The 57671-nt window shown below is 61.0% G+C and carries 48 protein-coding genes, 1 tRNA gene and 1 pseudogene; 26 read left to right on the top strand and 24 right to left on the bottom strand.

Translation table 11 applies throughout. The features are described from left to right. Positions 1-39: 39 nt before the first annotated feature. The 8 genes from CBW66_RS29660 to CBW66_RS02620 all read left to right on the top strand — a co-directional run bounded on the left by CBW66_RS29660 (position 40) and on the right by CBW66_RS02620 (position 8622). Complete coding sequence (locus CBW66_RS29660) at positions 40-162, top strand: hypothetical protein (RefSeq protein WP_257218029.1); 123 nt, start codon at positions 40-42, stop codon at positions 160-162. A 14-nt stretch (positions 163-176) separates the two neighbouring features. Then, positions 177-581 carry a UDP-N-acetylglucosamine 2-epimerase gene (locus CBW66_RS02650; RefSeq protein ID WP_230492069.1) on the top strand — a complete coding sequence of 135 codons (405 nt, stop codon included), beginning with the start codon at positions 177-179 and terminating at the stop codon, positions 579-581. A gap of 31 nt (positions 582-612) precedes the next feature. Then, positions 613-1656, top strand: coding sequence for a nucleotidyltransferase family protein (locus tag CBW66_RS02645; protein WP_086138446.1), 1044 nt, complete (start codon positions 613-615; stop codon positions 1654-1656). Positions 1657-1936: 280 nt separating this feature from the next. After that, positions 1937-3274: a lipopolysaccharide biosynthesis protein gene (locus tag CBW66_RS02640; RefSeq protein WP_139841664.1), complete on the top strand. Its 1338-nt coding sequence runs from the start codon at positions 1937-1939 to the stop codon at positions 3272-3274. Positions 3275-3376: 102 nt separating this feature from the next. Then, complete coding sequence (locus CBW66_RS02635; protein WP_086138444.1) at positions 3377-4639, top strand: O-antigen polymerase; 1263 nt, start codon at positions 3377-3379, stop codon at positions 4637-4639. A 100-nt stretch (positions 4640-4739) separates the two neighbouring features. Then, complete coding sequence (locus CBW66_RS02630) at positions 4740-6296, top strand: hypothetical protein (RefSeq protein WP_086138443.1); 1557 nt, start codon at positions 4740-4742, stop codon at positions 6294-6296. After that, the gene (locus CBW66_RS02625) at positions 6296-7468 is read left to right on the top strand and encodes a glycosyltransferase (protein WP_086138442.1); all 1173 of its coding nucleotides are present in this window, start codon (positions 6296-6298) and stop codon (positions 7466-7468) included. The genes CBW66_RS02630 and CBW66_RS02625 overlap by 1 nt, the downstream gene beginning before the upstream one ends. Positions 7469-7539: 71 nt before the next feature. Continuing rightward, the gene (locus CBW66_RS02620; protein ID WP_086138441.1) at positions 7540-8622 is read left to right on the top strand and encodes a glycosyltransferase family 4 protein; all 1083 of its coding nucleotides are present in this window, start codon (positions 7540-7542) and stop codon (positions 8620-8622) included. A gap of 90 nt (positions 8623-8712) precedes the next feature. Here CBW66_RS02620 and CBW66_RS02615 read toward each other — a convergent pair whose 3' ends face one another. Further along, positions 8713-9621: a sulfurtransferase gene (locus CBW66_RS02615; RefSeq protein ID WP_086138440.1), complete on the bottom strand. Its 909-nt coding sequence runs from the start codon at positions 9619-9621 to the stop codon at positions 8713-8715. 138 nt (positions 9622-9759) lie between these two features. Between CBW66_RS02615 and dnaE the strand changes: the two genes are divergently transcribed. Continuing rightward, positions 9760-13299 carry a DNA polymerase III subunit alpha gene (dnaE, locus tag CBW66_RS02610; protein WP_086138439.1) on the top strand — a complete coding sequence of 1180 codons (3540 nt, stop codon included), beginning with the start codon at positions 9760-9762 and terminating at the stop codon, positions 13297-13299. A gap of 65 nt (positions 13300-13364) precedes the next feature. Here dnaE and CBW66_RS02605 read toward each other — a convergent pair whose 3' ends face one another. From CBW66_RS02605 to CBW66_RS02590, 4 genes are all read right to left on the bottom strand, one after another. Beyond that, positions 13365-13595 (bottom strand): DUF6139 family protein, encoded by a 231-nt coding sequence (locus CBW66_RS02605; protein WP_070224376.1) that lies wholly within the window; start codon positions 13593-13595, stop codon positions 13365-13367. A gap of 117 nt (positions 13596-13712) precedes the next feature. Then, positions 13713-14711, bottom strand: a complete 999-nt coding sequence (locus CBW66_RS02600) for a VirK/YbjX family protein (protein WP_170932959.1) — start codon at positions 14709-14711, stop codon at positions 13713-13715. A 46-nt stretch (positions 14712-14757) separates the two neighbouring features. Then, positions 14758-15297, bottom strand: a complete 540-nt coding sequence (locus CBW66_RS02595) for a universal stress protein (protein WP_086138437.1) — start codon at positions 15295-15297, stop codon at positions 14758-14760. Between the two features lie 104 nt (positions 15298-15401). Then, a complete protein-coding gene (locus CBW66_RS02590) occupies positions 15402-16223 on the bottom strand; it encodes a MipA/OmpV family protein (protein ID WP_170932958.1) in 822 nt (273 codons plus the stop codon). A 157-nt stretch (positions 16224-16380) separates the two neighbouring features. Here CBW66_RS02590 and CBW66_RS02585 point away from each other — a divergent pair, with 157 nt between their 5' ends. The 4 genes from CBW66_RS02585 to CBW66_RS02570 all read left to right on the top strand — a co-directional run bounded on the left by CBW66_RS02585 (position 16381) and on the right by CBW66_RS02570 (position 20764). Then, positions 16381-17067 carry a response regulator gene (locus CBW66_RS02585; RefSeq protein WP_086138436.1) on the top strand — a complete coding sequence of 229 codons (687 nt, stop codon included), beginning with the start codon at positions 16381-16383 and terminating at the stop codon, positions 17065-17067. Next, on the top strand, positions 17064-18452 hold the full coding sequence (locus CBW66_RS02580) for a HAMP domain-containing sensor histidine kinase (protein WP_086138435.1): 1389 nt from the start codon (positions 17064-17066) through the stop codon (positions 18450-18452). The genes CBW66_RS02585 and CBW66_RS02580 overlap by 4 nt, the downstream gene beginning before the upstream one ends. 118 nt (positions 18453-18570) lie before the next feature. Then, the gene (locus CBW66_RS02575; RefSeq protein ID WP_086138434.1) at positions 18571-20166 is read left to right on the top strand and encodes an ATP-binding protein; all 1596 of its coding nucleotides are present in this window, start codon (positions 18571-18573) and stop codon (positions 20164-20166) included. After that, entirely contained in the window at positions 20153-20764 is a 612-nt protein-coding gene (locus CBW66_RS02570; RefSeq protein WP_086138433.1) for a response regulator transcription factor, read from the top strand. Before CBW66_RS02575 ends, CBW66_RS02570 begins: the two co-directional genes overlap by 14 nt. Positions 20765-20780: 16 nt before the next feature. Here CBW66_RS02570 and CBW66_RS02565 read toward each other — a convergent pair whose 3' ends face one another. The 4 genes and pseudogenes from CBW66_RS02565 to CBW66_RS02550 all read right to left on the bottom strand — a co-directional run. Beyond that, entirely contained in the window at positions 20781-21881 is a 1101-nt protein-coding gene (locus tag CBW66_RS02565) for a glycosyltransferase family 9 protein (RefSeq protein ID WP_086138432.1), read from the bottom strand. A gap of 35 nt (positions 21882-21916) precedes the next feature. Then, positions 21917-23650, bottom strand: a complete 1734-nt coding sequence (msbA, locus tag CBW66_RS02560) for a lipid A export permease/ATP-binding protein MsbA (RefSeq protein ID WP_086138431.1) — start codon at positions 23648-23650, stop codon at positions 21917-21919. Between the two features lie 50 nt (positions 23651-23700). After that, positions 23701-24912, bottom strand: coding sequence for an O-antigen ligase (locus CBW66_RS02555; protein ID WP_086138430.1), 1212 nt, complete (start codon positions 24910-24912; stop codon positions 23701-23703). 254 nt (positions 24913-25166) lie between these two features. Further along, a pseudogene (locus CBW66_RS02550) lies at positions 25167-26405 on the bottom strand (malic enzyme-like NAD(P)-binding protein); the annotation flags it as partial. A 206-nt stretch (positions 26406-26611) separates the two neighbouring features. Here CBW66_RS02550 and CBW66_RS02545 point away from each other — a divergent pair. The 3 genes from CBW66_RS02545 (at position 26612) to CBW66_RS02535 (ending at position 28849) form a co-directional block, all read left to right on the top strand. Beyond that, positions 26612-27637 (top strand): LacI family DNA-binding transcriptional regulator, encoded by a 1026-nt coding sequence (locus CBW66_RS02545; RefSeq protein WP_086138428.1) that lies wholly within the window; start codon positions 26612-26614, stop codon positions 27635-27637. A gap of 126 nt (positions 27638-27763) precedes the next feature. Further along, positions 27764-28243 (top strand): hypothetical protein, encoded by a 480-nt coding sequence (locus tag CBW66_RS02540; protein ID WP_205701167.1) that lies wholly within the window; start codon positions 27764-27766, stop codon positions 28241-28243. Positions 28244-28309: 66 nt separating this feature from the next. Further along, entirely contained in the window at positions 28310-28849 is a 540-nt protein-coding gene (locus tag CBW66_RS02535) for a hypothetical protein (protein WP_152281584.1), read from the top strand. Here CBW66_RS02535 and CBW66_RS02530 read toward each other — a convergent pair. From CBW66_RS02530 to CBW66_RS02475, 12 genes are all read right to left on the bottom strand, one after another. Continuing rightward, positions 28825-29448 carry a LysE family translocator gene (locus CBW66_RS02530; RefSeq protein ID WP_086138427.1) on the bottom strand — a complete coding sequence of 208 codons (624 nt, stop codon included), beginning with the start codon at positions 29446-29448 and terminating at the stop codon, positions 28825-28827. The two genes, CBW66_RS02535 and CBW66_RS02530, sit on opposite strands and share 25 nt — an antisense overlap. Before the next feature lie 75 nt (positions 29449-29523). Continuing rightward, the gene (locus tag CBW66_RS02525; RefSeq protein WP_086138426.1) at positions 29524-30300 is read right to left on the bottom strand and encodes an AraC family transcriptional regulator; all 777 of its coding nucleotides are present in this window, start codon (positions 30298-30300) and stop codon (positions 29524-29526) included. A gap of 2 nt (positions 30301-30302) precedes the next feature. Further along, entirely contained in the window at positions 30303-31766 is a 1464-nt protein-coding gene (gene rng / locus CBW66_RS02520; RefSeq protein ID WP_086138425.1) for a ribonuclease G, read from the bottom strand. A 43-nt stretch (positions 31767-31809) separates the two neighbouring features. Further along, positions 31810-32430, bottom strand: a complete 621-nt coding sequence (locus tag CBW66_RS02515) for a nucleoside triphosphate pyrophosphatase (protein WP_086138424.1) — start codon at positions 32428-32430, stop codon at positions 31810-31812. 8 nt (positions 32431-32438) lie between these two features. Continuing rightward, entirely contained in the window at positions 32439-32909 is a 471-nt protein-coding gene (rlmH, locus tag CBW66_RS02510) for a 23S rRNA (pseudouridine(1915)-N(3))-methyltransferase RlmH (protein ID WP_034747108.1), read from the bottom strand. Positions 32910-32915: 6 nt separating this feature from the next. After that, the gene (gene rsfS, locus CBW66_RS02505) at positions 32916-33605 is read right to left on the bottom strand and encodes a ribosome silencing factor (protein ID WP_086138423.1); all 690 of its coding nucleotides are present in this window, start codon (positions 33603-33605) and stop codon (positions 32916-32918) included. Continuing rightward, positions 33606-34301, bottom strand: a complete 696-nt coding sequence (gene nadD, locus CBW66_RS02500; protein ID WP_086138422.1) for a nicotinate (nicotinamide) nucleotide adenylyltransferase — start codon at positions 34299-34301, stop codon at positions 33606-33608. It abuts the gene before it with no gap. After that, a complete protein-coding gene (hemF, locus tag CBW66_RS02495) occupies positions 34298-35212 on the bottom strand; it encodes an oxygen-dependent coproporphyrinogen oxidase (RefSeq protein ID WP_086138421.1) in 915 nt (304 codons plus the stop codon). Before hemF ends, nadD begins: the two co-directional genes overlap by 4 nt. Before the next feature lie 129 nt (positions 35213-35341). Next, positions 35342-36892: a class I SAM-dependent methyltransferase gene (locus CBW66_RS02490; RefSeq protein WP_170932957.1), complete on the bottom strand. Its 1551-nt coding sequence runs from the start codon at positions 36890-36892 to the stop codon at positions 35342-35344. Positions 36893-36962: 70 nt separating this feature from the next. Further along, positions 36963-37778 carry a hypothetical protein gene (locus CBW66_RS02485; protein WP_139841662.1) on the bottom strand — a complete coding sequence of 272 codons (816 nt, stop codon included), beginning with the start codon at positions 37776-37778 and terminating at the stop codon, positions 36963-36965. 113 nt (positions 37779-37891) lie between these two features. Next, positions 37892-39160: a phosphoribosylamine--glycine ligase gene (gene purD, locus CBW66_RS02480; protein WP_086138418.1), complete on the bottom strand. Its 1269-nt coding sequence runs from the start codon at positions 39158-39160 to the stop codon at positions 37892-37894. Positions 39161-39220: 60 nt separating this feature from the next. Further along, the gene (locus CBW66_RS02475) at positions 39221-39946 is read right to left on the bottom strand and encodes a YebC/PmpR family DNA-binding transcriptional regulator (protein ID WP_086138417.1); all 726 of its coding nucleotides are present in this window, start codon (positions 39944-39946) and stop codon (positions 39221-39223) included. A 143-nt stretch (positions 39947-40089) separates the two neighbouring features. On the opposite strand from CBW66_RS02475, the gene CBW66_RS02470 reads away from it, so the two are divergent. The 4 genes from CBW66_RS02470 to CBW66_RS02455 all read left to right on the top strand — a co-directional run bounded on the left by CBW66_RS02470 (position 40090) and on the right by CBW66_RS02455 (position 45133). Further along, the gene (locus CBW66_RS02470) at positions 40090-42573 is read left to right on the top strand and encodes an alkaline phosphatase (RefSeq protein ID WP_230492046.1); all 2484 of its coding nucleotides are present in this window, start codon (positions 40090-40092) and stop codon (positions 42571-42573) included. 207 nt (positions 42574-42780) lie between these two features. Beyond that, a complete protein-coding gene (locus CBW66_RS02465) occupies positions 42781-43701 on the top strand; it encodes a DMT family transporter (RefSeq protein WP_086138415.1) in 921 nt (306 codons plus the stop codon). Between the two features lie 29 nt (positions 43702-43730). Beyond that, positions 43731-44120, top strand: coding sequence for a methylglyoxal synthase (locus CBW66_RS02460; protein ID WP_086138414.1), 390 nt, complete (start codon positions 43731-43733; stop codon positions 44118-44120). A gap of 23 nt (positions 44121-44143) precedes the next feature. Beyond that, the gene (locus CBW66_RS02455; RefSeq protein ID WP_086138413.1) at positions 44144-45133 is read left to right on the top strand and encodes a quinone oxidoreductase; all 990 of its coding nucleotides are present in this window, start codon (positions 44144-44146) and stop codon (positions 45131-45133) included. Between the two features lie 195 nt (positions 45134-45328). Here CBW66_RS02455 and CBW66_RS02450 read toward each other — a convergent pair whose 3' ends face one another. Continuing rightward, positions 45329-45958 carry a DUF4136 domain-containing protein gene (locus tag CBW66_RS02450; protein ID WP_086138412.1) on the bottom strand — a complete coding sequence of 210 codons (630 nt, stop codon included), beginning with the start codon at positions 45956-45958 and terminating at the stop codon, positions 45329-45331. A 199-nt stretch (positions 45959-46157) separates the two neighbouring features. Here CBW66_RS02450 and pepN point away from each other — a divergent pair, with 199 nt between their 5' ends. The 4 genes from pepN to CBW66_RS02430 all read left to right on the top strand — a co-directional run bounded on the left by pepN (position 46158) and on the right by CBW66_RS02430 (position 50744). After that, entirely contained in the window at positions 46158-48812 is a 2655-nt protein-coding gene (gene pepN, locus CBW66_RS02445) for an aminopeptidase N (protein ID WP_086138411.1), read from the top strand. 101 nt (positions 48813-48913) lie between these two features. Continuing rightward, the gene (locus CBW66_RS02440; RefSeq protein WP_086138410.1) at positions 48914-49915 is read left to right on the top strand and encodes a class 1 fructose-bisphosphatase; all 1002 of its coding nucleotides are present in this window, start codon (positions 48914-48916) and stop codon (positions 49913-49915) included. 117 nt (positions 49916-50032) lie between these two features. Beyond that, a tRNA-Thr gene (locus CBW66_RS02435) sits at positions 50033-50108 on the top strand. Between the two features lie 195 nt (positions 50109-50303). After that, complete coding sequence (locus CBW66_RS02430) at positions 50304-50744, top strand: hypothetical protein (RefSeq protein ID WP_086138409.1); 441 nt, start codon at positions 50304-50306, stop codon at positions 50742-50744. 7 nt (positions 50745-50751) lie between these two features. On the opposite strand, the gene CBW66_RS02425 is transcribed toward CBW66_RS02430, so the two are convergent. Both CBW66_RS02425 and CBW66_RS02420 read right to left on the bottom strand, forming a co-directional pair. Further along, positions 50752-51843, bottom strand: a complete 1092-nt coding sequence (locus tag CBW66_RS02425) for a porin (RefSeq protein WP_086138408.1) — start codon at positions 51841-51843, stop codon at positions 50752-50754. A gap of 7 nt (positions 51844-51850) precedes the next feature. Beyond that, positions 51851-53725, bottom strand: coding sequence for an amidohydrolase (locus CBW66_RS02420; protein ID WP_086138407.1), 1875 nt, complete (start codon positions 53723-53725; stop codon positions 51851-51853). Positions 53726-53974: 249 nt separating this feature from the next. Here CBW66_RS02420 and CBW66_RS02415 point away from each other — a divergent pair, with 249 nt between their 5' ends. Together CBW66_RS02415 and CBW66_RS02410 are read left to right on the top strand one after the other, a co-directional pair. Next, positions 53975-54673, top strand: coding sequence for a YoaK family protein (locus CBW66_RS02415; protein WP_086138406.1), 699 nt, complete (start codon positions 53975-53977; stop codon positions 54671-54673). 8 nt (positions 54674-54681) lie between these two features. Next, a partial coding sequence (locus CBW66_RS02410) for a sensor histidine kinase (RefSeq protein ID WP_086153606.1) occupies positions 54682-57671 on the top strand: 2990 nt, incomplete at its 3' end.

Below are 57671 nucleotides of genomic sequence, written 5' to 3'. Positions count from 1 at the left end.
TCTGGCCAAATAATTAAACAAAGATCGTTGAAGAAATACATGAAAACCCTTATCATCGCAGAAGCTGGCGTGAATCATCATGGCGACCTTGAACTGGCCAAACAATTCATCCTGCCACGCTTGAGAGCGCATCGTCGCCTCAGCAAATGCCAGAACTATTGAACGCCTTGGACGACGTGACTGATTGCCGTTTGATTTTCGCGATGCCGAATGCGGATACGGGGAGTTTCCTCTTGTCTTCGATGCTCGATGGCGTAGTGGAAAATTCCTCAAACGGGATTGCCGAAGCGCCAAGCGTGGGCATCGGCACGATCAATATCGGCGACCGCCAGCGCGGCCGTTTAATGACGGACAGTGTGATTGATTGCGAGCCCGATGCCGTATCGATAAGCACGGCTCTGCAGCATCCGTACTCTACAGAATTCCAGTCCGGGCTGGCAACCATGACCAATCTGCATGGCAATGGTGGCGCCAGCCAAAAGATCGTTCAAGTGCTCGGTGAATATCCGCTGGAGCATATTTTGAAAAAATCTTTCTACGATCTTGCCGATATCAGTCCGCGCGTCGAGACGAGCCGGTAAGAATCCGGCACTTTTAATCCGACTATATATTATGCACACTGATACCTGGCGTAAAACCTTATTGCCGACTACGGCAACTGTACAACAAGCGATCACCCGTCTGGAAGAGTCGGGGATGCAGATCGTGCTGATCGTTACCGATGATGAACGATTGCTCGGCACGCTGACCGATGGCGATATCCGACGCGGTTTGCTGCGTGGCTTGACGTTGGCCAGCCCCGTCGACAGCATTATTCAGCGCAATCCGATGGTGGTGCCGCCTGGATGGAACCGCGATATGGTTCTGCAATTGATGAAATTTAATAAATTGCATCAAGTACCCGTAGTCGACGAGCAAAACCGGGTAGTGGGCGTTCATTTGCTCGACAGCTTGCTGGTGCCAGGCAAGCGGCCGAATTTGATGGTGATCATGGCTGGCGGACGTGGCACGCGATTGCTGCCGCATACCGAAAACTGCCCCAAGCCCATGCTGCCAGTTGGCGGCAAGCCGATGCTGGAACATATTATCGAACGCGCCAAAGGAGACGGATTTGAGCGGTTTGTGCTGGCGGTCCATTATCTCGGGCACATGATCGAGGATTATTTCGGCAATGGTGAACGGTTGCAGGTACAAATCGACTACTTGCGTGAAGAAAAGCCGCTGGGCACAGCCGGCGCGCTGGGTTTGCTGCAGGCATCACCGGAAGAGCCTTTCCTGATCTCCAACGGCGATGTTCTGACCGATATCCGTTATGGCGAATTGCTGGACTTCCACTGTCGGCACCGGGCTGCCGCGACCATGGCGGTTCAATTGCATGAATGGCAACATCCATTTGGTGTGGTGAAAACCAATGGCGTGGATATTATTGGGATTGAAGAAAAGCCGATTACTCGTAGCCATATCAACGCCGGTATTTACGTACTCGAACCTATGGCGTTACAAGTGATACCGAAAGGCGAGCATTGTGATATGCCGACTCTTTTTGCGCGTCTACAGGAACAAGCCGAACGCACCATTGTTTATCCGATGCACGAGCCCTGGCTTGATGTTGGACGTCCAAGCGACCTTAAAAAAGCAAGGGAAGAGCATTCCTGACGGATGATTGTGAACGGCGTTCACTCAAAATTCTCTGGCATTTTGATGGCAGCTAACTCCGCATGGTATCCGGCGAGGCGGCCAGTGCTATTTTTTTACATTTGTGCTTGCCGGTACATCGAGGTGAATGTTGTTGAATTAAGATTTCAAGCTGGGCATTACTGTGGCCTGAAGCGAACCGGAATTGAAAACCGTCTTCTGCTAAAAAATCGGAATACAGATTGAAAATAGGATTCAGCCGATTTACATCCCGGTCCGCTTTGAAGCCGGACTGATCAACTTGAGTTGCGAAGAAATGCCTGGTTTTATAAAAAAAATATTACGCCATAGTTTTCTTAGGTCCACACTGATCTATACACTCGGTGACACGCTCAGCAAGGCGGTTCCTTTTCTCCTGTTGCCAATTGTAGCGAAATACTTGACACCCTCGGATTTTGGCACACTGACAAATTTCAGCGTTGCAGTACAAGTATTTACGGCAATTTGCGGCATGAATACCTATACCGCACTGACAATTAATTATCATGGATTGAAAGATGATGTGGCTGGCTATCTTTCAAATCTGATTTATTTAATTCTGTTTTTAGGCGTCGCGTGTTTGCTGATAGTAGGCCTGTTTTCCTTTCCTATCAGCGAATATCTGGGAATCACTTTGCTGTGGCAGGTGTTTGCTATCATTACAGCCGTGTCGACTTGTATTTATACTCTGTACACGTCGCTGTTGCGCATCCAGGAGCGGGTATATACCTTTAATGTCGCACAAGTATTGCAATCCCTGCTGACGGGAGGGCTGGCAATACTATTTGTCGTTTTCCTGCAATGGAACTGGCAAGGTCGGGCACTCAGCATGATCGTTTCGGGTGTGGTCGTCACACTGTTGATAATGTGGCATCTGAAAAAAAATTCTTATATATTTTCCAGTATTGATATGAAAGAGGTTCGCAGCGCATTCTCTTTCGGTTTGCCGCTGCTGCCGCATACCCTATCTTTCTGGTTTAAATCCGGCATCGACAAGATAATAATAACCAATTATATAAGTATCGCAGCAAACGGTATTTACGCTTTGGCGCTGACTTTTTCCGCCGTGATCGGCGTGTTTACCGGAGCTTTTTTCAATGCCTATGCTCCGCATTTATACAAGGATTTACTTTCCATTGAGCAATCTGAGCCGAGTGAAAAAAAAAGATTAAAGCGAAAACTGGTACGCATTACCTATTTATTTTCTGCTGCTTTGAGTTTGGTAGCACTCAGTGGCTATTTTTTACTAAAGCTATTAATACCATTGTTTTTCCCAGCTGCATACCAGGAATCGATGGTGTTTTTGCCGATGACGATGGCTACCTTATTTTTTGACGGTATGTATTCCATCATGTCGGGCTATATTTTTTATAAAAGAAAAACCAAGCTGCTGGGAATTATCACTTTTTCGTCTTCCGTACTGCAGATGGCGCTGACCTTTCTTCTAGTACAGCATATCGGCATCATGGGGGCGGCATATTCAAGCTTGCTTGTTTCTGTTCTGACATTTGTTGCAGTTTTCATATTTGCCAATAAGCTTTATGATTTGCCATGGGGCTTGAAGCATGTTGAAAAATTGCAGCCACTACCGCCCAAATAGGCTGTTGCCTGTATGTAGTCTCGGACCGCCTTAGCCACCCATTGTCCGTCCGCAAGCGGCTGCCGAAGCGCAGAAATCTGCCTGACACCCTTTAGGTTATTTATGTTATTTTTATGTTACCTGGTTTTTATTTATTTTGCCTTCACTTTCAGGCGTAAGGCTTCTCCGGCTGTTTTCCTGTTCTTCATTTATATATCTTCCTTAATCGGTGCGGTTGCGATTGGTTATGATTATAAGATTGATACTGAAGAAAAGATCTGGAATTTTATTTTCTTGGCATTGATTTTGGCATTTTTTATCCTGCCATGGAATTGCTTGCCTTATAGTGTAAAAATCATGATGTCGGATCGTCAACGCCTGAGGACGCTGACATTAGTATTGCTGTCTATTAATATTATTATTTTCGTCGTATTCTCTATTAGTATTTTTTACAGTTTTTCATCCATTGTGGATTATTCCGCATTCAAAAATGGCGGAGAGAGCGGCGATTTTATAAAAGCCTTGCCGATCAATAATACCTTATATTTGCTAGCGCTGTATCTGCATCCGACTGCCTACTTTTTAATGCCACTTCATTTTTATTATCTAATGACTGGCAATAAGAAAATGTCTTATCTTTGCCTGTTGTTTTCGTTGAATGTGGTATTGCATGGATTAACCATATTCAGTCGTTCAGGGTTTATTATTTTTGTTTTTCTGTACGGCGCTTACCTTCCATTTTTTTACAATAAATGTAGCCGAAAAACAAAAAATACAATTAAGATTTCGCTTGGACTCCTGGCGGCAAGTGCTTTGACTGTTTTCTTTTTTGTGACGGCAAACCGGTTTGAAAATGAAATTGGCTATAACGACATTCTCGATTCGAATGTCTATATCACTAATCCAATTATATTCAGCTTGTTCGATTATGGATGTCAATGGTATAGAAACGGCAGTATTGTCATTAATTCCTACCAATTTGAATCTTTAAACGGACAGTTATCGTTTCCTTTTCCTATTTTGATTGCGGATAAGCTTGGTTTGGTCAATTATCCGATAGGTGAAATTGAGACGAGGCTGTATGTTTTTTGGGGTGCATATTACGATAGATTTAATGGCATCACTGCAAATATATTGTTCGATTTCGGATATGTAGGAACATTTATATTTGCGGCGATTTATTCTTCTTTTGTTCTTTGGCTGCGGCCAGGGAAAAATGGCTTGCCGCTTGCGAAATTGATGGCAGTCGCGGCATTGTTTTTGCTGCCGGCAATGGGAATATTTAATTATGAAATGAAGACTGTATATTACAATCTTCTAATTGTTTATACTTTTTTGATTTGTGGCTATTTGAATGGATTTGGGCACAAAAAGATACTTAAATAGGAAGTTTTGCAGGCGTGAAAAAGTTTTCATTCCTTGATTTTTATGCTTATAGGCAGTCATAACTTCAAGATTGCACCAGAGAAATAACCAGATAATAACCATGAATATTCTTATTTACAGCCCCTATCCCCTGGATAACAACAGCATGCCGGTTTTGCTGGATGAAGCCATGGAATATCTTCAAGAACCTTCGAATCAAGTTCTTTTTGTGACGTGTAGCGGTGAAATCAAGCCCTGCGATTCGAATGCCGAGCAATCTGCTATCCGCTGCGCGGAGTGCATGTTTTCTGCGAATTTGCTGGTTGGTAAAATTGATCATCCGAATTTCAAGCACAAGAAACTGTCATCATTTCTCAGTGCGGAAGCTGTGCGGAGGGTGGATGCGCTGCGCTTCGATTACGACTCGATTGCCGAGGTGAAAACCATCTGCCATCAAGAGGCCAATATCGGCTTGGGTGTGGTGTCTTCCTATGTGTCGATGACGCGGAATCTGGAACCTGAATTTAATCAGGAAAACAGCATGTTTTTTGACGACGCGTTGCGCGCTTCGGCCCGTCTGGTCGAAGCCACCATTGGCATGCTTGAGGATTTCTCACCCGATCAGGTTTGCATTTTTAATGGACGCTTCAGCGGAATCAGGCCGGTGATGGAAGTTAGCCAGGCTCGGGGCATCAGCACGGTGGTCTTGGAATGCACGTTCGCTTCCGATCGGGAAAAACAGCATAAGGTAAAGTTTTTCGATGCCTTGCCTCATGATATTGATAATGGAACGAAAATTATCGAAAACAACTGGAGCGAGTGGAACGAAAAAGAAGACAAGAATACTGTGGCAAAGAGCTTTTTTGAGCGTCGGCGCAAGGCCGAGATGGCATCCGACACGGTGTATACCGCGGGGCAAAAGGAGAATGAGCTGCCCGAAAATTGGGATCCGGATAAGCGAAATTTCGTCATTTTCAACTCTTCGGAAGATGAATTTTTCTGCGTTGGCGAATCGTTTGACAAATATAAGTTATTCGAGAATCAGATCGAGGGCATTCACTACCTGCTAGCCAAGGCAGCGCAGGATCCATCGATTCATTTTTATCTGCGCATTCATCCAAATTTGCAGCATATCAAGTTTCATTATCATACCGGCCTGGCTTCTATATTTTCCGAGTTCGATAACATTACCGTTATCCTCGCCAGTTCTTCTGTTTCTACATATGCCTTGATCGACAGCTGTGAAAAAGTCTTCGTATTCGGTTCCACCACGGGGGTAGAAGCCGCTTACTGGGGCAAGCCGGTCGTGCTGCTAGGCGGATCTTTTTATATCCACCTGGACGTGGCGTATTACCCGCGTACCTTGAGCGAACTGGATTCGGCGCTCTTTGCGACCTTGTCGCCTGGCTTGCGACAGGGAGCGTTGAAATATGCGCTCTATATTTTTGGAAAGCGCGGCATTCCTCCAAAATATGTGGATTTCGACTTTAAGATGCTGCACTTTGGAGGCAAAACCCTGTCAGTTCCCCGCTGCTATTCCTACCGGGGGTCGCTGTTACCCTATGTTGCCGTTCTCGTTTTTTTCCGGACGCTCAACCTTGCCCAGCATTTGATTTTCAAAAAAATCACTTTCCCCAAGTTTTTGGTTGAAAAAAAATACATCAAGCAGGATTTTTAATGTTGCAATTGCATACTGAAAAAGATGCTGGAACAATGAATAAATACATTTTCTTTACCAATATACCTACACCCTATCGTACGGCGTTATATAACGAACTTTACGAGCAAGGATTGAATTTTGAGGTGTATTACATGCGATGCATAGAAGGCGATCGAAGCTGGCAAGTCGATCTATCTTTGCTGAAGCATCCGTATTATATCGACAATGGCTATTATAAAATGATGGGGCGTTATCATCTCCATATCAACCCACGCCTGCTGTATAAATTATTCAAAGAAAAAAATACTGAAGTAATTATAGGCGGAAGCTGGAACGATATCGATGTACTGGCGCTGGCATTTTTCAAGCGCCTGGGTCTTTTCAAGCAGCAGCTGCATTTCTGGTCCGAAGCGAACTATCTTACCACCGGCGCCTCGAACGATAATATACTCAAACGCTTTCTCCGAAAATTTGTCTACCAGTCGTCGACCGGTGCACAAATCAGTTCCGGGAAAATGACTGAATTGACATTTGAAAAATGGCAGATAAGAGTGCATGCCTATCTTCCTTTGCCTAATACTATCGAAGAAGACAAGTTTCAGATTACCGCCGCGGAAGTCGCAGCGCGGCAAGAAAATCCGCTCCCGGTATTCTTGCTGCCGGTCCGGTTGACGGAGACCGTCAAGGGTATTGTCAATTTCTTTTCAGCGCTGGGCGATGAAAATATTCGGCGAGGCCGGTTTTTACTTGCTGGAGATGGACCGGATAAGGCCATGATCGAACAGTTTGTTGCCTCCCGCAGCCTCGGTGCGCATATTTCCCTGCTCGGGCATTGCAGTACCGAAAAGCTGGCCTCGCTGTACCAGAGTGCCAATGTATTCGTGTTGCCTTCTTTTTCCGATGCTAGTCCGCTGACCCTGGTGGAGGCTTTGTGCATGAAGCTTCCCTTGCTCGTGTCTAATCGATGCGGTAATCATTTCGAGGGAGTCGAGGAGGGTAGCAACGGTTATTTATTTGATCCATACGAGCATGTTTCGATTAAACTGGCCTTCGAAGAGATGATGGCGCGCCAGCAAGACTGGAGTGCCATGGGTGAAATCAGCAGTCAACGCTATTGGCTTATTTTTTCTAAAAAGACCGCCATCAGGAATTTTAAAGAAAAATTGCAAGAATTTTCTGCTCTGGCATAAGTGACAGGATTCCCTGCTTTTTCCTTTCGCGGCATGATTGCCGCACATTTAATCTGATATTGGTTTGATTTATGAAAATTCTCTTCATCGGCCCCTTGCCGCCTCCTATGACGGGGCACTCCTTGGCTGTTAAGGTCATGCTGGATGGCCTGGAAAAAGAACATCAGTTGGAAGTGGTTAACTTGAGCAAGAAGGAATTGACTCATGGTGCCAATTCTTTAGGCCGAATTGTGGAAATATTCAAGATATTGAAAAAGGTATGGCATAAAAAAAACAATGTCGATGCAATTTATTTGACCATTTCGGAATCTGTTGCGGGTAACTTGAAGGACTTGCTGATTTATCTGATTTGCAGCGGTAATCTGAATAAAATGATTATTCATTTGCATGGCGGAAGCCTGAAAAAGCATATTTTTGACAGATTCCCTTTGCTATACAAAATAAACAGATTTTTCATTAAAAAGCTGGGTGCCGTGATCGTGCTGGGTAACAGCCATGTGGAAATATTCAAAGAAATTATTGCACCTGAGAAAATATTCATCGTGCCAAATTTCGCTGAAGAATATGTGTTCTTGCACAAGGAACAGATAGCGCATAAATTTTGCTCACTAGAACCGCTGAGAATACTGTTTCTTAGTAATTTAATCGATGGCAAGGGATACGAAGAATTGCTGGGGGCATTCCAGGAATTAACGCAAGATCAGCGGCAGAGAGTCCGGATAGATTTTGCCGGTGCCTTTGAATCGGATGAGCAGAAAAACGCTTTCCTGAAAAAGGCGTCAGCTCCCGAAATAAAGTATCATGGAATTGTCGGTGCAGCCGACAAGAAGGAGCTTTTGAGTACGGCTCATGTTTTTTGCTTGCCGACCAGTCTGTTTGAGGGGCAGCCGATTTCTATTCTGGAAGCCTATGCTGCAGGCTGTGTCGTGATGACTACCGACCGTGGCGGTATTCCGGATATTTTCACTGGCGGAGTCAATGGATATCAAATTGCCCCGCAATCCAGCAATTCCATCAAGATGGCAATCGAAGAAATCCTGGATGATGGCAGCGGTTTACTTGCTATTTCTTTATTAAACAGAAGTATTGCGGAAAATAAATACAGAACGGCAATCTATAATTCTTCGCTTAAAAAAATAATCGAAGGAGTCTAGCCATTCTTGCTTTCAATGACGGCGAACCGTGCAAGATTCGCCGTCATTTCACTGAAAGCATGACCTGTTTCCGATTCCGGACAGGTTTTGTCAGTTCTCTTCGAGCATGGATTTCCGCATAACACAATGCGGGCAAGACACCTCATACACATATTCCGGCGCCAATTGCTGACGCGGCGTAACGACGGCGCGGCAGACGAAACACTGCACAGTTTCCGTCGGTTCCAGTTTCGGGTTCAGGGCCGTGCGGTAGTCGAACACGAAGCAGTCGCCCGTGTAGTGCTCGCCGCCCACTTCTTCAAAATATTTCAGGATGCCGCCGTCGAGCTGGTACACGCTGTCGTAGCCGATTTCCTTCATGTGGATGGCGGCCTTTTCGCAGCGGATGCCGCCCGTGCAGAAGGTGACGACGGTCTTGCCTTCCAGTTCGTCCTTGTGGGCGGCTGCCACGGCAGGGAATTCGGTAAACTTGTCGATCCGATAATCGAGCGTGTTGTTGAACGTGCCCACGTCCACTTCAAAGGCGTTGCGCGTTTCCATCATGACCACGGGTTTGCCCGCATCGTCGACGCCTGCGTCCAACCAGCGCTTGAGCGTGTGCGCGTCGACGGACGGGGCACGGCCCAGCTCCGGCTTGATCAGCGGCATGCGCATGGTGATGATTTCTTTTTTCAGCTTGACCAGCATGCGCTTGTGCGATTGCTCGTTCGACAAGCTTTCCTTCCATTCCAGATCGGCCAGGCGCGCGTCGCTGCGTACCCAGGCGAGGAAGCTGTCGATATGCTCGCGCGTGCCCGACAGGAACATGTTGATGCCTTCGGGCGTCAGCAGGATCGTGCCTTTCAGGCCCAGCGCCAGGCATTGCTCCTGATACAAGGGACGCATGGCTTCCGTATCGGCGAGCGTGATGAATTTATACGCTGCAATATTGACGAATGTGGCGGCGGGCGGGCTGACGGCGGCGGAAACGGCGGGTGTTGCTGGGGTGATGGCTTGCATGATGGCGATCGGCGTAGACTGAACAGCCGATATTATAAGCCCGACAGGCCAGGCAGGATACCCGGTCCGCGGCCACGACGCGGTAGAATAGACCCCATTGAATTTTGCACGAAACGGTACACACAGATGGAAATGGTTATGCAAGAGGCCGGCGCTCCGGCAGGTTCACAACAAGCGATGCAGCCCGGTCCGGCTTTCGTCCACTTGCGCGTGCACTCGGAGTACTCGATCGTCGATGGCCTGGTGCGCATCGACGACGTGGTTAAGGCGGCGGCCAAGGACAAGCAGGTGGCGCTGGCCGTCACCGACCTGTCGAACCTGTTTGGCATGGTCAAGTTCTACAAGGAAGCGCGCGGCAAGGGCATCAAGCCCATCGTCGGCGTCGACGTGTGGATCACGAATGACGACAACCGCGAAAAGCCGTCGCGCCTGCTGTTGCTGGCAAAGAACCGCATGGGCTATCTGCAGCTGTGCGAACTGCTGTCGACGGCCTGGCTGACGAACCAGTACAAGGGGCGCGCCGAGCTGCGCATCGAGTGGCTGCAGGCGCTGGCGACGAATACCTACGACCTGTACCCGGGCGAAAGCGCGGCCGATGGCTTGATCGTGCTGTCGGGCGCGCATTTTGGCGACGTCGGTATCGCCATCGAGAATGGCAACCTGGCCCTGGCTGAACGCAACGCGCAGCGCTGGGCCGAGATTTTTCCCGGTCATTTCTATATCGAAATTCAGCGCGGCGGCCAGGCCAACCAGGAAGCGCAGGTACGCCATGCGGTGGCGCTGGCGGCCAAGCTGGGCTTGCCTGTCGTCGCCACGCATCCCGTGCAGTTTATTTCCCCTGAGGAATTCATTGCCCACGAAGCCCGCACCTGTATCGCCGAAGGCGAAATGCTGGCCAACGCCAAGCGGGTGAAACGTTTCAATGACAGCCAGCGCTTTCTGTCGCAGGCGGATATGCAGGAACTGTTCGCCGACCTCCCGGCCGCGCTGGCCAATTCCGTGGAAATCGCCAAGCGCTGCAATCTGACCTTGACCCTGGGTAAGCCGCAACTGCCGAACTTCCCCACGCCGCCGGGCATGACGATCGACCAGTTCCTCGTGGCCGAATCGCAGGCCGGCCTGGAAAAGCGTTTGATCCAGCTGTATCCCGATCCCGAGCGCCGCGAAAAGGAGCGTCCGCGCTACGAATCGCGTTTGAAGTTCGAGACCGACACGATTTGCAACATGAAATTCCCCGGCTACTTCCTGATCGTGGCGGAGTTTATCCAGTGGGCCAAGGAAAACGGCGTGCCCGTCGGCCCGGGCCGCGGTTCGGGTGCCGGTTCGCTGGTGGCGTATTCGCTGCTCATTACCGACCTCGATCCATTGCAATACAACCTGCTGTTCGAGCGATTTTTGAATCCCGAACGCGTCTCGATGCCCGACTTCGATATCGACTTTTGCCAGGAAGGGCGCGACCGCGTCATCCAGCACGTCAAGGATTTGTATGGCAAGGAGGCCGTCTCGCAGATCGCCACCTTCGGTACCATGGCGGCCAAGGGCGCGATCCGCGACGTGGGCCGCGTGATGGACTTCGGCTATAACTTCTGCGACGGCATCTCCAAGCTGATCCCGTTCAAGCCGGGCAAACCCGTGTCGATCGCCGACGCCATCGAAGAGGAACCGCTGCTCAAGGAGCGCCTGGAAAACGAGGAAGAGGTCAAGCAGCTGCTGGACCTGGCGCAGCAGGTCGAAGGCATCACGCGCAATATCGGCATGCACGCGGGGGGCGTGCTGATCGCCCCGGGCAAGCTGACGGATTTCTGCCCGCTGTACACGCAGGGCGGCGACTCGGGCGTCGTGTCGCAGTACGACAAGGATGACGTGGAGGCCGTCGGCCTCGTGAAGTTCGACTTCCTGGGTCTGACGACCCTCACCATCCTCGACCGCGCCGTGCGCTACATCAAGCAGCTCGATCCCGCGCAGGCGAACTTCGACCTGGCGACCTTGCCGCTGAACGACAAGCCGTCGTACGACTTGCTGACCAAGGCCAAGACCGTGGCCGTGTTCCAGCTGGAGTCGCGCGGCATGCAGGGCATGCTGAAAGACGCGCGTCCCGACCGTTTCGAAGACATTATCGCGCTCGTGGCGCTGTACCGTCCGGGCCCGATGGACCTGATTCCCGACTTCTGCAAGCGCAAACACGGTGAACGTTTCGATTATCCCGATCCGCGCACGGAATCGATTCTGTCCGAAACCTACGGCATCATGGTGTATCAGGAGCAGGTGATGCAGATGGCGCAGATCGTCGGCGGCTACTCGCTGGGCGGCGCCGACATGCTGCGCCGCGCCATGGGTAAAAAGAAGGCCGAGGAGATGGCCGAGCACCGCGAGATCTTCCGCGCCGGTGCGGCGAAAGATGGCTTGACGGCGGAAAAGGCCGACGAGATCTTCGACTTGATGGAAAAGTTCGCCGGCTACGGTTTCAACAAATCGCACGCCGCCGCCTACGCCTTGCTGTCGTATCACACAGCCTATCTGAAAGCGCACCACACGGCCGCCTTCATGGCCGCCAACTTGTCGCTGGCCATGGACGACACGGACAAGATCAAGATCCTGGTGGAAGACTCGCTGGAAATCTGCAAGCTGACCTTGTTGCCGCCGGATATCAACGAATCCGATTACCGCTTCACGCCGAGCGGCGCACCGCCGTCCGTGAGCGGCAAGAAAGTCACGCAGATCCGTTACGGCCTGGGCGCCGTGAAGGGCTCGGGCCAGAACGCCATCGAAGCCATCATCGCCGCGCGCGAGGCGGGCGGGCCATTTACGAGCCTGTTCGATTTCTGCAAGCGCGTGGATAAAAAGCAGATCAACCGCCGCACCATCGAGTCGCTGATCCGCAGCGGTGCCTTCGACTGCCTGAAGGTCGACCGCGCCATCCTGCTCGCATCCGTGGCGTTCGCCATGGAGTGCGCCGACCAGGCGGCCAAGGCGGCCAATCAGGTGAGCCTGTTCGGCGGCGACGACAGCGACATGGTGGCGCCGCCCGAGTATGTCAAGGTGCCCGTGTGGACCGATAAACAGCGCCTGACGGAAGAAAAGATCGCGCTGGGCTTTTACCTGTCCGGCCACCTGTTCGATTCGTATGCGCCCGAGGCGCGCCGTTTTGCGCGCACGAAATTATCCGAGCTGTCTCCGTCGCGCGAGCCGCGCATGATGGCCGGCGTCATCACGGGCTTGCGCACGCAGATGACGCAGCGCGGCAAGATCCTCATCGTCACCCTGGACGACAAGAGCGGCACGGTGGAAGTGACCGTGTATGGCGAATTGTTTGAGGCCAACAAGAAAATCTTCAAGGAAGATGAATTCCTCGCCGTCGTGGGCAAGGTGTCGGAAGACCGTTTCTCGGGCGGCTTGCGGATCACGGCCGAGAGCGCCTTCGACATCATCGCCGCGCGCGTGCAGTATGGCCGCCAGCTGGGCCTGACCTTGCCCGCCACCCTGGACGCCAAGCGCATCCGCGACGTGATCATGCCGCACCGGGCCGAGACGGGCTTGCCGATCGCCGCGCGGGTCAGCCCGCAAGGCGTCAGCTGCGTGCTGCAGTTTGGCGATGAGTGGAAAGTGGCGCCATCGGATGAATTGCAGACGGCGCTGGAGCAGGTGCTGGGCGCGCAGGAGGTGGCGGTCGAATACTGACCGGCACCGCCCGGCGCAGACGACAAAGCCAAACCGCAGACATGCTGGTTTGGCTTTTTTTACGTTTACATGTCTTTCAGGCCCGTGATCGCATAGCCCTTGGCGGCGATCTGCTGGTGCGGCTGTTCGATATGGTAGTCGGGCAAGATCTGGGCATCGTCGGCCACTTCGCTGGCGCGTACTTCGAGCTGCCAGTCGGTATTGGTCACTTCTTCCGGAATGAGTTTTCCTTCCGGCACGGCGAGGTAGGAAAAAATGCCGTCGTGCTCGGCCCGGCGGTAGATGTCTACGCGCATGAATGCCTCCTAGTAAGCGTTGGGGGAACCGGTGCACCGTAATGCGTACCGATAGCGCTAGCGTAACAGGATTGCGCCGTGCACGGGTTGTAGCGTGTGCCGCAGGTGGAGCGGCGCTCAGGCGACAAGGGAAGCGTAGTCGTCGTCATCGAGCATGGCCGCTTGCCGCACCTCGCTGGCGGCGGCCGCAGCACCTGCCGTGGCGGCCTGCAGCGGGCTGCGATGGGCGTCGAGGCCGCTGCGCAGGCTGGCGATGATGGCCAGCGTCAATTCGTGGCGCTTGCGTGCTTCCGAGCGTTTCTTGGAAGGAATTTCTTGCAGCGCCGGCAAGGGCAGGTTTTCGCACGCCAACTCAAAATCGCCATCCTGGCGCACCTGTGCGCCCAGTTCTTGCCATAGAGCATTGTAGTCGGCGAACAAACGGCCTTTCTTGGCGGAGTGGTGCACGGCACGGTTGATATTGCCGACAAGAAGCATCTTGCGGCAGCCATGTTCGTACCCCAACTGGCGCACCAGGCGCACCATCAGGGTCTTGGGACGCATGCCGTGCAAGTCGCGCGTTGCCTCGCGCACGCGGTGTGCGCTTTCTTCGCCCTTCGGGCCTTGCAGGCAGCCGATGCGCATGCCCAGGGTGGCGCGCAACTGGCTGCCGAAGAAGGAAAAGGCGATCGAGTAGAGCACGTCGTCGTCATCCATCAGTTGCAGCACCATCTCGCCTTCGCGGTCCATCGGATGCAGCGAACACAGTTGCAGGTGGTAGGACGCGCCCGACTTGCCCGCGACTGTGCCCAGGCGTACGGGCCCGTGCGCCGCTTGAGCCATCAGCTTGCCCCAGCCTTGCTGCAAGATGAAATGGTAGTGTTCGGCCAGCAATTCCACGCGCTGGTGGCAATTCAAGGTCAGGCTCAGGTAAGGCCGGTAAACCTTGTGGATCATGTGCGGATAGGCGTGTACCAGATCATGAAACACCGGATGCGAGTTCAGCAGTTGCAGCCATAGTCGGGTTTGGCGCTGCTGCACGCGGGCGCGCAGATGCAGCTTGAGCAGTTCGCGCCAGCGGCGCATGCCGCTCGGCATCGCCATCAAGCCGTCAGACAGGGTAATAGTTGGCATCATCGTGCGCATGTCCATGATAAAGAGGGAACGTCGAAGCCGTTTCGGCTCAGACGGGTACCGGGCTGCTGACGCCCTCGTGGTTTGCCAGCAGGATGGTGGTGCCGCGGCTGCCACGCGCCAGCTTGCCGGCCAGTCCGCCCGAAAAACGGCGCGGCCAGCCGCCTTGCTTGTGCGCGGGCAAGACCACTTCGTGACAACCCAATAGCTCAGCCGTATCGAGTATCGTAAACAGCAGCTCGCCGGCGAAAATGTGGGTGCTGAAATCGATATGAGAGCGGCTCAGATAGAGTCCCGCCTCGTGCATCATGTGCTGCGTGGCCAGGTCAAGGGCATCGCATTCGTTGGCGCTGTGCCGGGGCAGGCCATCGGCGCAGCGTCGCGGCGCCGGTGTCACGTGCAACAGGCAGACGCAGACTTTGATGCCCCACTCCTGCAAGCGCCTGGCGTAGCGCGCGCCATAGACGATGTCGCTGACGCGCTTGACGGGCAAGAGCAGCTGCAAGGTATCCTGCCCCGGCTTGCCGCAGGCGTCCGCGGCGCTGTCGGGGGCGCGGTGGCGTTGCGGGGCAAGGCGCGATGCATGCATGGAAGGGAAGGCCGTGGTGGGAAAAACCGGCTCATCTTATCCATGCCGCCACCCCGTGTAAATTGGCGAAACAGCGTACGGGTTTCCCTTATGTTCGCGTGTTTTTAATAGCGGTAGGTGACATACACGGCGCCGACCGGGGAGGTCTTGCGCTGCACGATGGGGCTCTTGGCCGCGTCGCCCAGGCGGCTCTCGACGCCGACCAGCGTGTTGACGCCCCAGCGCGCATCGATGCGGTGCTCCCAGTTGACGGTGGCCTGCGCTTCATAGAAACCACCTTTCGGCGTGTACTGCTTGAACGAGGTATTCGCGGCCTGGGTGGCCGTCACGCCATACATGGTTTGCACGTACTTGCGCTCGCCCCAGCCCAGCTGGCCACCGATGGTCACGCTGTCTTGCTGCATACCCTTGGCATCGGACCTGCCGTAGACCTGGCCCGTCACGCCAAAATGCACATTCGCGCCATTTTCGCGATTCGACAGGGGAATATCGCTCGACACGCTCAACGACAGGCCCGGCAAGGGCGAATACTCCGCGCTGAGCAGGGCGCTGGCGTTGCCCTTGACTTCGCCCATGCCCTTCAGGTAATCGCTGCCGCCCCAGCCGTTGGCGCCGTTGCGCTTGTGGTCTTCGCGGTTGCCGCGGTAGCCCAGTGCGGCGCTGTAGCTGAAGGGGCCTGCCTGGCCGCCATAGCCGATGCCGCGCGACGTGCTGAAGAACAGGCCGTTGGCCATGGCGTAGTCGAGGATGATCAGCGGCGAGGCCGACAGCTTGTCGGCGCCGGAGTAGCTGGACACGGCGGCGACGCCGCCGCCGATGGTGAAGACATTTTCCGCCGCCGGTTCGGCCGCCGCGGCAGCCAGGGGATTCAGACTCAGGCCACAGGCCAGTGCCAGCGAGGTCAACAAGGTTGTAGATGCGTGCATGGAGTTTTCCGTCAGGTGGAGAACCGAGTCCGGAGTGGCTCGATTGACTGCCGGTAGTATCTGTCCTTGCCATGAAGGAAAAATGAGCCTTTTATTAAGATTGCATGAAGAGCGCTTCTTTACCCTTTCTTCAGCTTGCGGTGGTTTAATACTCACCATGAAGATATTGCTGATTGAAGATGATATGGACCTGGGCAACGGCGTGCGGATCGCCTTGCGCGACCAGGGCATGCAAGTGGTCTGGGTGCGCAGCCTGGAGGATGCGGCGCGCAGCATCGAGCACGACAGTTGCGAACTGGTGCTGCTGGACCTGGGCTTGCCCGATGGCGATGGCCTCGATTTGCTGGCCCGGCTGCGCGCGGCCCGCTTGCCGGTGCTGATCCTCAGCGCCCGCGACACGCTGGAACAACGCTTGCGGGGCCTCGATGGCGGCGCCGACGACTACCTGGTGAAACCGTTTGTGCTGGCCGAATTGCTGTCGCGCGTGCGCGCCCTGGCGCGCCGCAGCTATGGCTTCGACGGCGACACCATCGAGTTGCGCGGCCTGCTGCTGCAGGTGCCCACGCGCCGCGTCAGCGTGCATGGCCGGCCCGTGGAGCTCACTGCCAGTGAATATGCCCTGCTGAAGACCTTGCTGATGCGCGCCAACCGGGTCATCACGCGCCGCGTGCTGGAGGAACATATCCTGCCAGGCGGGCTGGCGAATGCCAGCAATACCTTGGATGTGCATATGGGCAACCTGCGCCGCAAGATAGGCGATGGCTATATCCGTACCGTGCGTGGCGTCGGCTATGTCATCGATCAGCAGAGCGAGACATCCACTCCGCCAGGCAGCGGCGCATGATGTGGCGTTTCTGGCAGATGTTGTGGCGCCCCACGCTGGTGCGCCGCCTGATGATGGCGCAAATGCTGATGCTGACCGTATTGTGGAGCCTGGCGGTCGCCTACGTGCTGGTCGAGGGCACGGGCGAAGCGAGCAATGTGAGCCGCGGCGTGCTGCGCGCCATCATCAGCGTGGCCGACAACCTGGCCGACCAGCCGCAGCGTCAGCAGCAAAGCCTGCATGCGATCGACGAGGCTTTGCGCGAAGAGTTTGAAACGGGCCAGCTGACGGAACTGGCGCCGCGCATCCTGGTCTGGCGCGAAGGCCAGCTGGTCTACAAGTCGCACGATGCGCCCAGCGGCATCCGCAGCGCCGGTCCCGTGCAGATGGAGGTGGTGTACGTCAAGGGCCAGCCCTGGCGCAGCCACAGCCTGGCCGAGGGCGCCACGCGCGTCACCGTGCTGGAGGCGGGCGGGCCATGGCAATTTTTCGTCACCATCAATTCACACGGTTATTATTTGCTGCCGCTACTGATCAGTTTGCCTTTCCTGCTGTTGCCGGCCTGGCTGTCGATCCGCCTGGCCATGCGCCCGTGGCGCAAGGTGGCGCAGGAGGTGGCGGCGCGCGGCCCGCAGGACTTGCGTCCGCTGGCCTTCAAGCCACCGCACGGCGAGCTGGCGGCGCTGGTCGACAATATCAATGCCTTGCTGCAGCGCGTCGATGCCAGTGCCGCGCGCGAGCGCAGCTTCATCACCGATGCCACGCATGAGCTGCGCACGCCGCTGGCGGCCATGCGCGTGAATGTCGAGGCCTTGCAGGGCCAGACGCATGATGCGCGCCAGAAGGAACTGCTGGATGGCATCCTGAACAGCGGCAACCGCGCCGCGCGCCTGGTGGGCCAGCTGCTGCAGCTGACGCGCAGTGAAGTGCAGGCGGGCGCGGGCGAGCTGCCGCGGCGGCAAGCGCTCGATGCCTTGCTGCAAGACCGCCTGGCAGCCCTGTCCGGCCTGGCCCAGGCGGGCGATATTGAACTCGAATTGCAAGCCAGCGTCTCGCTCAGTGTGCCTGGCCAGCGCGAGAGTCTGGTGTCGCTGATCGACAACCTGGTGGAAAACGCCATCAAGTACAGCCCGCGCGGCAGCAGCGTGACGGTGTCGCTGCATGCGGAGCGGGGCCAGGCCGTGTTGCATGTGGCCGATCAGGGACCGGGCATCGCCCCGGCACTGTATGACCGCGTGTTCGACCGCTTTTTCCGCGCGCCGCAGCAGGCGCAGCCAGGCAGCGGCCTGGGCTTGTCCATCGTCGCTTCCGTCGTGCGCCAGCATGGCGGCACGATTCAATTGCACAGCGGTAACGGCGGCCTGGGCTTGCTGGTGGAGGTACGCTTGCCGCTGGCCGCAGCCTGACCGCGCTGGCGCGCCTTGCGATATTGCATGAAGATTATCTCATGTGCCTATAACGCAAGATGGCATGGCGTGGCGCACGCTTGGGAGGCATAATGCAGGACAGTTAAAAAACACCGTTATGCGCCCATTCCTGTCCCGCTACCTGCCGTATCCCGCCTTCGTCGGCCTGTACCTGCTGTTTGACTGGGCGACCTATATCGACCCGATGTATGGGCTGAACATCACCCCGTGGAATCCGGATCCCGCGCTGGGCCTGGTATTTTGGCTGATCCACGGCCGCAAGGCGGCGCTGCCCTGGTTCGTCGCTCTGGTGGCCGGCGAGGTGCTGGTGCGCGGCATGCCGGCAGGCTTGCCCCTGACCTTGCTCTGTTCGGCATGGCTGGTGCTCGGCTATGGCGGTATCGGCGCCGTCTTGCGCCGCAGTTTCAGCAGCAGCGACATCTTCGACAACCGGCGCCGCCTGAGCGCCTGGGTCCTCATCGTGCTGCTGGGCACCACGCTCAATGCGCTCGGCTATATTTCCTTGCTGTCGCTCACGGGACGCATACCGGCCGGCGAATGGGGCACGGCAGTGTGGCGTTTCGGCATCGGCGACACGGTCGGCATGCTGGTGTCGATGCCGCTGATCTGGGTGCTGTTCAGCGAACGCGGGCGTGAGCGCCTGCATGCCGCCGTCTGGCGCTGGGAAACCCTGGCGTACCTGGCCCTGGCCTGCTTCGTGCTGTGGAGCGTCTTCGGTTCCATCGTGCGTTCCGAATACAAGCATTTCTATTTTTTGTTTCTCCCCGTGATCTGGGCCGCCTCGCGCCAGGGCTTGCATGGCGCCGTGCTGGCCGTGTTTGTATTGCAGTTATGCATCATTACCCTAGTGAAATGGACGCATGCCGTCGATATCCAGTTTTATGAATTGCAACTGCTCGACGCCGTGCTGGCGCTGGTGGGTTTTTTTATCGGCATCGTCGTCGATGAAATGCGGCAGGTGGCCGACGAACTGAAGCACACGATGCGCCTGGCGGCCGCCGGCGAAATGGCGGCCGCCCTGGCGCACGAGCTGAACCAGCCGCTGACGGCCTTGTCGACCTATGGCAAGGCGTGCGAATACCTGCTGGAACGGGGCGAGAGCGGCGCCTTGCTGCAAAGCGCCATCGGGCACATGATCGTTGAATCGGGACGCGCCGCGGACGTGGTGCGCCGCCTGCGCGACTTTTTCCGCACCGGCGCGATGCAGCTCGAGGCGGTGCAGGCGAGCGCCCTGATCGAGGGCCTGGCGCGCCAGTTCACGCCGCTGTTCCATGAGCATGGCATCGAGCTGGTGCTGGCGCCGCCGTCGCCGCTGGCCGTCAATGCGGACCGCCTGCAAATCGAACTGGTATTGCGTAACTTGCTGGCCAATGCACAGGATGCGGTGATGGGACAGCCGCGCGGCCAGCGCCGCATCACGGTGTCGGCCGAGCCGCTCGAGGGCGGGCGGCTGCGCCTGTCCGTGGAAGACAGCGGGCCCGGTATTTCCAACAGCCTGGCCGCGCGCCTGTTCGAGCCGTTCGTCTCGACCAAGGCCAGCGGCCTGGGGCTGGGGCTGGTACTCAGCCGCAGCATCGTCGAAGCGCATGGCGGCCAGCTATGGGCCGAAGTGGGCAAGCATGGTATGTTTCGTTTTATCCTGCCCCTGGCGCACGCCAGTGCGGGCGCCAAGGGAGAGTATGGTGACAAGTAATTTGACGGTGTTTATCGTGGACGACGATCCCGCCGTGCGCGATGCGCTGGGTTTGCTGTTGGGCATACGCGGCTACCGCACGGCGCTGTTTTCCTGCGGCGAGGATTTCCTGCACAGCTGGCGGCCCGAGTGGGCCGGCTGTCTGCTGATCGATATCCGCATGTCGGGCATGGATGGCCTGAGCCTGCAGCGCCGCTTGCTGGCGCTCAAATGCATGCTGCCCATCATCATCATCACGGGGCACGGCGACGTGGCCTTGGCACGCCAGGCATTCAAGGCGCAGGCCAGCGATTTCCTGGAAAAACCATTTGACCACGACAAGCTGCTGGCCGCCATCGATGAAGCGTTTTCACGCGAGGCGCATGCGCGCGGCCAGTTGCAGCGCCAGGTGGAAGGGCTCGCCTTGCTGCGCGCCTTGACGCCGCGCGAGCGCGAAGTGATGCATCTGGTGGTGACGGGCCAGCACAACCGCGATATCGCGCCGGCGCTCGGTATTTCCGTACGCACGGTGGAAGTGCACAAGGCGCGCCTGATGGACAAGCTGGGCGTCGATAATGTGGCCGACCTGGTGCGCATCAGCATGCTGGGCACCGGCTAGCCGAGGGGAGAGTTCTCTAGGCGATGGCCTTCAATACATGATCGCTTGAAATCGCCTTGACCCAGTCGCTGCGCCGCGCCACCGTGATGACGGTGCTGTTGGCGCTGTCGAAGGGGGCCCATTCGGGATTCTTCTTGCGCATCAATGCCACTACGGGCACATGCACGGCGTTCGCCAGATGCATGATCGATGTTTCCACTGAAATAATCAGGTCGCATTGCGCCAGCATGGCCGGCAGTTGGAAAAAGTTGTCGACGGCACTGAAGGCCTGCGTACGCGGCAAGTTGTGCGCCTGCACGACGGCATCCACCTTGGCCAGTTCCTGCGGCATGGCATTGATCAGGAAGCACGCATGCTGCCATTTCGGCATCGCTTGCATGCGCGTGATCAGATCGGCAATACGCTCGAGGGGCCAGCCGCGTTTGTGCGACTTGGCAAACGGGTTCAATAGCACGAGCGGACCCTGGCGCGGGGCAAAGCCCCAGGCGGCCAGCTGCTCCTGCGCCTGCCGCAATGCGTGCTCGGGAATGTGCACGAAGGGATAGCGTTCGGCCACGGGAATGTCGAGTCCCGTCAATTGATGGAACCAGTCCGCATACACGCTGCTGATATGGTGTTCGCCGGCATCCTGTCCCGCATACGAGGCCAGCACGGCATCGATCTTGCGGTAGGCCAGGTAATGCCAGGGGCGTAGCGGGCTGAACGGCTTGCGCGTGCCGATCACCAGCCCGTGCGGGCTGATCGCGCGGGCAAGGTCCGCATATTGCTGTGGCCGTACATGGGCCAGCGACACGACGACAGGATAGTGCTCCGCCTTGGCTTCGCGCAGCGACTCTTCGTACAGCGCGGGGCTGTAAGTCTTGCGGTACACCTTGGCGAACAGGCCCGACTGTTCCACCCAGTCGTACAGCGAATAGGTGCGCAAGCTTTCCCATTGTTTGGCGTCGGACGTGCGTCGGACTTCGTCGACCCACAGGTGGATCTGGATATGCGGGTAGGCCGCGGCAAAGGCGCGGAAGCCGTTTTGCAGATAGGTGAAGTCTCCCAGCGCCAGATGGGCGATGAACAGAATTTTGTCCGACTTTTGTAGCAGTTCGGCGGGAATCAAAGGCGTCATGTATCAGTACGATTTCAGGTATTCATTCGGTGGTGTCATAGCACTTGCTGGGAAAATTGCAGGCGATGCAGATTGGCATAGGCGCCGTTGGCGTCCAATAATTGCTGGTGACTGCCGGTTTCCATTATTTTCCCGTGTGACAATACCACGATACGGTCCGCACGTTCAATTGTTGATAGTCGATGAGCAATAACTAAGGTGGTTTTTCCTTGCATCAGGTGTTCCAGTGCCGCTTGCACGGCCCGTTCCGCCTCCGTGTCCAGTGCCGAGGTGGCTTCATCGAGGATCAGGATGGGCGCATCCTTGTAAATGGCGCGGGCAATGGCCACGCGCTGGCGCTGGCCGCCGGACAGGCGCGAGCCATTGTCGCCCAGGCGCGTTTCCAGGCCGTCGGGCAAGCCGTCGATGACGTCCGACAGGAAGGCTGCCGCGGCGGCCGCCTCAATGCGCTGCCGGTCCGGGGCCGCATCGCCATACGCGATATTGGCGGCCAGGGTATCGTCGAACAGCACCACCTGCTGGCTGACCATGGCGATCTGGCTGCGCAGGCTGGTCAAGGCGATGGCATCGATATTCTGTCCATCGAGCAAGATTTCACCACTGCTGGCCGAGTAAAAGCCGGGCAGCAGACTGACCAGCGTCGATTTGCCGCCGCCGGACATGCCGACAAAGGCGACCGTTTGTCCTGGCGCGATGTTCAGGTCGATGTGTCGCAGGGCCGGTTCCGGATGTCCGGGGTAGGCAAAGCTCACGTCCTTGAACTCGATGCGGCCTTCGCTGCGGCCGGCCAGCGGCTTGCCGCCCGTGCGTTCCGGCGTCTTGTCGATCAGCAAAAAGACTTCCTCGGCGGCGGCCATGCCGCGCTGCAGGGGACCGTTGACTTCGGCCAGTTGCTTCAAGGGCGTCAGCAGCATCAGCATGGCCGTGATGAAGGATACAAAGCCGCCGACCGTGATCTGCCCCTGCTCCGACTGGAACAGGGCCATCACGATGACCAGGGCTACGGCAGCGGCCGTGATCACCTGCGTGATGGGCACGGTGGCGGAAAAGGTCGTGGTCATGCGCATGCTGTAGCGGCGCAATTGTTCGGCGCGCTCTTCGAAGCGCGCTTTCTCGTAGGCCTGGCCGCCGAAGATCTTGATCACTTGTTGCGCGCGCGTGGTTTCTTCGATGACCTGGGTCAGCTCGGCATTGACGGCCAGCGAGTCGCGGTTGAGTTTTTTCAGGCGCTTGCCCGTGGTGCGTACGACGATGGTCAGCACGGGCAGCAGCACCAGGGTCACCAGGGTCAGTGCCCAGTTCAGGTACAGCAGCCACGCCAGCAAGCCCAGCACGGTCAGCGAGGAGCGCACGATCGAGGTAAACACCTTGGTCACCATCTCGATGATCTGCTGTACTTCGAACATGATGGAGTTGATGACCTTGCCCACAGTGTGCGTGTTGTAGAAGTCGATGGGCAAGTTCAGCATGCTGGCAAACATCCTGCGCCGCAATTCGTTGAGGATGCGCGTGGAGACATAGCTCATCAGGTAGCTGCTGGCAAACGTCGACGCGCCGCGGATGGCAAAGATGCCGATGACGATCAGCGGCACCAGCCAGTAGGAAAAACGCACTTTGCCGCCAAAACCATTGTCGAGCAGTAGCTTGAGCGCATACGGCAGCAGCGGTTCCGTGCCCGCCGTGACGACCATCGCCAGCAGGGCTAGGGCCAGGTGTTTCTTATAGGGCGCGTGCAGCGCGGTCAGGCGCTTCAGGTCAGGCGTGAGCATCGGTATGGTTCCTTGCAGGGGACAGCAAAACGGTCAGGCGAAAAACGAGCTCAAGCGGTGCGCTCTTGCTGGCGCAACAGGGCCCACAATATCACCATCGGGAAGACCAGCATGATGATGCCGATATTCAGGGTTAGCGAGCTCGTCGTCAGGCCAAAAATCATGTAGCAGGTGCATAGCACCACGCCGGCCAGCGCGAACGGCCTGGCGCTGCCAGAGCCGTGACGCAGTGCTCGCACAAACAGCGCCAACGGCACGAGGAAGAGCGCCAATAAGGCCAATACGCCGACGATACCGCGTTTGACGAGTGCATCGAGGTAATCATTATGGGCGTTGGTGTAGTCTTTGATGCTGGCGTCCATTTTGCCCCCCTCCGCAAGCTTTTGCTTGGCGGCAAGGTAGCCGCTGCGGCCCATGCCAAGCCAGATATGCTCATCGGAAAGAGCCCATGCGGTACGCCACATTTCCATGCGTTGGCCGATGGACGTCGTCGCATTATCGTTGTCTTTGAATTCTTTGATGTCCTCTACCGCGGCCTTGACGCGTTGCGGTACGGGGGAGTCGGGCAGCATGTAGGCAGATATGGACACGGCGACAAGTGCGCTCATCAGAGCGCCCAGGTAGTAAGTGCTGCGGCCCTTCGAGTAATAGAAGGAAAACACGCAGCCGCAGACGGGCAAGGCCAACCAGCCGCCACGGCTGCCACTGATGATGGAACCGAGGATGCCCGCCACGCCACCGGCCAGTAACAAGCTGATCCATACCAGGCGATAGCTGCTGGCCCGCGCCCAGCCCAGACCGCAGAGGCATAACATCCCCAGCAGTATGCTCACGTTGCCATAATGGATGGCATTGCTGGTGGCGGCCTGAGGACGGGGCATGTCAAGCATGAGCAGTTGCCAGGATGCAAGAGCGGCACCGCCAATGGCGCCGACAGCCAAGCCGCCCCACCATGCGGCCGCACGGGGCGGATAGGCGATCAACAGCAGCATGACGGGCGCCGCCAGCAGCGCGCGCAGGGGGATGTCGAGTTCACGGGCCGGATCCGCGTGGTACAGCATATTGGCCGTGAAAACACAGAAATACAGCAACAGCGTGCCCAGCAGTAGATAATCCTGGCGTTGCAGGTTCAGGCGGGGACGTTTCCATAGCAACCAGCTGCTGGCCAGCAGAAGAACCAGCGCGCCAAGGGAATATCCGCTGGTGACAGCCAACGCCAATGCCGAAAAGAGAAAAACACAAACAGAGGTCAAGCCGAGCATGAATATCCTTGGTAACGCACGTCGTCGCCATTATGGCAACTGTAGCAACATAAAGCAGGCGTCATTGTAATCGAAGGTTCATACAAAAACGCCGACGCAAAAGTTGCTGCCTGGAAAGTAATTAGCCAAACCCAAGGGTATAAACGAAAAAACCATGGTTTTGACCCATGGTTTTTTTGTAAGCAATGGTAACTTACTGTAATTTTATTAAGGCCGGCGAATCTTTCTTGTGCCGATCAGGCCAGCGTTGGCACGCGCGTCGCCACGCCGGTGGCGATGGCCGCTTGCGACACGGCAGGCGCGACCCAGCTGCGCAGACGCTCGTCGAACGGCGACGGGATCAGTTGCAACGGCGTCAGGGCGCTGCTCTCGTGGCCCGGCAACGGCTCCTTGGCCAGCGCGGCGATGGCGCGCACGCAGGCCAATTTCATCTCTTCATTGATGGTGGTGGCGCCCACGTCGAGCGCGCCGCGGAAGATGTACGGGAAGCACAGCACGTTGTTGATCTGGTTCGGGTAATCCGAGCGGCCCGTGGCGACGATGGCGTCGTCGCGCACGGCGTGGACCTTTTCAGGGGCGATTTCCGGATGCGGATTGGCCAGGGCGAAGATCAACGGCTTGGCGGCCATCGATTCGACCATCTGTGCGCTGACCACGCCGCCCTTCGAGACGCCGATGAAGATGTCGGCGCCGACCATGGCGTCGGCCAGGTCGCGGTCGCTCGTATCGTTCGCGTAGCGCGCCTTGTTCTCTTCCATGTTGGCATCGCGGCCCGGGTAGATCACGCCCTGGCTGTCGCACACTTTCAGCAGCGACTTGTTCAGGCCCAGCGAGACGAGCAAGTCCAGGCAGGCGATCGAGGCCGCGCCGGCGCCCGAGACGGCCACTTTCACGTTGCCGATATCCTTGCCCACCAGTTCCAGGCCGTTCAGGATGCCGGCCGCGACGATGATGGCCGTGCCATGCTGGTCGTCGTGGAAGACGGGAATGTTCATGCGCTTGCGCAATTGCTGCTCGATATAGAAGCAGTCGGGCGCCTTGATGTCTTCCAGGTTGATGCCGCCGAAGGTCGGCTCCATGCGCACCACGGTGTCGATGAACAGGTCGGGATCGTTCTCGGCCAGCTCGATGTCGAACACATCGACATCGGCGAACTGCTTGAACAGGCAAGCCTTGCCTTCCATCACCGGTTTGCTGGCCAGCGGGCCGATATCGCCCAGGCCCAGCACGGCCGTGCCGTTGGTGATCACGGCCACCAGGTTGCTGCGCGACGTGTAGGTGCCGGCCGTGCGCGGATCTTCCACGATGGCTTCGCAGGCGAAGGCCACACCCGGCGAGTACGCCAGGGTCAGGGCGCGGGCGTCGCCCAGCGGTTTGGTTGGCGTAACGGAAATCTTGCCGGCGCGGGGTTCCGCGTGATAGGCGAGGGCGGCTTCTTTCAGGTTGAAGGTTTCGCCGTTCTGTTCGGCGTGCTTGCTGTGGGAAGTAGACATAGGAATTCTGGAAGGGGCAACCAGGCCCAAGTGGTAAGTCCGAGCCATGGTATGCAAGCGTTTGCACGCTGTCAAGGCTGGAATGTACTTAAGCGTACCAAAACCGCTTTGGGCAACGGCTTTATTTCAATGCAAGCGTTTGCTCGGTTTTTGACGAAATGGGGAATTTTTACGATAAAATCACAGTATTGCGATCCGGGAAGCCCATGACAAACAAGAACCCCACCTTAAGCGACGTTGCGCGGGCCAGCGGCGTGCACTTTTCCACCGTGTCGCGCGTGATGAATCCGGCAACGCGTCAAATGGTCAGCGCCGAGGTGGCCGCGCGCGTGCTGGCCGAAGCGGGCCGCCTCGGCTACCGGCCGAACCGCGCCGCTTCCACCCTCGTCACGCGCAAGTCGCGCATCATCGGCGTGGTCTTGCCTGACATCACCAACGCTGTTTTCCCGCCGATTTTGCTGGGCATCGAAGAAGGCTTGCGCAAGCATGGCTACCTGGCCATCGTCGCCAACGTGGGCGCCGACGAGGAAGAGCAGCTGTTCGTCATCAACCGCCTGCTGGGGCAGCAGGTCGATGGCCTGATATTGGCTACCGCACGGCGCGACGATCCCGTCATCAAGATGTGCATCGACCAGAATGTGCCCGTCGTTACCGTCAACCGCAGCGACGAGACGGGCGTGGCTTCCTGCGTCGTCAGCGACGACGCGGTCGGCATGCGCCTGGCCGTCGAACACTTGCTGGCGCTCGGTCATCGCCATATCGCGCACATTGCCGGCCCGGAAAACCTGTCCACGGGCCACGTGCGCCGCCTCGGTTTCCTGGCCGCCATCCAGGCCAGCGAACTCGATCGCTCGCAAGCGTTCGTCTTTGAAAGCAGCGGCTATTCGCGCGAATGCGGCAAGGCGGCCCTGCTGGAACTGCTGCGGCAATCGCCGCAAACGACGGCCGTGGTGACGGGCAGCGACCTGGTGGCCCTCGGCTGCTACGACGCCATCCGCGAACTGGGCTTGAGCTGTCCCGAAGATATTTCCGTGGTGGGCCACAACGACATGCCTTACATGGACATGATCCGTCCCCCACTCACTACCATCCGCATCCGCCACCACGGCATCGGCACGGAAGCGGCCCGGCTGATCCTGCAAACCATCGCCTCGCCCGATTCCCCGGTGATCGACGTGCGCCTGAAGCCCGAGCTGGTGGTGCGCGAGTCGACGGCGCCGCCGCGCGCCTGAGCCTGCCACTTGTTGCCCATCTTTTGCCAGAGTATGTTTAAATCTTGATATTGATATTGATCAAGACAACGCCATGCAGACGACAGATAGGCGACAACGGCGGCAAGCACAGCAGGGAGGCCGCTGATGCCGAAGAATTTCGGCATGCCCGGCAACGCCTGGCGCTATGCACTGGACAGCGACTATGGCTATTGTTCTCCCCTGCTTGACGGCATCGAGTTTGAAAACCAGTGGGTCATCATCCGCGAATCGGCCATCCGCATCCGCGCCGGCTATGCCTGGGATGGCTGTTCGCCCTGTATCAGCGTGCTCGGCCTGTTCTATGTGGGCACGCCCGATGGCGCGCAGCACCTGGGCCTGCCGGCGACCTATCACGCCAGCCTCGTGCATGACGTGCTGTGCCAGTGGCGCGCCGAGATTCCCGTCACCCGCGCGCGCTCGATCGCCATTTTTTACCAGTTGCTCAGGGAAGTGCGCTTCCCGCTGGCGGGACTGTATGCGGGCGCCGTCCACCTGTTCGGGCCGCGGCGCGGCTTCATGCAGCCTGGCACGCGCGCCGCAGTGGCCGCCCCGCACCCGCCAGGCGCGACATTCAAGCGGCGCTAACGCCGCCGACGACGCGCCATGATGTTAAACTGGCGCCCCTCATTGTTTCTCTTGCCCTCTACCGCCATGACCAAAACCAACACGCCTTCCCCGAAACGCCGCGAAGAGGGCGTCGCCAAGCTGACCGTCAATCCTTTTCTGGACGCCGAATTCTATGCGCGCATGCGCGACTATACGGAGCGCGATGCGGCCATCATCAAGGAATTGAAGGCGATCGCCGAGATCCGCGCCGGCAACAAGCAACCCGATCCCCGTCTGGCGCCGTCGCTGCAGGCATTGCGCGATACCGTCAAAAAAGGTTTGACCTTTGGCGAGATGCTCGACCGCATCGCAGCCGGCAAGGAAAAAGGCTTGTGGGAACCGTGGATGACGACTTTCGGCATCGAAATCCGCGCCGTCAACTACGGCGCCGGCCCGCGCAACGCCTGCCTGGTGCTGGACCTGGCCGCCAACGCGCCAGCGCACGCGATGTTCGCCAAGGCCGGCATCCAGAACTGGCGCAGCCTGGCCGCCGACGACTGCTCCGTCGTGCGCTCGGAAAAGGCGACGGAAACGTCGCCATTGAAAGTGTATGCCGTGTTTTACCTGGACCCGCTGCCGGCCTGAACCAGAAGCACCACCGCCAGCACGATCAGCATCACCCCCGACAGCCGTTCCAGCAACGGCAGCGCGCGCGCAAAGCGCTGGCGCAGGGCGCTGCTGCCGATGGCCAGCGCCACCGCCATATCCCACGCCAGCACGGCGCACACCATCCACGCGCCATACCCCGCCATCGCAGCGGGGCTCGTCTGCCTGGCGGTCAGCACGGTGGCGAGGCTGACGTAGAACAGCGCATTCTTCGGGTTCAGGATGGCGGACATGAATCCCATCACGAGACCGCCGCGCCAGCGCGTCTTGCCGCTGGCGGGCTTTGCATCCAGTCTGCTCTTGCCCGCATGGCGCAGGAACAGCCAGCCCAGGTACAGCAGATAGGCGCATCCGGCCAGCCGCACCACCGTGAATGCCGTACTGCCCGCCTGCAGCACCGACAGTCCGCCAAACGCCGCCACGATAAACACCGCATTGGCCACGGTAATGCCCACGCACGTGCCGGCGGCGGCGCGCCAGCCGTGGGCCAGCGAGGTGCGCGCGATCAGGAAAAAATCGGGACCGGGCGACAGCAGGGACAGAAAGTGGGCGGCGGCGATGAAGAGGAAATCCTGCATGTAAGTCGGCTCCGGCAATGGCGATGCGCGAGTATGCAGGGGCTGGCGGCAGCCCGTATTGAAGAAAATTGCAGCTTAGCGGTAGCGTCCCGGCGTAATGCCCGTATGGGCTTTGAACACGCGCTGGAAATGGCTCTGGTCGGCGAAGCCCAGCTCATGCGCCAGCTGCGCCAACGCCGTCCCTGCCTGCAAGCGGCTGCGCGCGCGGTTCACGTGCGCGTTCAACTGGTAGGCATGCGGCGTCATGCCCGTGGCGGCGCGAAAGACGCGAATCAATTGATACGGGCTCAAGCCTGCCGCTTGCGCCAGTTGCCGCAGGCTGGCCGAGGGGTGCGCCCGCAGCGTTGCGAGCACGGGCGCCAGCTGCAGCGGCACGGACTTGCGTTCCGAGGGCAGCAGGTCTGCACGGGCGCTGGCGCAAGCGCCCAGGAACGCCAGCAGCGCCGCATTTTTTTCACTTGCGCCCGCCGTTGAAAACAGCAGCGCATGCATGGCGCAAAACTGCGCGTACCGCAGCGGGCAGTGCAACACCGTCGCCGTATCGCCATCGAGCGCCGGCGCGTGCGTTTGCAGCCATTGCGCATCGAGATGCAGCATCTGGTAGCTCCAGACGGTGTCAGGCAGGGGATTGCAGGCGTGCACGCAGCCGGCCGGCACCAGCACCAGGCTGCCATTGCCGAGGGCCACCTTGCCGTCTTTGCTGCCCGTAAAGATGCTGCCGCCTTCGTCGACGGCACCGATGGAAAACGTGGGATGGCTGTGCGGCTTGTAGCACGCCCGGCTGCGGCAGGCGCGCCGGCTTTCCACATGGGGCAGAGCCGGGTCGCGCCAGAAGCCGGTGCTGCCCGGCATGGCTACATCAGGATCACGTCGTACTGCTCCTGGTGGTAGGCGTTCTCCACCTGCAGCGAGATTTTCTTGCCGATGAAGTCGCCCAGCATGGCCAGGTGCTGCGATTCTTCTTCCAAAAACAGGTCGACCACTTCCTGCGAGGCGAGGATGCGGAATTCGCGCGGGTTGAACTGTTTTGCCTCGCGCAGCAGTTCGCGCAGGATTTCATAGCAGATCGTGCGCGAGGTTTTCACTTGGCCCTTGCCGGCGCAGGCGGGGCACGGTTCGCACAGGATGTGGGCCAGCGATTCGCGCGTGCGCTTGCGCGTCATTTCCACCAGGCCCAGCGGCGAGAAATTGCTCACCGAGACCTTGGTGCGGTCGCGCGACAAGGTGCGTTTCAGTTCGGCCAGCACGGCGTTGCGGTGCTCGGCGTTGTCCATGTCGATGAAGTCGAGGATGATGATGCCGCCCAGATTGCGCAGGCGCAGCTGGCGCGCGATGGCGTGCGCCGCTTCCAGGTTGGTCTTGAAGATGGTATCGGCAAAATTCCTGCCGCCGACAAAGCCGCCCGTGTTGACGTCGATGGTGGTCATCGCCTCCGTCTGGTCGACGATCAGGTAGCCGCCCGATTTCAGGTCGACCCGGCGGCCCAGCGCGCGCAAAATCTCTTCTTCCACGCCGTACAGGTCGAACAGGGGGCGCTCGCCCGTGTAGTGCTGCAAGCGCGTCAGTTCGCTGGGCGTGTAAATTTCCGCGAATTCGCGCAGTTTGATGTAATTTTCCCGCGAGTCGACCTGGATGGTGGCCGTTTCATCGCCGACGAAGTCGCGCAGCACGCGCTGCGCCAGGCTCAAGTCCTGGTGCAGCAGGCTGGTGGCGGGACGCGTGCGCGCGCCGTGCGTGATGGTGCTCCAGGTCTTGCGCAGGTAGTCGACATCCGCCTTCAGGTCCGCGTCGGACGCGTCTTCGGCCATGGTGCGCACGATGTAACCGCCTTTTTCATCGGGCGGCAGCAGGCTTTGCAGGCGCGTGCGCAGCAGTTCGCGCTCCGCTTCCTTTTCGATTTTCTGCGAGATGCCGATGTGCTTGTCTTGCGGCAGATACACCAGCATGCGCCCGGCGATGGAAATCTGCGTCGACAGGCGCGCGCCTTTCGTGCCGATCGGGTCCTTGATCACCTGCACCGTCAGCACCTGGCCGTCGAACAGGATTTTCTCGATCGGGGTGGGCGTGGCGTTCTGGCCGTCGTGGCCGCGCGCTTCCCAGATGTCGGCCACGTGCAGGAAGGCCGCGCGTTCCAGGCCGATGTCGATGAAGGCCGATTGCATGCCCGGCAACACCCGCACCACTTTGCCGGAATACACATTGCCGGCCAAGCCGCGCGTGAGCGTGCGCTCGATGTGCAATTCCTGCACGGCGCCCTGCAGGATGAGGGCGACGCGCGTTTCTTGCGGCGTGATATTGATCAGGATGTCTTCGTTCATGGAGGCGCGGGAGTGGAGGCAACGAATGACATCATACCCGGGATCAGGGCAGGGGCAAACCTGCCAGCCGCAGCAACTGTGCGGTTTCGTACAGCGGCAAGCCCATGATGCCGGAATGGCTGCCTTCGATATGCTCGACGAACAGCGCGGCGCTGCCCTGGATGCCGTAGCCGCCGGCCTTGTCGTAGGGTTCCGGCGTGGCGCAGTAGGCGGCGATCGAGGCGGGCGAGAGCACGCCGAAGCGCACTTGCGACACCTGCGTGCGCTGCTCGGCGAAATCCTTGTAGTGCACGGCGATCGAAGTCAGTACCTCATGCGTGCGGCCCGACAGCTGCTGCAGCATCGCCACCGCTTCCGCCCGGTCGGCAGGCTTGCCGAGGATGGCGCCGTCGATGGTGACGGTGGTGTCGGCCGCCAGCACGGGGCGCGGGGTCAGGTGGCGGCGGCGCACCAGGTCCCAGGCGAAGGCGGCTTTTTCATTCGACACGCGGGCGACATAATCGAGCGCCGATTCGCCGGGAAGGACTTCCTCGGTGACGTCGGCGCCGCGCGGGCCGTCGCTGCGCAGCAGCAGCAATTCGAAATCGACGCCGATCTGGCGCAGCAGTTCGCGCCGGCGCGGGCTCTTGGAGGCGAGGTAGATCTTGTGATCAGCCGTTTTCATGGGGGAGTTCAGACACGGTGGTAGGGGTGGTTTTGCGTGATCGACCAGGCGCGGTACAGCTGCTCGGCAAGGATCACGCGCACCACGCCGTGCGGCAGGGTCATGCTGGAAATGCGCAGCATGCCTTCGGCACGTGCCTTGAGTTGCGGATCGAGGCCGTCGGCGCCGCCGATCAGGAAAGCCGTGTCGCGGCCATCCTGCTGCCACGCCATCAACTGCTGCGACAGGCCGACGCTGGTCAGGTCCTTGCCGCGTTCGTCGAGGGCGATGATGCGCACGCCCTTGGGCAGGACGGCTTCGATGCGTTCGCGTTCCAGCGCCATCGCCGTGGCGGCGGTCTTGCTGCCGGAACGCTCCACCGGCTTGATTTCTTTCAGCACGATGCGCAATTCAGGCGGCATGCGCTTCGCGTATTCCGCGAAGCCCGTCTCTATCCAGGCCGGCATTTTATGGCCGACCGCAGCGATGATGAGCTGCATCGAGGCTTACGCTTCGACTTTTTTGATACGCTTGATCACGGTTTTTGCCGGTGCGGCATCGGCTGCCGGCTTGGCCGCGCGTGGGGCGCGCACTTTTTTCTCCGGCAGCGCTTTCAGCGCTTTTACGGCAGCTGCTTCGGTCTTGGTAGGCGCGACTTTCACGGTCTTGCCGACGGCTTTGGAAACGGCGGCTTTTTTCGCCGGGGCTTTCTTGGCGGCGGTGGCAGCCGTGGCTTTCTTCGCCGGTGCTTTCTTTTCAATCACCGGCGTCGCTTCCACATTCGCCTTGCTTGCCGCCAGATGGCCGCTGACCTTCTTCGGCTCGTCGCCGGCGGCCTTTTTAGGCGCGCGCTTGGCGGCGCCCAGCTTGACCGGCTTGTCGCCCCAGATTTCTTCCAGGCGGTAGTAGGCGCGGATAGGCGCTTGCATGATGTGGACGATCATGTCGCCCAGATCGACCAGCACCCATTCACCGGTTTCCTCGCCTTCCATGCCGATGATCTGGCCGCCGGCGTCCTTGACCTTGTCGCGCACCGAGGCGGCCAGCGCCTTGGTTTGACGGTTCGAGGTGCCGGAAACGATCGCGATGCGGTCGAACAGGCTGGTCAGGTGACTCGTTTCGAAGACGGCGATGTCTTGGCCTTTGACGTCTTCAAGGGCGTCAACGACGAGGGTTTGCAGTTTTTTGATGTCCATTTAGCTTTTGTATAAATTATGTTGTTCAATATAGTCTAGCACTAGCGGGGAAACAAGCGGGTTTGCCCGATTCCCCCGTTGTAATGCCGCACGTATTTCGGTGGCGGAGATATCCACCGCGAAGTCCTGTGCCAGATAAGTCAGACCGTGCGGCGTGTTGCGGATGCTTTCCAGAGACCCCAGGCGGCGCGAAAATGCATCGGCGACCACTTGCGGCACTGCTGTGTCATTCAGCGCGAAGCCGGGGCGGGCCGCGACGCAGATATGCGCGTATTCAAATAATTGCTGCCATTCGCGCCATGTCGCGAGGCGCTGCAGCTGGTCGGCGCCCATCAGGAAAACGATTGAAGCGCGCGGTCCCAGCTCGGCGCGTACCTGGCGCAAGGTATCGATGGTGTAGCTGGCCTGGCCATGTTCGCTGCGCTCGATTTCCTGGCGGTCGATCACCACGGGCAGGGGCAGGCCGGCAAAAGCCAGGCCGGCCATCTCGGCGCGCTGCTGGCCGGTGGCACCCAGGCTGCCTTTTTGCCAGGGCGCGCCGGCCGGAATCACGCGCAGTTCATCGGCGTGCAGCAGGCTGGAAAAATGCGTGCCCAGCGCGACATGGCCCATGTGCACCGGATCGTAGCTGCCGCCCAGCAGCGTCACGCATGCCGTACTGCCCGCCGTACTACCCGCCGTGCCAACTTCCGTCACGCCTGCAGCCAGTCGCGATGCACGAGGAAGTCGGTGTACAACGCCGCTTCGGGACTGCCCGCTTCCGGGTGCCAGTCGTAGCGCCACTTGACCACGGGCGGCATCGACATCAGGATCGCCTCGGTGCGTCCGCCTGATTGCAGGCCAAACAGGGTGCCGCGGTCGAACACCAAGTTGAACTCGACATAGCGTCCGCGCCGGTAGCACTGGAAATCGCGTTCGCGTTCGCCGTAGGGCGTATCCTTGCGGCGTGCCACGATCGGCACATAGGCGTCGATGAAGGCGTCGCCGGCGCTGCGCAGCATGGCAAAGCTGTCGTCAAAGCCCAAGGCATTGAAATCGTCGAAGAAGATGCCGCCGGCGCCGCGCGCTTCGCGCCGGTGCTTCAGGTAGAAATAATCGTCGCACCATTGCTTGAACTTCGGATGCAGTTCCTCGCCAAACGGTGCCAGCGCATCGCGGCACACCTGGTGAAAGTGCTTCACGTCGCCCGCGTCGCCATAATACGGCGTCAAGTCCATGCCGCCGCCGAACCACCATACGGGTGCGCCGTCGGCATTCACGGTGCTGAAAAAGCGCACGTTCATGTGCACCGTGGGCGCGTAGGGATTGCGCGGATGCAGCACCAGCGACACGCCCATCGCTTCCCACGCCTTGCCGCCGAGTTCAGGGCGCGCGGCAGCGGCCGATGGCGGCAGTGCGGCGCCGGTGACGTGCGAAAAATTCACGCCGCCCCGCTCGAACACATTGCCTTCCTCGATCAGCCGCGAAATACCGCCGCCGCCCTCGGGGCGCTGCCACGTATCGGTCAGGAAGGGCTTGCCGTCCTGCGCTTCGAGCGCCTGCACGATACGGCTTTGCAAATCGAGCAAATAAGCCTTGACGGCCGAAGGAGAGGGAGTGGACGACATCGCGTGGGCCGACGAGGCCGAAATAAAAAAGTAAGGACGGATTGTACCCTGTTACGCGTTTTTGTGATAGGGCGGCGCTTGCGCTGTGGTTTTGGGCTGGCCGCGCACGCCGTCCGCTGCCAGCGCCTTCTACAGCACGCGCAATTGCTGCAGCACGGGCAGCGTGTCCCGCATGAATTCCTCGATGGCCGCGTTGAGCAGCTGCTGGTGCGCCGCCTCGTCGGCGCATGCAGCGCCATCCTTGAGCAGGCGGCGCCCGCAGCGCGCCATGGCGGTGGCCGCCTGCGCCTGCAGGGTGGCCAGGTCCGGCTGCTCCTGCTCCTGGGTCAGCAGCGAAAACAGCAGCCGGTCGATGAATTCCGTATCGATACCGCTGCCGGTCAATGGCGAGCACAGGATGTGGTAGTCGTCGCCGTAGCGCAGCTGCGCGCCGACGGTCTGGTTCAGGCGGCGCGCGGCCGCGTCGCCGCTGCCGGCGTGCGCCTGACTCGGGAAATACATCACGACCTGGCCGCCGGTGACGAGCATGGCCGCCACCTCCGCCAGGCTTTGCACGCTCTGTCCGGGCAAGGAGGGCAGTGCGGCCAATTCGGCCAGGCTATGCGGGCCGTTGGCCAGCGCGTCGCAGACGGCGCCGTAGACCTGCTCGTTGCCTGTCACTACGCCCGCCTTGGTCTGGAAGGTAAAGGTCATTTTTGCGCGCGGTACCAGCATGGCCAGGTGCACGTCGGCGTAACATTCGGCCTGGCGCACGGCCCCCATGCGGCGCGCGCCCCGTACCAGCACGTCCTTGCGGAAGCTGGTATTGAGAAAATAATCCTTCATCGTTTCGCGCATGGCCGCATCGGGCAGCAGGTCGATGGTGGCTTGCTGGTCGGCGTTCAGGTACAGCTCGGGAAAGGCAAACGGCAGGTCGGCGGAGCCGGCAAAATCGAGCTTGGCGCGCGCCACATCGCGCATCACGTCGGCGTGGTACAGCGGTTCCCAGTCCTGGTTCAGATACTCATGCACGCTGTAATGGGGATCGCTGTTGATGAGCGCATTGAGGCGCGGCGCGAGTGCGGGATTGTCCGCGATGTAGCCGGCCTGCAGATTCTGCAACTGTTGCACATAGGCGATGCCAGCCTGCATTTGCCTGTCGCTGCGACCGGGGAAGCTGGCGGCAAACTCCAGCAGCAGGCGTTGCAGCGGCAGGGCGGAACTCCATCCCGGCATGGCGTTATAGCTGAGCGAAACGATGCCGCCCGGTTTCAGGTAGCGCGCGATGAAGTCGACGATATGCTGGCGGTTCTCCCGGCTCACCCAGGTGTAGATGCCATGCAGGGTAATGAAGTCGAACTGCGGCAGATCGGCCACGCGGCCCTGCGCCAATTCTTCAAAGCTGTTTTCCAGCAGGGTCAGATTGCTGGACTGGGCCTTTGCGGCCAGGGCGCGTGCGCCGGCGACATGGGCCGGATTGAAATCGTTGCCGTAGAACCGGCCGTTGGCATTGGCGGCGGCCAGTACGTTGAGCGTCTGGCCGCGCCCGAAGCCCAGTTCAAAGTAGGTGTAGGGTTGATCCAGGGGGACAGGTTCGATGCCGTTGAGGATACAGCTGAAATTGAGGTGATGCGGACTCAGGTCGCTGTAAAAACCGTTGGTGTACTCGATATCCGACACGTATCCTTCATTCCAGGCCATGGCTTCCCCGCATTGGTGGCAAAACGGCAGTATGCCATCATGACCGCCGGCGCGGGAAGTGCGCTGCGGTTCAGCGCGCCGGCGGCGCGGCGCTGTCCTGCTCCACGGTGACGGACAGGTCCGGCCCGGCACCGAGCAGGCGCGCACTTTCCACGGCCTGCGCGGCACGCTGCTGCAGGTCATGCCGTTCGGCGCCCTGCTCAGCGGTGGCGGCGACGGGAGGGGGCGCCTGCTTGCTGATCATGGCGCTGGCCGCAAAGGCCAGTACCAGCAGTATCAGCGCGGCCCTCACCCACGTTCCCGGGCGCGCATAGGCGGGGCGTTCCCGGCGGGCCTGGCGCGCGGCGGCGTCGACGATGATGACGGCCAGTTCCGAGCCGCGCTGGCGGGCGCGCAGGCGCAGCGCTGCAAATTGGGGCGCGGACAAGGTGCCCTGTCGGAGCATGTCGCACAGGGCGGCAACCGGCGAGGCGAGCAGGCGGTCCGTGGGCAAGCTGGCGTGCGCGGCGTCGCGCTGCCACTGGTCGAGCAGGTCCTCGTCGTACAGGGTATCGATGGCCTGGCGGTTGACTTGCCGCAGCGCGTCAGCGGCCAGTTGCTGGCGCTCGAGCAGGGCCGCGCCGCCATGCTGGCGCGGCAGGTCGCGCACCCGCTGCAGGAAGTCGTGCTGTGGCAGCAGGTCCGTGCGCAGCAGCCATGCCAGGGTGTCGACCAGCCCCGCGTCAGTAGCCAGCTCCGGCACGTCGATATCCTCTTCTTCGTTATGGCTGCGTTGCAGTTCGATAATGTCCAGTTCGGCGATGGCGTCGTCGAGTTCATCGTCCGTGATCAGGCCGAGCTGGCGCACTTGGGTGAGGGCGGGGTGGGGTTGGCTGGGGCTGGACATGGGCTGCATCTTAGCGCAAAGCCGGTTTTCCCGGTGCGCCAATATGAACGGGGCCGGGGCGGATGACTTCCGCGCCGGCCCCGCCGTTTGCCGCAAAGCGGCGTGCTGGGTGCTTAGTGCTTCAGGCCGCGCCAGCCGATGTCGCGGCGGTACTGCGCGCCGTCGAAATGGATTTTTTCCACGGTCTCATATGCCTGCTTCTGCGCCATCTTGATGCTGTCGCCCAGGCCCACCACACACAGCACGCGCCCGCCGTTGGTGACCAGGCGCTCGCCGTCGATGCGGGTGCCCGCATGGAAGGTGACGGAGTCTGGCGTTTCGGCCGGGATGTCGCCGATCGCCGTGCCTTTCACAGGATCGTCCGGATAGCCGGCGGCGGCCATGACGACGCCGACGGCCGTGCGGCGGTCCCATTCCAGTTCCACGGCGTCCAAGGTGCCGTTGACGGCGTGTTCCATGACGGTGACCAGGTCGGTTTTCAGGCGCGCCATGATCGGTTGCGTTTCCGGGTCGCCCATGCGGCAGTTGAATTCCAGCGTCTTCGGCGTGCCCTTGTCGTCGATCATCAGGCCCGCGTACAGGAAGCCCGTGAACGTGATGCCATCCTTGGCCATGCCCTGGATGGTCGGATTGATGATTTCGCGCATGACGCGCGCATGCATGGCCGGCGTGACGATCGGTGCCGGCGAATATGCGCCCATGCCGCCCGTGTTCGGGCCCTGGTCGTGGTCCTTCAGGCGTTTATGATCCTGGCTGGTGGCCAGCGGCAGGATGTTCTTGCCGTCGCACATGACGATGAAGCTCGCTTCTTCGCCGGCGAGGAATTCCTCGATGACGATGCGCGCGCCGGCGTCGCCGAACTGGTTATCGGACAGCATCATGTCGACCGCCTGGTGCGCTTCTTCCAGGCTCAATGCAACGACGACGCCCTTGCCGGCGGCCAGGCCGTCGGCCTTGATGACGATGGGCGCGCCCATGGCGTCGACGTAGGCGTGCGCGGGAGCGACCTCGGAAAACGTCTGGTAGGCGGCCGTCGGGATGCCGTGGCGCTGCATGAAGGCCTTGGCGAAGTCCTTCGACGACTCCAGCTGTGCCGCTTCTTTCGTCGGACCGAAGATTTTCAGGCCGCGCGAGCGGAACAGGTTGACGATGCCGGCTGCCAGCGGCACTTCCGGGCCGACGACCGTCAGGCCGATGTGTTCCTGCTGAACGAAATCGGCCAGCAATTGCGGGTCGCTGATGTCGAGATTGACCAGGCGCGCATCGCGCGCGGTGCCGCCGTTGCCCGGCGCGACATACACCATCTGTATGCGTTCGGACTGGGCCAGTTTCCAGGCCAGGGCGTGTTCGCGGCCGCCAGAGCCGACTACCAGAATTTTCATAGGGACCGTTCGTTCAGTGTGGGTTGCAGGGCGGCGCTGCCGCCCTTGTGTGCAGAGTGATTAATTCTCAATGAGGGCGTTGGTGAACACTTCCTGGACGTCGTCCAGCAGTTCCAGCGCATCGATCAGCTTTTGCATCTTGATGGCGTCGTCGCCCGAGTACACGGTTTCCGTTGCCGGTTTCATGATGACTTCGGCCACTTCGGCCTTGAAGCCGGCCGCTTCCAGCGCTTCCTTGACGGCGGCGAAATCGTGCACGGGCGTGACCACTTCGAAGCCGCCTTCTTCATCGGCGATGACGTCGTCGGCACCGGCTTCCAGGGCCGCTTCCATCAGCTTGTCTTCATCGGTGCCCGGCGCGAACAGCAGCTGGCCGCAGTGCTGGAACAGGAAGGCGACGGAGCCTTCATTGCCCATGTTGCCGCCGTTCTTGTTGAAGGCGTTGCGCACTTCGGCCACCGTGCGGACCTTGTTGTCGGTCATGCATTCGACGATGACGGCCGCGCCGCCCACGCCGTAGCCTTCGTAGCGCACTTCTTCGTAGTTGGCGCCATCGACGCCGCCGCTGCCGCGGTTGATCGCGCGCTGGACGTTGTCTTTCGGCATATTGGCGTCAGCCGCCTTGTCGACGGCCAGGCGCAGGCGCGGATTGGTGATGGCGTCGGCGCCGCCCATGCGGGCCGCGACCGTGATTTCCTTGATCAGGCGCGTCCAGATTTTGCCGCGCTTGGCATCGGTGGCAGCCTTTTTATGCTTGATATTGGCCCATTTGCTATGTCCTGCCATGTCGAATCTTCCTTAGACGGGTGTTCAATTGTGGCCGACATTTTAGCATATCGGCCCCTTGCGAAGCGGCATGGCCGCGTCATCAGGATGACACAATCTGTTGCTAAAGTGACGCGCTTTCACCATATCGAGGGCGCGACATCATGGCAAGTCAAATGGACAGGCGGCAATTTCTGAAATTGGGCGGCTTTATCACCGTGTCGGTGGCCACTGTCGGCCTTGCCGCCTGCGGCGGCACCGATCACAGCGATCCTGGCGTGCCGCTGGCCTCGGGCAGCGACTGGAAATTCCCGCAAAGCGTGGCTTCGGGCGACCCGCGCGCCGACAGCGCCATGCTGTGGACGCGCGTCGTGCCCGCCAGTTTCGACGCCGTCGCGCCTGCGGTGGCCGGCAAGTCGGACGTGGCCGTGCGCCTGATCGTCAGCGCCAGCGACAATACGTCCGCCCTGGGCAGCAATACGGCCCTGTTGGGTACGCCCATCGTCGACGCCAAGCTGCCCCTGAAAGCCGATTTCGACAACACCCTGCGCCACAAGGTGACGGGTCTGCAGTCGGGCCAGGTGTATTTTTACCAGTTCATCGCCGGCGACGTGCGTTCCAACGTGGGCCGCTTCAAGACGGCGCCCGCCGCCACGGCCGATGTATCCCAGCTGCAGTTCGCCTACCTGACGTGCCAGGACTGGAGCATCAACCACTGGGGCGCGTTGTCGCACATCGCCGCCAACGAATCGCTCGATTTCATCGTCCACCTGGGCGATTACATCTATGAAACGGTGGGCGAGGCCTTCCAGAGCGGCGCCGTGGAAAGCCGCCACGACCAGCTGAAACTGCCCGACGGCACGTATAAAAGCGGCACGTCCGGCGCGAAATACGCGACCACGGTGGCCGATTACCGCTACCTGTACAAGAAATACCGCACCGATACGCGCCTGCAAGCCGTGCATGAACGCTTTGCCTTCATCGCCATCTGGGATGACCATGAATTCACGGACGACGCCTGGCAGGACGCGTCCACCTATGAAGGCATCGTGGCGACCGACGGCAGCGATTTGCACCAGCCGGCCCGCCGCCGCAGCGCCAACCAGGCGTGGTTCGAATACATGCCGGCCGACGTCACGTTCGATAGCGCCGCGACAACGTTCCAGAATATCCAGATTTACCGCGATTTCCAGTTCGGCAAGCTGATGCAGCTGGTGATGACGGACGAGCGCCTGTACCGCGCCGACCATGCGATCGCCGAGTCGACCATCAATCTCGCCACGGGCAAGCCGCTGGGCAGCATCGGCAGCCGCTACCTGGTGCCGCAAGCGCTGTTCGACAGCGTGGAAGGGCAGAAAATGGCGGCCGCCACCAAGGCCGGCGCCGATCCGCTGGCGGCAGTGGGCATGCTGGGCAGCACGCAGCGCGACTGGTGGAAAGGCAAGATGAAGGCGGCCACCTCAACCTGGAAGCTGTGGGGCAATGAAGTGTCCCTGCTGCGCATGGGCTTGAATGGCACGGATGCGATTGCCACCTTGCTGGCGCTGAGCGCGATGTCGAATGTGGGCCAGGCCATCGCCAGCACCCTGCCATTGGTGGGCGGCAGCGTGCCGCTGGCGTCCGCCATTGTGGCAGCTTCCACGGCGGGCGCGGCGCAAAACGTTGCGCAGGCGGCGGCCATGGCGATTGCCGGCGCGCCCGCCAACGCCGGCGCGCAGGGCGCCGCTGCCGTGGGCGCCGGCTTGAGCGCGGCCCAGGCCGGCATCACCGTAGCCGCCTACAACAGCGCTTCGCCGGCCGCCGCCGCGCAAGTGATCGCCTTCGGCTGGATCAAGCCCGACGTGCAGGCCAAGGGCGCCGCGTCCAGTTTTGTGGCCGCATCGGGCCAGCAAGCGGCGCTGGCGCCGTTCTTCACGCGCTTCCTGCTCAATTGCGACCAGTGGGATGGCTACAACAGCGAGCGCAAGAATCTGATGGCGCACCTGAAAAACAATGCCATCGGCAATGTGGTGGCGATCACGGGCGATATCCACTCGTTCTTTGCCGGCACCGTCAGCGACGATTTCGACGCGGCCGGTGGCGGCACGCCCGTCATGGTGGACCTGGTCTCGGCCGGCGTCAGCTCGGATTCCTTCTTCAGTTACCTGAAGTCGGCCGCCGGCAGCATGGGCGACATCGGCACCCTCGTCAGTTATCCGCTGGCCATTCCCGTCACGGGCCTGGGCACGGTCAACCTCGACGTCAACCTGCTCGACTACACCATGGGCAAGGTCGCGCCCACCGTCGACAGCCTGCTGGAGCAATTGCGCGTGCAGCTGCGCGGCGCGTTGGCCGCCAAGAGCGTGCCGGAAGCCCAGCTGGACGCGACGGTCGCCGCCGTACAGGCTGGCTTGAAAGCGAGCACTGACTTCAGCGTGACCCTGCTGGGCCTGGCGCAGCAATTGTCCGGCCTGGGCAACAATCCGTGGATCAAGCATTTGAATACGGATGCGCAGGGCTACACGGTGGTGACCTTGACGCCAGGCAAGCTGGTGGCGCAGTTCAAGCAGGTGAATAAACTGATCGGTACGGCGGCGCCGTCGAACGTGATTGCGCGGGTGACGACGGCGACAGTGACGGCGGGCGCGGCGGCGGTGGTGGTGGCGTAAAGGGGAGGTCGGATTAGCGCGGCCATGCCGCGCGTAATCCGACAACATGGTTGGCGGGGATGGGGGGCGGGTTACGTTGCGGTAGTGTTGGGTTACATTGCGGTGGTGTCGGCTTACGCCCTTTGGGCTAACCCGACCTACGCCCGACCTACGCCCGACCTACGGCCCACCCACGCCGCCTTTGGCTTTTGCCATTACAATCTGGGCATGAGCTCCAGTTCCCCGCAAGCAACCTCTCCATCTATTCCCCGTTCCGTCTACCTCGGTGGCCTGGCCATCGCAGTGGGCGGAGCGGTGCTGTTTTCCACCAAGGCCATCGTCGCCAAGCTGCTGTACCGCTACCAGATCGACGCCGTCACCCTGATCGCCTTCCGGATGATCTTTTCGCTGCCCGTGTTCGCCGTCATCGCCTGGTGGAAGATGCGCACGGAGCCGCCTTTATCAAACAGCGACCGCTGGCGCCTGGTCGGGCTGGGCCTGGTCGGCTATTACCTGTCCAGCTATCTGGACTTTCTGGGCCTGCAATACATTTCCGTGGGGCTGGAGCGCCTGATCCTGTTTCTCACGCCCACCTTCGTGCTGCTGATTACCACCGTGTACTTCAAGCAGCGCATCAGCCGCCTGCAATGGCTGGCCTTGCTCACCTCGTATTGCGGCATCGTGCTGGTGTTCGTGCACGACTTGCAGGGCGGCGCCAGCAATGTGGCGCTGGGGTCGACTCTCGTGCTGGGCTCGGCCTGCTCGTATGCCGTCTATCTGCTGGGCTCGGGCGAGCTGGTGAAACGCATCGGCTCGATGCGCCTGGTCAGCTACGCGATGTGCGTGGCCAGCTTTGCCTGCATCGTTCAATTTTTCATTTTGCGCCCCGTCGAATTGCTGATCCAGCCCATGCCCGTGTATGGCTTGTCCTTGCTCAATGGCATCTTTTGCACGGTGATGCCCGTCTTTATGACGATGATCGCCGTCGAGCGCATCGGCGCGCCCATCGCTTCGCAGGCGGGCATGATCGGCCCCGTGTCGACCTTGTTCCTGGGCGCCATGATCCTCGACGAACCGATCACCAACTGGCAACTGGCTGGCACCAGCCTGGTATTGGCCGGTATTTACTTGCTGTCGAAAAAGAAATAATTCCTCCAACCACTGAAATGGTCCTCTCCATGAAAACACGCATCGCCCTGATTGCCCACGACAAGAAAAAAGATGACATGATTACCCTGGCGGGCGAATACCGGGACTTTTTGCAGGGCTGCGAACTGTCGGCCACGGGCACCACGGGCGGCCGCCTGATCAACGAGCTGGGCCTGGCGGTGGAGCGCAAGCATTCGGGCCCGTTCGGCGGCGATTTGCAGATCGGCTCGCTGCTGGTGGAAGGCTTGATCGATTGCGTGATCTTCCTGCGCGACCCGATGACGCCGCAGCCGCACGAGCCGGACATCAACGCCCTGGTGCGCGCCTGCGACGTGCACAACGTGGCATGCGCGACGAATCTGTCGTCGGCGCACCTGGTGCTGTCGCAACTGCAGGCGCGGGCCAGCGCGGCCGCCTGATTTACCCAGACTAGGAGATGAGCATGAGCGCAACGATGACCACCAAGGCGATCCGCATGCAGCGCGTGGGCGGCCCGGAAGTGATGGAATACGTGGATGTGGAACTGCCGCCGCCGGGGCCCGGCGAGGCGCGCGTGAAACACGAGGCGATCGGCCTCAATTTCATCGACGTGTATTTCCGCACGGGCCTGTACCCGCAGCCGCTGCCCAATGGCCTCGGCGTCGAGGGCGCGGGCATCGTCGAGGCGGTGGGCGAGGGCGTCACGGAAGTGAAAGTCGGCGACCGGGTGGCCTACGCGGCGCGCATCAATGGCGCGTACGCGCAGCAGCGCAACCTGCCGGCGGCCCTGCTGCTGGTGCTGCCCGAACGCATCGCTTTCGATACGGCCGCCGCCATGATGCTGCAAGGCTTGACGGTGCAATACCTGTTCCACCGCACGGTGGCGCTGAAGGCGGGCGATACCATCCTGTTCCACGCGGCCGCGGGCGGCGTCGGCCTGATCGCCTGCCAGTGGGCCAAGGTGCTGGGCGTGAACCTGATCGGCACGGCCGGTTCCGATGAAAAGGCGGCGCTGGCCAAGGCGCATGGCGCGGCCCACGTCATCAACTACAACACGGAAAACTTCGTCGAGCGCGTGCGCGAGATCACGGGCGGCAAGGGCGTCTCGGTGGTCTACGATTCCATCGGCAAGGATACGTTTACGGGCTCGCTCGACTGCCTGGCGCCGCTGGGCATGATGGTCAGCTTCGGCAACGCGTCCGGTCCCGTGCCGGCATTTACGCTGAGCGAACTGGCCTCGCGCGGCTCGCTTTTCATCACGCGCCCGGCCCTGTTCAGCTATGCCTCGAACCGCGCCAACCTGGAAGAGATGGCCACCTCGCTGTTCGGTGTCGTCAGCAGCGGCGAAGTGCAGATCGAGATCAACCAACACTACAGCCTGGCCCATGTCGCCCAGGCGCACACGGACCTGGAAGGGCGCAAGACGACCGGCTCGACCATCATCGTGCCATGAGCGGCGGCAGCGAAAGGGATGGCAGGCCAAAGTTTGGCCGCCTGCTGATCGTGCTGGCATTGGCGGTGGCGCTGATCGGCGTACTCACCTTTGCCGCCGAGGCGTATTATTCCTGAGTGAAAAAAGAGTGAAAAAAACCGGCTTGCGCGGCGCTGCGCAAGCCGGTTGTGTCGCCACGTTTGTGTTGCCGCGTCCTTACTCGATTTTCACTTCCACCTTGCGCGGCACGCCGCTCTGGCCGGGGAAGTCGGCAAAGGCGCTGGCGACCATGGCCGGCATCACTTGCGAGGTGGCGCGCTTGTTGCTGGTCGATTGCACCGTCACGTCGTAGAGTTTCTTGCCGTTGCGGTCATTGATCGTGATGCGCAATTCGCGCTCGTATTTATGGCGCACGCTTTCTTCCAGGTCCAGCGGACCATACCAGTAGGGGTTGTAGCCGAAGCGGCCATAGCCTGGCCAGGCGCCGTAGCGGTAGCCATAGCGGCCAGGCCAGTAGCCGGGACCATACCAGAACGGGTCGGTGGCTTGCAGCACGCGCTCAGGGTAGTCGACGGTGGAAAAATTCATCGCCACGCGCAAATTGGCCGCCGCAGGGCCGGAAGCTTCGCCGAAGCCGTGCTTGGCCAGTTCCGCGCGCACCAGGTTCTGGTAGCTGCGGTATTCCAGCGTATCGTTTTCGGCATCCGGCGTTTCAAACGCATACGATTTGTCCTGCAATTGCGCAGGCCACTCATGGAAGACGGTCACATCGCTGCGTATGGTGGTGGCGCAGCCGGTCAGCAACACGGTCAATGCGGCCATCATGATGGTGAGATAACGTTTCATTGCATGACCTCCTGATTAGTAGACGCAATTCATCGCTTAGTATTATAAGAATAGTTCTATTTGTTTCTATTCATTATTACAGAATGTTACCTGGTATGTCGGCGTGTAAGGGAATCCAACATTCCTGAGCTGAATCGCGACTATCGCGGGGCTGGTGTTGGTAAAATAGGCTTTTGCCTCCGCTCCCACCCAAATCCCTATGCGCACAGACAGCCCTCAGACGATTTACCGCAAAGATTACACGCCGCCCAGCTTCCTGGTCGACAGCGTCGAACTTGGTTTCGATCTTGATCCCGCCCGCACAGTGGTGGCGAGCCGGATCCGCATGCGCCACAACCCGGCCAGCACCAGCCGCAGCATCGAATTGCACGGCGAACACATCGAGCTGGTGATGGTGCGCCTGAATGGCAAGCAGCTGAAACCGTCGCAATACAAGCTGACGGCCGGCATGCTGACCATCCCCAAGGCGCCCGACGAGGTACTGCTCGATATCGAGACCGTGCTGGCGCCGCAGGACAATACTTCGCTGTCCGGCCTGTATGTGTCGAACCATAATTTCTTCACGCAGTGCGAAGCGGAAGGCTTCCGCCGCATCACCTTCTTCCCTGACCGCCCGGACGTGATGGCCAAGTATACGGTCATGCTGCGCGCCGACAAGGAACGCTATCCGGTGCTGCTATCGAATGGCAACCTGATCGAAGAGGGCGACCTGGGCGATGGCCGCCATTACGCCAAGTGGGAAGACCCGTTCAAGAAGCCGTCCTACCTGTTCGCCCTGGTGGCGGCGCGCCTGGTATGCCAGGAAGAGCGCTACACGCTCAAGTCCGGCCGCGAAGTGCTGCTGCAAGTGTGGGTGGAAGAGGGCAACCTCGATAAAACCGATTACGCCATGCAGTCGCTGAAAAACTCGATCCGCTGGGACGAGGAGCGTTTCGGCCTGGAGCTGGACCTGGACCGCTTCATGATCGTCGCCGTGGGCGACTTCAACATGGGCGCCATGGAAAACAAGGGCCTGAACATCTTCAACACCAAGTACGTGCTGGCCAATCCGCGTGTGGCGACCGACGTCGATTACGCGGGCATCGAAGCGGTGGTGGGCCACGAATACTTCCACAACTGGACCGGCAACCGCGTCACGTGCCGCGACTGGTTCCAGCTGTCGCTGAAGGAAGGCTTGACGGTGTTCCGCGACCAGGAATTCTCGGCCGACATGATCGGCACGGACACGGGCCGCGCCGTCACGCGCATCGACCAGGTGCGCACCCTGCGCCAGGCGCAGTTCCCCGAAGACGCGGGCCCGATGGCCCATCCCGTGCGTCCCGATTCCTTCGTCGAGATCAATAACTTTTATACGGTCACCATCTACGAAAAGGGCGCCGAAGTGGTGCGCATGTACCAGACCTTGGTCGGCCGCGATGGTTTCCGCAAGGGCATGGACCTGTATTTCGAACGCCACGATGGCCAGGCGGTGCAGTGCGACGACTTCCGCGCCGCCATGGCCGATGCGAATGGCCGCGACTTCACGCAATTCGAACGCTGGTACAGCCAGGCCGGCACGCCCGTTGTCACCGCTGCCACGCGCTACGACGCCGCCAGCCGGACGTTCGAGCTGACCCTGGCGCAAAGCTGCCCCGCCACGCCGGGCCAGCCGAAAAAACTGCCGTTCCACATTCCCGTCACCGTCGGCTTGCTGGGGGCGGACGGCCGCGACCTGCCGCTGCGCGTTGATGGCGTGGCGTCGAACGGCGCCGCCAGCGTCGTGCTGGAATTGACGCAGGCGTCGCAAACGTTCCGCTTCACGAACGTGACGGAAGAACCCGTGCCATCGCTGCTGCGCGACTTTTCCGCGCCCGTGGTGCTCGAATACGGCTATACCGACGAGCAGCTGCTGCACCTGTTCCGCCACGACAGCGATCCGGTGAACCGCTGGGAAGCGGGCCAGCGCCTGGCCATGGAGCGCCTGCTGAAACTGACCGCCGCCGTCGCCGCCGGCGAACCCCTGGCGCTGGACGACACCTTCATCGCAGCGCAGCGCGCCCTGCTGGCCGACGACACGCTCGACCCGGCCTTCCGCGAACTGGCCCTGATCCTGCCGTCGGAAACCATCATCGCCGAGCGCCTGGCGCAAGTCGACCCGCAGGCGATCCACGCGGCGCGCCAGTTCATGCGCCGCACCATCGCGGCCGCCCTGAAAGGGGAATTGCTGGCGCAATACCACGCCAACCAGACGCCGGGCGAATACAGCCCCGACGCCCTGTCGGCCGGCAAGCGCGCCTTGAAAAACCTGGCCTTGTCGTATCTGCTGATCGCGCCCGAAGCGGCGGAGCTGGACCTGGCGCGGCTGCAGTTCGACAATGCCGGCAACATGACGGACCGCGCCGCCGCGCTGGCGGCGCTGATTCATTCCGGCTCGCAGCCGCATGCGCAGGCCGCCCTGACCAGCTTCTATGCCGATTTCGAGAACGAAGCGCTGGTGGTCGACAAGTGGTTCGCCATGCAGGCGGCCGCGCCAGCGACCGACGTGCAAGCCGTGCGCCAGTTGATGACGCATCCGGCCTTCACCCTGAAAAATCCGAACCGCGCGCGCAGCCTGATCTTCAATTTCACCAACGGCAATCCATCGCAGTTCCATGCGCAGGACGGCAGCGGCTATGCCTTCTGGGCCGAGCAGGTGATTGCGCTCGACGCCCTGAACCCGCAAGTGGCGGCCCGCCTGGCGCGCTCCATGGACCGCTGGCGCCGTTACGTGCCCGCGCTGCAAGGCCACATGCGCACGGCGCTCGAGCAAGTCGCCGGCCAGGCCAGTTTGTCGAATGACGTAATGGAAGTGGTCAGCAAGGCGCTGGCCAATTGACTGCATGTCGGATGACGCGTTCCGGGGTCTGACCCGGCGGGTCTGACCCCAGCCTTTACCTTGGCTTAAGCAAAGAAATTCATTAAAACAAAAGGGAATTCATGAAACGCATCAGTCTTACGCAATACCTGGTTGAAGAGCAGCGCTCGAACAACAGCATTCCGGCCGAACTGCGCCTGCTGATCGAAGTCGTCGCGCGCGCCTGCAAGACCATCAGCCACGCCGTTGGCAAGGGTGCCCTCGGTGAAGTTCTGGGCACGGCCGACACGGAAAACGTGCAGGGCGAAGTACAGAAAAAACTCGACATCATCTCCAACGAGATTTTGCTGGAAGCGAACGAATGGGGCGGCCATCTGGCGGCCATGGCGTCGGAAGAGATGGAATCGATCCACCCGATCCCGAACCGCTATCCGAAGGGCGAATACATGCTGCTGTTCGACCCACTCGATGGCTCGTCGAACATCGACGTCAACGTCTCGATCGGCACCATCTTCTCCGTGCTGAAGGCGCCGGACGGCATGGGCCAGCCGACGGAACAGGACTTCATGCAGGCAGGCGCCAAGCAGGTGGCGGCCGGCTACGCCGTGTACGGCCCGCAAACCATGCTGGTGCTGACCTTCGGCAATGGCGTGAACTGCTTTACCCTGGACCGCGAAATGGGTTCGTGGGTGCTCACGCAAAGCAATATGCAGATTCCGCCGACGACCAAGGAATTCGCCATCAACATGTCGAACGCGCGCCACTGGCATCCACCGGTCAAGCGCTATGTCGACGAACTGCTGGCCGGCGACACGGGGCCGCGCGGCACCAATTTCAATATGCGCTGGATCGCCTCGATGGTGGCCGACGTGCACCGCATCCTGAATCGCGGCGGCATCTTCATGTACCCGGCCGACCTGCGCGACACCTCGATGCCGGGCAAGCTGCGTTTGATGTACGAAGCGAACCCGATGGCCTTCATCGTCGAGCAAGCGGGCGGCGCCGCCACCGACGGCAAGCAGCGCATCATGGACATCGCCCCGCACAAGCTGCACCAGCGCGTGCCCGTCTTCCTCGGCTCGAAAGACGAAGTGGCGCGCGTCACCGCGTATCACGCCGAGTAAAAAAGCCGCACTTTTCCACGATTTTCAGCGGCCCGCAGCCGGGCCGCTAAAAAAATGCAAAAAAGTTCGCGTTGACACTAGCAAATTTTGTGCATTGTTTGTAGAATGTGGGTCTTCGCCGTTGTAGCTCAGTTGGTAGAGCAGCACATTCGTAATGTGAAGGTCGCCAGTTCGATTCCGGCCAACGGCACCAAGTTTCATCAGAAAACCCGCCCACTTGCAAAAGTTGGCGGGTTTTTTGTTGTCCGCTATTTCAGCGCCCTGGCTGACGGGATCAATTTTCATTGGAACCAGGCCGCGAAGCAAAACACTGTACGTCGCGTTGCCGGGATGCCAAGTTTGCAGACTACAATACTGCACCGTCTTTCATATGAACGGAACTTTTCCCATGCCTGACAAAATCTATCAGTACCTGACCTCGCCCGGTGTGGACGATGGCGATACACCCCCCGCGGTCGATCTCGATCTCTACTTCGCAGGCAATAGCGACGAAGAGTCGATCGCGCCGAACCAGTGGGGCTATGGCCGCCCGCCGATTGCGCGGCTGTATGACATGTTCCGCGAGATCGCCGCCAGGCCGGACGTGGAAAAGGTGCTGGTCGGCTTGCACCAGGACTGGTGCGTTTATGGCCAGGCGGACGTGGACGCGAAATGTTTCCCGCCTGCGGAAAACGTGCATATCTTCACCTCCGCACCCCAGGAGGAGGTGGAGCGCTGGATCGCCGGGATGGAAGCCGACGGTGTCATCCCCGGCTGGCCTTATGGCAAGCCGGCCAACGCTCCTGATCCATCAGAGGGCTATGCCGTGCTGTCAGTCTGCTGGGACTGAGCGCCGCTCAGAAATTGTGCCGGATTCCCAGCGCCATGCCCGACAAGGTGGCGCCCTGTGTCCCCGCTTCGCCTCCCAGTCCGTTGATGGCGAAGCCGGCGATGCCGTTGCGGCCGTTGGCCAGGCGCGTGTAATAGGCATAGAGGCTGCTGCGCTTCGACAGCTGGTAGTCGTAGCCGACCGTGGCGTGGGTGGCGCCCGTGCCCGCTCCCGCGCGCACGGTGCCGATGCTTTCCAGCGCGTCGCCGCTGGCGCTTTGCGCATGGGCCAGGCCGATGCGCAGGCCGTGGCGGCCGAACTGGCGCGTGGCCGACACATACGCCGTGCGCCGGTGCAGTGCGCCCGTGGGCGTCGTATAGCGCAGGATTTCCAGCGCCACCGCCAGCTGCGTGGCTGCATCGGCACGCCAGGCCAGTGCCAGCTTGCTGCCATGGTCGTCCAGGCCGCGTCCCTGGTAGTCGTGGTGCGCTTCGTGCGCCACGGTGGCGTACAAGGCGCCGCCGTCGTAGAGCAGGGCCGCCGACGCCAGCGATGGCCGCGCGCCGTTGGCCGGCCGTTCCTCGCCCATGCCGCGTGCCATGCGCAGCGACCAGCCGGCCCACTGCGGCGTCCAGTAATGCACGCTGTTCTGCTGGCGCCGGTCGAAGGAATACGTGTTGCTGGTATTGCTGTCGTTTGAGGCAGAGCCGTTGCCCATCAGGCTCATATAGCCGGCCGTGGTCGGGTAGAACGGGTCGAGCGCGGAGGTGGCGCTGTTGTAGGGCAAGGTCCAGTTGCCGCCAAACAGCGTGCCCCAGGGACCCTGGATGCCGATGCGCGTGTCGCGCGCGGCAATGGACCCGGCACCCGTGTCTGGCGCCAGGGTGCCCTCGACCTGGAACAGCGCCTGCCAGCCGCCGCCCAGGTCTTCGCTGCCGCGAAAACCGAGCACGGAGCGGTTGTTGGACAGGCGCTGCACGCTGTCGCCGCTGCCGGACGAGTGCAGCGCCTCGAGCGCCACGTTCAGGCGGCCGTACAGCTGCATATTTTGCTGCGCGGCGGCGGGCAGGGCGGCTGCCAGCGCCAGCGCGCCGGCAGTGCATGAAAGCAAACGCGTCATGCGGGCCTCAGAACGCAAAGCAGCTGCACCCCAGGGCGCCCCAGAAGCCGGAGGTGGCGGCGACGGGGATGGCGCTCTTGCGCGCCACGTCGTGCGCATGGGCGTGCACGCCGCAGGGACCCTGGCACTGGTGCTGCTGCATCACGCTGGCTGTTTGCGGCGGCGCGGCGCGGTAGTGGCCGGCCACGTTTTTCACGGGCGACCAGTCCGGCAATACGGGTATCGGGGGCGGCGCCAGATTGGTAAATTCCGCCTGGCCGTAGACGATCTTGCCGCCGACGATGGTGAGCAGCGACTCGATCGATTTGATCGCTTCCTCATCGATGCTGAAAAAATCGGCGCTCAGCACGGCCAGGTCGGCGAGCATGCCTGCCTGGATGCGGCCTTTCTTGTCTTTCTCGTTGGAGAACCAGGCGCTGCCCGTGGTCCACAGTTCCAGCGCCGTGTCGCGCGACAGGCGCGAACCCGCATCGTACAGGCGCAGGCCGCCCACGGTGCGGCCCGACACCAGCCAGTACAGCGCCGTCCACGGGTTGTAGCTGGCGACCCGGGTGGCGTCGGTGCCGGCGCCGACCGGCACGCCCGTTTGCAGCATGCGGGCGATCGGCGGCGTGGCCTTGGCTGCCTCCGCGCCGTAGCGGTCGACAAAGTACTCGCCCTGGAAGGCCATGCGGTGCTGGATGGCGATGCCGCCGCCCAGTGCCTTGACCCGGTCGATATTGCGCGGCGTGATGGTTTCGCAGTGGTCGAACATCCAGGTCAGGCCGTCGAAGGGAATGTCGCGGTTGACTTTTTCGAACACCGTCAGCATGCGGTCGATCGACTCGTCATAGGTGGCGTGCAGGCGGAAGGGCCAGCGTTTCGACACCAGATGGCGCACGACCTTTTCCAGTTCGTCGTCCATGCCGGGCGCCAGGTCCGGACGCGGCTCGAGAAAATCCTCGAAGTCGGCGGCCGAGAACACCAGCATCTCGCCGGCGCCGTTGTGGCGGTAGTAGTCGTTGCCCTGGCCCGGCGTCACCATCTCCGTCCATTTCTGGAAGTCCTGCAGCTCGGCCCCCTTGTTCTGCGTGAACAGGTTGTAGGCGATGCGGATGGTCAGCTGCTCTTTCTGCGCCAGTTCCTCGACGACCGCGTAGTCTTCCGGATAGTTCTGGAAGCCGCCGCCCGCGTCGATGGCGCTGGTCAGGCCCAGGCGATTGAGTTCGCGCATGAACTGGCGCGTGGAGTTCACCTGCAGTTCGCGCGGCAAGGTCGGGCCCTTGGCCAGGGTCGCATACAGTATCATCGCGTTCGGCCGCGCGATCAGCATGCCGGTCGGGTTGCCCGCGGCGTCGCGCACGATTTCGCCGCCCGGCGGGTTCGGCGTATTTTTATCGTAGCCGACCACGCGCAGGGCGGCGCGGTTGAGCAGGGCGCGGTCGTACAGGTGCAGGATGAAGACGGGGGTGTCGGGCGCCGCCGCGTTGATTTCGTCGAGCGTCGGCATGCGCTTTTCGGCGAACTGGAATTCGTTCCAGCCGCCGACCACGCGCACCCACTGCGGGTTCGGCGTGCGCAAGGCCTGCTCCTTGAGCATGCGCAGGGCGTCGGCCAGCGAAGGCACGCCTTCCCAGCGCAGTTCCAGGTTGTAGTTCAAGCCGCCGCGGATCAGGTGCAGATGCGAGTCGTTCAGGCCGGGAATGACGGTGCGGCCACCGAGGTCGATTACGCGGCTGTCCGGCTGGCGGTGGCGCATGACGTCGTCGGCATCGCCGACAGCGAGGAATTTGCCGTCGGCGATGGCCACGGCGCTCGCCTGTGGGCACGATTTGTCGACGGTATGGAAGCAGCCGTTGATCAGGATCAGCGGTGAGGCGGAGGAAAGGGTCGGTTCGGACATGATGCAGCTCCATGGTGGCAATGCGGGGAGGGCCGGCGTGTGCGGCGCGAAGGTCGAGGGGCAGTCTAGCCCAGGGCCCGCGCGCAAACACGGGCCAAAAGATCAGGTAGGGCAGCTATCGCGGCGCGCCGACTGGTCTAAGGTCGGGTGCGGCGGCACGCGGCATGGCTTACCATGCCGGCAGTAGCGCCCGGGTTTGCGCCCGGGTGCATTTTTTTATTGCGGTTTACCGCATCGCAAGGAGTCCTCATGGAGCAAGCACCACACAGCCGTTTATACGGCACCAGCCTGGGTTTTTTGGCCGGCTTTGTCGATACGCTGGGCTTTATCGCCCTGTTCGGCTTGTTTACCGCCCATGTCACGGGCAACTTCGTGCTGATCGGCGCGGCGCTGGCCGAACCGACGCGCATCCCCATCCTGCTGAAAATCCTCGCCTTTCCCGCCTTTATCGCCGGTATCGTCGTCACGCGCCTGATGGTGCTGGCCATCGAGCGCCGTGGCGGCGCGGCGCTGACCCCGGCCTTTTTGCTGCAATGGGTCTTGCTGGCCGGTTTCATGCTGTTCGGCGTGCTGGCCGAGCCGGTCGGCACGCAGGTGGGCACGCTGGCGATGCTTGCCGGCTTGCTGGGCACGGCCGCCATGGGCGTGCACAGCGCCACCAGCCGTTTGCTGCTGGCGCACCTGGCGCCCACCTCCATGATGACCGGTAACGTGACGCAGATCGTGCTCGATACCGTCGACGTGCTGCGCGGCGCGGCCGACGGCGCCACGCATGCGCGCTGCATGAAGTTTTTCTGGCCGCTGCTGGCCTTTGCGCTGGGCGCCATCGCCGCCGGCTTTGGCTACCTGGCCTTTGGGTTCGCGGCGCTGGCCGTGCCGCTGGTGCTGCTGGGCGGCCTGATCGTGGTGGAGCGGCGTAGCGAACGGGCCGCCGTGACTGCGCCCTGATCGCGGCGATGCGCGCCTGCCTGCTCTGGCTGATGTTGATGCTGGCCAGCCCGCAAGGGCTGGCCATCGATGGCGCGCGCGGCATCCACCAGCTGCAGCACACGCGCTGGACGGTCAACGAGGGCGCGCCCGACGATATCATCGTCATGGCCCAGGGTAATGACGGTTTCCTGTGGCTGGGCACGCATGCGGGCGTGAGCCGCTTCGACGGCTTGCGCTTCGAACCCGTGCGTGCGCGCCAGGGCCATTTTCCCGACACGGTGGCGCTGGCGCTCAAGCGCGCCGCCGACGGCGGCATGTGGATAGGCTGGCAGGTGGGCGGCATCAGTCACGTCAAGGATGGCGTGGTGCGCAATTACGCCGAGCCGCAGGGCGTGCAGGCGGGCGCCATCTGGGGCTTCGCCATCGGCGGCGACGGCGCCGTGTGGGCGGCCGGCGTGTCCGGCATTGCGCGCTTCGATGGCCGGCGCTGGCAGGCGATGGGCGCGGCGCAGGGCTACACGGCGCAAAAGGCGTCGGCCGTGTTTGCCGACCGCGATGGCCGCATCGCCGTGTTCAGCGAAAAAGGCCTGTTCATCTGGCAGGGAACTCAATCGCGTTTCGCGCCGCCCATCGGCCGGCTCGACCTGCGCGCGCCGCCGCAGCAGGGATCCGATGGCCGCATCTATTTGCTGGAGATGCGCGGCATCCGCATCATCGACAGCCTCGAACGCTACGACCAGCCCGATCACCCATGGATTTACCGCGACACCAGCGGCACCAGCGGCAGCATGCTGGTCGACCGCGCGGGCACCTTGTGGTTCGACAGCCAGTACGGCCTGCACCGCACGCGCAGCGCCGGCACGCTGGCGCCGGGGCAGCTGGGCATCAGCGGCGACACGGAATCGTTCCTGCCGCGCGATGGCTTGAGCAATGTTCTCGTCGGCTCCATGTGCGACGACAATGAAGGCAACGTCTGGGTCTCCACGTACGGCGGCCTGGACCGTTTCCGCCAGGCCGCGCCCGTGGTCCTGCGCACGCGTGCGGCCTCCGAAGTGGGCGAGGTGTTCCGTACCCAGGAAATGCTGGCCGGGCCGGCAGGCGCCATGTGGCTGTCGCGCGACGATGTCCTGGGGCCGCTGCTGCTGGCGCGTCCCGACGGCACGGTGCTGCGCGCGCCGCGCCTGGGACCCGTCAGCGCCATCCTGGAAGCGCCGGGCGGCCTGTGGGTGGCGGCCCGCGCCGGCCTGCAGCGGCTGGCCGGCGAGGATGGGCGCGTGCTGCGCACCGTCGCCTATCCGTCCGGGGCGGCCGCGGTCAAGCGCATGCGCGCCGGTGTGCTGGCGCCCGATGGCAGTATCTGGGGCGTCTTCAGCGGCGCCGGCGTGTTCCAGTACCGCGACGGGGCCTGGCGGCGCGAACCGCTGTTGCCCGAGGGCGGCGCGAAAGTGCCGCTGGCGCTGCTGGCCGATGCGGCCGGGCGCCTGTGGCTGTCGTATGCCGATGGCAGCGTCGCCATGCTGGCAGCGGGGCGGCTGCACACCTTCGGTCCCGCGCAGGGCCTGGACCTGGGCAAGATTCCCATGCTGGTCGAATACCAGGGACAAGTCTGGGCGGGCGGGCAGCGCGGCGTGGCGCTGTGGCGCGGCGGCCGCTTCCAAGCCCTGCGCAGCGAACCGGCCAGCGTCTTCGAGGGCGTGGTGGGCCTGCTGCGCGCGCGCGACGGCAGCCTGTGGCTCAATCACGGCAGCGGTGCCGCGCACATCCCCGCCGCCGAAGTGGAACTGGCGCTGCGCGACGCCGCCCATGCCTTGCGCGCCACGGCGTACGACGCCGTCGATGGCTTGAACGGCAGCATCGGCATGCTGCACAACCGCTCGGTGGCCGAAGCGGACGATGGCAAGATCTGGTTTTCGCGCCAGAACGCGACCTTCTGGATCGATCCGCGCCAGGCGCCGGCGGCCTTGCCCGCGCCACGCGTGGAAATCGGCGCGCTGCTGGCCGACGGCAGGCGCATCGACACGCCCGCCGGCGGCGCCTTGCAACTGGCGGCCGGCACGCGCGACGTGCAATTCCATTACAACGCCGCCAGCCTGGGCACGCCGGCGCGTTTGCAGTTCCGCTACCGGCTCGACGGCTACGATACACAGTGGCAGCAGGCGGGCGGCCGGCGCCTGGCGCAGTACACGGGCCTGGGGCCGGGCAGCTACCGCTTCGAGGTGGTGGCCGCGAACGGCGATGGCGTCGACAGCGTGGTGGCGCAACTGCCGTTGCGCGTGCTGCCGGCGTTTTACCAGACCTGGTGGTTCCGCAGCCTGTGCGCAGCGCTGCTGCTGGCGGCCGCGTATGGCGCCTACCGCTGGCGGCTGCGCCAGCACGCCGCGCGCCTGCTGGTGCGGATGGAGGCGCAGCAGGCCGAGCGAGAACGCATCGCGCGCGAGCTGCACGATACCCTGCTGCAGGGCACGCAGGCGATGATTTTGCACTTTCATAATGCCAGCATGGCCATCGCCGAGGATGATCCCGCGCGCGCCGCCATGCTGCGCGCGCTCGACGACGCCGACCGCATGCTGGGCGAGGGACGTGACCACGTGCACGACCTGCGCGCCGGCGACGATGCCGGCACGCGCTGGAGCGCCATCCTGCGGCGCGAAGGCGAGCGGCTGGCGCTGCGGCACGGCATCGCGTTCCGCTATGCGGAGGAAGGCGAATCGCGTCTGCTGCATGCGCGCGCCGCGCATGAAATCTACCGCATCGCCAGCGAAGCGCTGCGCAATGCCTTCCAGCATGCGCGCGCGCAGGTGGTCGAGGTGGCGGTGCGCTATGCGCGCGGCGGCATCGAACTGGTCGTGCGCGACGATGGTCAGGGCTTGCCGCCGGTGGTCGCGGCAAACGGGCAGATTCCCGGACACTGGGGCATGCCCGGCATGCGCGAGCGCGCCGCGAAACTCGGTGCGCGCCTGTCCGTGGGCGCGCGCGATGGAGGCGGCACGCAGTGGCGCCTGCGGGTGCCGGCGCG

The sequence above is a fragment of the Janthinobacterium sp. GW456P genome, assembly GCF_002127655.1.
In the GTDB taxonomy this organism is placed as follows: Bacteria; Pseudomonadota; Gammaproteobacteria; order Burkholderiales; family Burkholderiaceae_D; genus Janthinobacterium.
This window is presented reverse-complemented; position numbering and strand designations above follow the sequence as displayed.

Excerpts from the sequence above, each read along its gene's own strand:
- hemF (WP_086138421.1), bottom strand. The coding sequence starts at position 35,212 with ATGTCGTCCACTCCCTCTCCTTCGGCCGTCAAGGCTTATTTGCTCGAT.
- CBW66_RS02450 (WP_086138412.1), bottom strand. The coding sequence starts at position 45,958 with ATGAAACGTTATCTCACCATCATGATGGCCGCATTGACCGTGTTGCTG.
- CBW66_RS02545 (WP_086138428.1), top strand. The coding sequence starts at position 26,612 with ATGACAAACAAGAACCCCACCTTAAGCGACGTTGCGCGGGCCAGCGGC.
- CBW66_RS02455 (WP_086138413.1), top strand. The coding sequence starts at position 44,144 with ATGAGCGCAACGATGACCACCAAGGCGATCCGCATGCAGCGCGTGGGC.
- rng (WP_086138425.1), bottom strand. The coding sequence starts at position 31,766 with ATGAACGAAGACATCCTGATCAATATCACGCCGCAAGAAACGCGCGTC.
- CBW66_RS02645 (WP_086138446.1), top strand. The coding sequence starts at position 613 with ATGCACACTGATACCTGGCGTAAAACCTTATTGCCGACTACGGCAACT.
- CBW66_RS02580 (WP_086138435.1), top strand. The coding sequence starts at position 17,064 with ATGATGTGGCGTTTCTGGCAGATGTTGTGGCGCCCCACGCTGGTGCGC.
- rlmH (WP_034747108.1), bottom strand. The coding sequence starts at position 32,909 with ATGCAGCTCATCATCGCTGCGGTCGGCCATAAAATGCCGGCCTGGATA.
- CBW66_RS02600 (WP_170932959.1), bottom strand. The coding sequence starts at position 14,711 with ATGATGCCAACTATTACCCTGTCTGACGGCTTGATGGCGATGCCGAGC.
- CBW66_RS02475 (WP_086138417.1), bottom strand. The coding sequence starts at position 39,946 with ATGGCAGGACATAGCAAATGGGCCAATATCAAGCATAAAAAGGCTGCC.
- CBW66_RS02415 (WP_086138406.1), top strand. The coding sequence starts at position 53,975 with ATGGAGCAAGCACCACACAGCCGTTTATACGGCACCAGCCTGGGTTTT.
- CBW66_RS02530 (WP_086138427.1), bottom strand. The coding sequence starts at position 29,448 with ATGCAGGATTTCCTCTTCATCGCCGCCGCCCACTTTCTGTCCCTGCTG.
- purD (WP_086138418.1), bottom strand. The coding sequence starts at position 39,160 with ATGAAAATTCTGGTAGTCGGCTCTGGCGGCCGCGAACACGCCCTGGCC.
- CBW66_RS02590 (WP_170932958.1), bottom strand. The coding sequence starts at position 16,223 with ATGCACGCATCTACAACCTTGTTGACCTCGCTGGCACTGGCCTGTGGC.
- CBW66_RS02575 (WP_086138434.1), top strand. The coding sequence starts at position 18,571 with ATGCGCCCATTCCTGTCCCGCTACCTGCCGTATCCCGCCTTCGTCGGC.
- rsfS (WP_086138423.1), bottom strand. The coding sequence starts at position 33,605 with ATGGACATCAAAAAACTGCAAACCCTCGTCGTTGACGCCCTTGAAGAC.
- CBW66_RS02460 (WP_086138414.1), top strand. The coding sequence starts at position 43,731 with ATGAAAACACGCATCGCCCTGATTGCCCACGACAAGAAAAAAGATGAC.
- CBW66_RS02620 (WP_086138441.1), top strand. The coding sequence starts at position 7,540 with ATGAAAATTCTCTTCATCGGCCCCTTGCCGCCTCCTATGACGGGGCAC.
- CBW66_RS02535 (WP_152281584.1), top strand. The coding sequence starts at position 28,310 with ATGACCAAAACCAACACGCCTTCCCCGAAACGCCGCGAAGAGGGCGTC.
- CBW66_RS02515 (WP_086138424.1), bottom strand. The coding sequence starts at position 32,430 with ATGAAAACGGCTGATCACAAGATCTACCTCGCCTCCAAGAGCCCGCGC.
- CBW66_RS02525 (WP_086138426.1), bottom strand. The coding sequence starts at position 30,300 with ATGCCGGGCAGCACCGGCTTCTGGCGCGACCCGGCTCTGCCCCATGTG.
- CBW66_RS02555 (WP_086138430.1), bottom strand. The coding sequence starts at position 24,912 with ATGCTCGGCTTGACCTCTGTTTGTGTTTTTCTCTTTTCGGCATTGGCG.
- CBW66_RS02540 (WP_205701167.1), top strand. The coding sequence starts at position 27,764 with ATGCCGAAGAATTTCGGCATGCCCGGCAACGCCTGGCGCTATGCACTG.
- CBW66_RS02425 (WP_086138408.1), bottom strand. The coding sequence starts at position 51,843 with ATGACGCGTTTGCTTTCATGCACTGCCGGCGCGCTGGCGCTGGCAGCC.
- CBW66_RS02465 (WP_086138415.1), top strand. The coding sequence starts at position 42,781 with ATGAGCTCCAGTTCCCCGCAAGCAACCTCTCCATCTATTCCCCGTTCC.
- CBW66_RS02585 (WP_086138436.1), top strand. The coding sequence starts at position 16,381 with ATGAAGATATTGCTGATTGAAGATGATATGGACCTGGGCAACGGCGTG.
- CBW66_RS02625 (WP_086138442.1), top strand. The coding sequence starts at position 6,296 with ATGTTGCAATTGCATACTGAAAAAGATGCTGGAACAATGAATAAATAC.
- CBW66_RS02470 (WP_230492046.1), top strand. The coding sequence starts at position 40,090 with ATGGCAAGTCAAATGGACAGGCGGCAATTTCTGAAATTGGGCGGCTTT.
- CBW66_RS02440 (WP_086138410.1), top strand. The coding sequence starts at position 48,914 with ATGAAACGCATCAGTCTTACGCAATACCTGGTTGAAGAGCAGCGCTCG.
- CBW66_RS29660 (WP_257218029.1), top strand. The coding sequence starts at position 40 with ATGAAAACCCTTATCATCGCAGAAGCTGGCGTGAATCATCATGGCGAC.
- CBW66_RS02430 (WP_086138409.1), top strand. The coding sequence starts at position 50,304 with ATGCCTGACAAAATCTATCAGTACCTGACCTCGCCCGGTGTGGACGAT.
- CBW66_RS02570 (WP_086138433.1), top strand. The coding sequence starts at position 20,153 with ATGGTGACAAGTAATTTGACGGTGTTTATCGTGGACGACGATCCCGCC.
- CBW66_RS02595 (WP_086138437.1), bottom strand. The coding sequence starts at position 15,297 with ATGCATGCATCGCGCCTTGCCCCGCAACGCCACCGCGCCCCCGACAGC.
- CBW66_RS02565 (WP_086138432.1), bottom strand. The coding sequence starts at position 21,881 with ATGACGCCTTTGATTCCCGCCGAACTGCTACAAAAGTCGGACAAAATT.
- CBW66_RS02490 (WP_170932957.1), bottom strand. The coding sequence starts at position 36,892 with ATGGCCTGGAATGAAGGATACGTGTCGGATATCGAGTACACCAACGGT.
- CBW66_RS02630 (WP_086138443.1), top strand. The coding sequence starts at position 4,740 with ATGAATATTCTTATTTACAGCCCCTATCCCCTGGATAACAACAGCATG.
- CBW66_RS02485 (WP_139841662.1), bottom strand. The coding sequence starts at position 37,778 with ATGTCCAGCCCCAGCCAACCCCACCCCGCCCTCACCCAAGTGCGCCAG.
- dnaE (WP_086138439.1), top strand. The coding sequence starts at position 9,760 with ATGCAAGAGGCCGGCGCTCCGGCAGGTTCACAACAAGCGATGCAGCCC.
- CBW66_RS02615 (WP_086138440.1), bottom strand. The coding sequence starts at position 9,621 with ATGCAAGCCATCACCCCAGCAACACCCGCCGTTTCCGCCGCCGTCAGC.
- CBW66_RS02635 (WP_086138444.1), top strand. The coding sequence starts at position 3,377 with ATGTTATTTTTATGTTACCTGGTTTTTATTTATTTTGCCTTCACTTTC.
- CBW66_RS02605 (WP_070224376.1), bottom strand. The coding sequence starts at position 13,595 with ATGCGCGTAGACATCTACCGCCGGGCCGAGCACGACGGCATTTTTTCC.
- pepN (WP_086138411.1), top strand. The coding sequence starts at position 46,158 with ATGCGCACAGACAGCCCTCAGACGATTTACCGCAAAGATTACACGCCG.
- msbA (WP_086138431.1), bottom strand. The coding sequence starts at position 23,650 with ATGCTCACGCCTGACCTGAAGCGCCTGACCGCGCTGCACGCGCCCTAT.
- CBW66_RS02420 (WP_086138407.1), bottom strand. The coding sequence starts at position 53,725 with ATGTCCGAACCGACCCTTTCCTCCGCCTCACCGCTGATCCTGATCAAC.